Here is a 47,723-nt window from a genome sequence, read left to right as displayed (position 1 = left end):
TGATGAGCCACTTTTGGGCATCATTGTCTGGGTGTTCATAACTTAAAGAAAAACCCGTTGAAGCGGCTGCTACAACGGGTTTTCTACTCTTGGTCTATAGGTTCTTGACCTGTGGTTTTTTGGGCCGTCATTACTCCTCCTGAACATCAGCTCGATTTAAAGCTGCGGTAACAGGTTATATTTTGTCATACACTTCGGGCAACACTCAGATGTTATGAGTGGCGCTGGTTGCGATTGCAGCGTTTATCAAAGTGCTTAACCCACCAATAACGGTCTGCAACTTCTTCTCGCCCACCAATACGAGCGCCGACCAACCATAACAGTGCACCAACAAAAATACTCATCACTGCGCCGTGGGCAAAGAATTGCGGTAAACCAAATTGTGTAACTTCGGCCAAAATTGAGTAACCTACCCCAACGACCATTGTCACCAATCCCAGTCCCATCAGCACATTACCGAGTCTTGCTGCGCTTTTACGTTTCATATGCCACCTCCACTTGGGTTGCCAATAAATAATCACTACGTTCAGCATCCGAAACTGCTTGCTTAATGCGATTATTCATGTCCACTTAATAACTAAGTATAGTCAGGCTGGCAGTAAAGGTATTGCGCTTGCGATCACAACTGGCGAATATATTCCGACAAATCTTTACATTTTCCAGCCATTTGGCACTAAAGTTGAATTGTTACACAAATGAACTATTCACCGTTCTAATTATTAACCCCCAGCAAACTCACACCAGCAGTTTTGTCATTACGCGCCATGACAGGTAAACTGTCACACTTTAATTCCTTTAGTAATAGCGAATGACGACGTGAGTAGCATTAAATTAATCGTTGGGCTGGCAAATCCGGGCGCAGAATATGCTCAAACCCGCCATAATGCGGGAGCCTGGTATGTGGACTTATTGGCACAGCGCCATAACCAACAACTGAAAGAAGAGAGCAAATTCTTCGGTTATACCGCACGGTTAAATCTGGCAGGCCAAGATGTGCGCTTGCTGGTACCGTCTACCTTTATGAATTTAAGTGGCAAGGCTGTTGCGGCAATGGCAGGGTTTTACCGCATCTTGCCAGAAGAAATTTTAGTCGCACACGATGAGCTGGATATCCCACCGGGTGTGGCGAAATTGAAGCTAGGGGGCGGCAACGGTGGCCACAATGGTCTGAAAGATATTCAGAGCAAGCTCGGTAATAACCCAAATTTCTATCGTTTACGCATTGGTATCGGCCATCCTGGCGATAAAAGTAAAGTTACTGGTTTCGTTCTGGGCAAACCACCGGCCAGTGAACAAACCCTAATTGACGACGCCATTGATGAATCTATTCGCTGTACTGAAGTGCTGCTGAAAGAAGATATTACCAAGGCTATGAATCGCCTGCATTCTTTCAAAGCGGGCACGCAGTAGAGGTTTACCTAATTCCCCGGAAACCGCCTTGCACCGGGGAATTAACCTTTCACTTTATTGATTTTTGTTGCACAACGCATTGATGCCCTGCTGACCTTCACCGGTCAGGACAACACCGCCAATAATGACTCTAACCCGCCCTAGAAAATGATTACTTTTGGCGTCATATTCATCCGCAATATCTTGCAGTTCATCAGTGCAAAAAAGCGTATCCCAATCGGCAGCTTTTTTCTTATTATCTGATAAATCGTGGCTACGCTCGAACTTGTCATTGATGGCAGTGAATTTCAGTTGAACACCGTCAAAATCCTCATAAAGTGTTTTTTTCTGGTAACCCACATATCTTACGCTTTTGTCTGATCGGTTTTCTATTTGCAGACCATATTGATCAACCAACTCTGCAAAGCTTGGCCCAGCAGGCTCAGAATCTGCCGTCAGAAACCACATTCCCAAGATCCCCACCACGCCCCCAAACAAAATCACTATCAGCCATTTATAGATATTCATTTCCATGGGAATAATCCAAATTCAGTATGCTGACCCTAATATTTAGTTATCGGACATTTAGCAAAAAACTTCAGGTAGAGGAAGCGTGATCCAGAGCACAGAGTTAGAAAAATCAATTACCTATCGGATATTACGATAAAAGCAATTCACACAATGAAACAGCATGATCGAGATAAATCGTCAGAATGTGTATAATGGCGGCATAAATTTTGATTACATCGGCCCGTTAACCCTAACGAGTTGATTTTTAAGTTATTTAAGGTGATATAAAACATGGGATTCAAATGCGGTATTGTGGGCCTGCCTAACGTTGGTAAATCCACCCTGTTCAACGCGTTGACACAAGCGGGTATTGAAGCCGCTAACTTCCCGTTCTGTACCATTGAACCCAATACGGGTGTGGTGCCAATGCCGGATCCGCGTCTGGACCAACTGGCCGAGATTGTAAAACCTCAGCGCATTTTGCCAACCACGATGGAGTTCGTGGATATCGCAGGCCTGGTAAAAGGGGCCTCGAAAGGTGAAGGGCTGGGTAACCAATTCCTGACCAATATTCGTGAAACCGAAGCGATTGGCCATGTAGTGCGTTGCTTTGAAAATGACAATATCATCCATGTTGCTGGTAAAGTTGATCCCGCTGATGATATTGACACTATCAATACTGAACTGGCTCTTTCCGATCTGGAAACTTGCGAACGTGCTATTCATCGCGTGCAGAAGAAAGCTAAAGGCGGCGATAAAGATGCTAAAGCTGAACTGGAAGCACTGGAAAAATGCCTGCCGCATTTAGAGAATGCTGGCATGCTGCGTGCATTGAACCTGACTGCAGAAGATAAAGCGGCCATCCGTTACTTGAGCTTCCTGACGCTGAAACCAACCATGTATATTGCTAACGTCAATGAAGATGGTTTTGAGAATAACCCATATCTGGATCAAGTGCGTGCCATTGCTGCCGCTGAAGGTTCAGTCGTGGTTGCAGTGTGTGCCGCGGTTGAATCTGACATCGCTGAGATGGAAGATGCAGACCGTGCTGAATTTATGGCCGAGTTGGGTATTGAAGAGCCAGGTTTGAACCGTGTGATCCGTGCCGGTTATGAATTGTTGAATCTGCAAACTTACTTCACCGCCGGTGTTAAAGAAGTCCGTGCCTGGACCATCCCTGTAGGTGCAACAGCGCCACAAGCTGCCGGTAAAATTCACACCGACTTTGAAAAAGGCTTTATCCGCGCCCAAACTATCGCTTTTGACGACTTTATTACCTACAAAGGTGAGCAAGGTGCAAAAGAAGCAGGGAAGATGCGCTCAGAAGGTAAAGATTACATCGTAAAAGATGGCGATGTGATGAACTTCTTGTTCAACGTCTAAATAAAATTTGTTGTCTCATGGGGTTTCGCTGAATCTCATAAGAATCGAAAACGCCATAAAATCCACGCAATTGCGTGGATTTTTGTTGGCAGAGCACGCATTGTTCCGTTCTATGCCAGTAGCAGACGTGGCTAACTCTGCACTGCATTAATTATTGGGGAGCAGGTAAATCAGGCTGGTTGGCAAAATTAAGAATGGTGGCTTAGTGCTGCACTTCGGACTTGAATCTGCCAATAGTCCAGCGTCGCCTTATTTAGAACGGCTTTGTATAGGTTTTTTTATAAATAAGCGCGGCGTAATGCCACGCCTCAGACCGCTGACAAATCCTAAGGATTCGATCTTGCAAGGTGAAACCGGTAGAAGAGTAAAGCGTCCGCGCCAAGGACCGTGAGGCTCGAGCCCCCTGAGAAGGGTTTACGGCGTCTTTATGATCTACCTGTTTTCACCGTTGCGGGCACTTTGTCATTAATCTCAAGCGCGGCTTAGCGCCACGCTTTGATTTAAGTACAGAATGCGTTTTCACTCGGTTACTGCGGAATAGGTGTTACCAACGGCTCGCCAGAAAAATAGGCATTAACATTTTCCAGCACCAGACGCGACATCTCTTTGCGCGTTGCCCAAGTAGCACTGGCCATATGCGGTGTGGCGACCACATTTGCCCGGTGTAACAATGCTTGCGGGACTTGCGGTTCGTCGGTGAAAACGTCCAGACCGGCCCCCCCGAGTGTCCCCTCTTCGATGGCTTCAATCAGTGCCCGTTCATCAACTACCGAACCACGGGAAATATTGATCAGAATGCCTTCTGCGCCGAGGGCATTCAACACATCGCGGTTAACGAGACCGCGGGTTTCTGCGCCACCGTTAGTACAGACCACCAGAAAATCACTCGCCTCCGCCAGCGATAGCAATGTTGCATGGAAGGTGTAATCCATGTCGGCAAGTGCGGCTCGATCCGTATAGGCGATCGACATATCAAATGCGGCAGCGCGTTTGGCGATAGTACGCCCAATACGCCCCATGCCAATAATGCCTAACCGCGCCCCTGAGACTTTACGGGTCCACGGGTAACCGCCCTTCTGCCATGCACCCTGTTCGATAAAGCGTTGTGCTCCGGGGATCTGACGTGACGTTGCCAGTATCAACCCCATGGCCAGGTCAGCAACGTCATCCGTTAAAACGCCGGGGGTATGGGTCACGGCGATATCACGCTCTCTTGCTGCGGCAACATCAATACCGTCATAGCCCACACCAAAGTCGCTGATGAGTTCAAGGTTAGGTAGCCGTTCTATAAATTCTCGACTGACCACGGCTTCGCCGTTGGTGAGTACTACACGAAACTCGACGGCCAACCGGTCAAACTCCCCAGCGGCCATGTCGTTGTATTCATATACGTCGTATAGCGCGTTCAGTTGTGCATTCAACTGATCTGGTAGCGATGCCTGTTTTAATACTTTATGTTTAACCGCGATATTCTTCATAACGAGACCTTAATGTTGCGAAAGCGATGAGGCTGACGATTTTGTCGCCATTATTTTGGATGGGCGACCGACATAGATACCGACGATACCGCCGATAACCAGTGCCGTAGCAATGATCAATAAGCCATAATGGAAACTGCCGGTGACATCCTTTATTCTGCCCAGCAATGGCGGCAATCCCAGACCGGCAAAGTTGGCAATAGCATTAATGAAGGCGATAGAAGCCGCCGCAGCGACACCCGCTAATTTTTCGGTCGTTACCGCCCAGAATATTGGGGTCAATGCGAAATTAAAACCAACGGTCAATACCAGCATAATATAGGCAATAAAGAGGTTACTGGTGTATATCGACGCGGCCAACAGCAAGCCGGAAATAATCAACGGCACCCCCAGATGCAGCGAGCGCTCTTTGGTCAGATCCGAGTGACGTCCATTTACGTACATAAAGAGAGCTGCAAAGGCAAAAGGAATAGCCGACAAAACGCTAATAACGAAATTGCTCTGTTCGGTAGCGACACTTTTAATAATTAACGGCAGGAAGAGTGTAATACCAATTGAGCAAAATGCTTGCAAGAACCACACCAGACTCAATAGCAATACCACTTTATTCTTGAGTGCACTGGTCCATGAATGATGTTTCCCAACGACTGCGGCACCATTATCTTGTTGTAACGTGGCGTTCAGCCATTTTTTCTCGTCTGCACTCAGCCAGGTGGCATGGTTTGGCGTATCCGGCAGACGTAACAGTACCAGGCAGCCGAGAATGATGGCTGGGATACCTTCCATCGCAAACAGCCAACGCCAGCCCGCGATATCAGCAATACCGTGCATATTGAGAATACTTCCGGAAATCGGTAATCCAATCACTGACGCCAGCACCGATCCCATATAGAAGAATGACATAGCACGGGCACGGTTACTCTTGGGAAACCAGCAGGAGATATAGTAGATAATCCCCGGCGTAAACCCGGCTTCGGCCATGCCCAACAAAAAGCGCATCACGTACAGTTGTGTCGGCGTTTGGACCAATGACATCCCAGCGCTAACAATCCCCCAAGTAATCATGATGCGCGCAATCCAGATGCGAGCACCAACCCGAGTCATAATGACGTTACTCGGTATTTCAAAAATGATGTAGGAGATATAAAACATACCTACACCCAGGCCATACATACTGGCAGACAGGCCCAAATCGGCATTCATTTGCAGTGCCGCAACGGATATATTAGTTTTATCCAGATTGGCAACAAAGTAGCAAATAATAATAAACGGTATTATTTTTGCGTTTAATTTCTTTAGTGTTGTAGAGCACAGATCGATGTTCATTAATATCACCTTAATGAGTGTACCCCTGGTGTCAGGGCATAAGATGGCCATTCCACGTAATGTGGATTCAAAACAAATATGTATATATCGATATTTTTATTAATTACTTTATTGATATAGTTTTACTGTATATCCCTATTATTTAAAAATATATAGGATAGGTTACCATTCGGCTACAGCACCATCTTCATAACGCCAAATTGGATTACGCCAATCAGGTGCATTCTTACTGCGCTCAATGACCAGCTCTTCATTAATTTCAACGCCCAGTCCTGGTTTATTTAACGGATAGAAATAACCATCGGTCATGGTAAAATCTTCTTTATTAATGACATAATCCAATAATTCAGCCCCCTTATTATAATGGATCCCCATACTCTGCTCTTGGAATACCGCATTACGCGCCACAAAATCCAGATGTAGGCAAGAAGCCAGTGCGATCGGCCCTAATGGGCAATGTGGTGCCAGCGAAATATCGTAAGACTCCGCCATCGCCGCTATTTTGAAGCATTCCGTGATTCCACCCGCGTGCGACAAATCCGGCTGGATGATGGCTAAACCACCGTCGGCTAATACGCGTTTGAAGTCAAAGCGCGAAAACATGCGTTCACCGGCAGCAATGGGAATATGCGTTTGTGCGGCCAGACGAGGATAATATTCGGCCTGTTCGGCCAGTACCGGTTCTTCGATAAATAGCGGGCGGTAAGGTTCGAGCTCTTTGATTAGGATCTTCGCCATAGGTGCATTGACGCGGCCATGGAAGTCGAGCCCAAACTCAATGCTGTTACCGAATGCTTCACGTATTTGCGCCACGACAGCAACGGCGTCGTCAACTTTACGTGAGTTGTCTATCAAACCCATCTCTTCGCAACCATTGAGTTTAAAAGTATCAAAACCAATGCCTTTCAACTTTTTAATACCTTCAATCACATCCGCTGGGCGGTCGCCGCCAACCCAACTGTAGGCTTTAATTTTATCGCGAACCAGGCCACCGAGCAGTTGATAGACAGGAACGCCCAGGGCTTTGCCCTTAATGTCCCACAGTGCCTGATCGATGCCGGAAATCGCGCTCATCAGAATCGGGCCACCGCGATAAAATCCACCGCGATAAAGCGTCTGCCAAATGTCATTGATTCGCGCCGGATCCTGCCCGATCACATATTCAGACAGCTCATGCACAGCGGCCTCAACACTGCGGGCACGGCCTTCAACAACCGGCTCTCCCCAACCGACAATACCTTCATCCGTTTCTATCTTCAGGAAGATCCAGCGCGGCGGCAGCCGGTATGTGGTTAGTTTAGTCACTTTCATCGGGTCGATTCCTTATAGGCTTTAACAAAGGCTTTGGCTTGCTGTATCGTACGTTCAACCGACTGCCCGGCGCGGTAGAGATCACTGCCCAAGCCTGCACCGACACAACCGGCATTAAGATAGATATGTAAATTTTCAGGAGTGATACCCCCCACCGCAAAAACCGGAACTTCTGGCGGTAACACAGCTTTCAACGCTTTGATGTAATCCGGCCCAAATGAGTTGGAAGGAAAGATTTTCAGCGCCTGAGCGCCCGCATCCAGCGCATTGAAGGCTTCCGTCGCGGTCGCACAGCCAGGGCAAACGGTCATGCCATACCCAACCGCTCGGCGAATCACTTCCGGCTGAATATTGGGGGTGACCACCAGACGGCTGCCCATCGCATGCAGTTCATCAACTTGCGCAGGTTGCAAAACTGTACCAGCACCAATCAGCGCGCGATGCCCAAACTCTTTCACCGTTTCACTGATGCTGCGCTGCCAGTCAGGAGAGTTGAGTGGGATCTCCACTGCATCAAAACCAGCCTCCAACAATGCTGCCACATGCGCCTGAACATCTTGTGGCGTGATGCCGCGCAAAATAGCGATCAATGGAAGATCAGTAGTCCAACTCATTGATAATACTCCTCATACCAGTCTGGAAAGCGCGGTTGCCTTCCAGCGTTTGCCAGGTTAGTCCGGCAAACTTCAATGCTTGCTGATAACGCACGGTCAATTTCGGACTACCAATTAAGGTTATTGGCTTATCGCCAGTGGCGCAGTACTGCCGCTGCATTTGTGCCACTTCATTGCCGATCAACAGCCCTGATAACCATTCACTGACAGCGCTTTTATCTAATTGCCCCAATACATGCGCCGCACGGGTCTCAAAAAGACTGCGAATAATGTTGGTTTCTTTGAAACCACTCTCCAGCCCTTGCTGGAATACCGCCGGATTTGCCTGTTGCTCAGTAAGCCCGATACCAATAAGCGAATGGTGCATCAGCAAATGGTGGAGTTCGCCCGTCATGACGGTGCGGAAATCAACAATCTCGCTGCCATCCATCTGTACCCATTTACTGTGCGTACCCGGCATCAAATACAGTGAAGCTGGACATTCTGTATAAGCACCGATTAACTGTGTTTCTTCACCGCGAATGACATTGCAATTACCTTCGTTGACCACACTCAGACCCGGAATAATCCACGCGTTGAACGGTGTGGCCTGCTCAACCCGCGTTAACTGTTTGGACAAATCAGTCAGCCGCGTCGGGCAAGGCAGATATGGCACCGTCATCCATCCTGCGTTGCTGCCAACCATTCCTGCCATCAGAACCGGTACCTGATGAGCTTGCCATGGCAAAAGTGTGTCGCGGAAAACCTGTTCGGGTGTGCGACCATTGAGCCGGGTAACACCCGCTTCTGACTCCAGGTAATTGGTACATTCACCGTTCAGGTAGAGCCAGGCGCGCAAGTTGGTCGAGCCCCAGTCAATGGCGATATAACTTTCTCTCATGTAATATCCTTCAGCCTTTTGGTCGAGCTGGCGATCATCGTCAATGCCGCCTGTTCTGCTGCATCTGCGTTCTGATGCCGTATCGCATCGTACAGATCCTGATGCTCCTGCAATGTGCGCGGCATATTGGCTTTATCGGCCATATAGGTCCGTTCAAATACGGCACGCTGCAAGGAACTTATCGCCACACTTAGTTGTTGCAGCACCGGGTTATGCACCGATGCCAGTACCGCTTCGTGAAAACGGATGTCAGCCTCATTGAACGCGTCACGATTTTGGTGATAGGCGATCATATCGTTAAGCGCCTTTTCAATAACCGCCAATTCGCTGGAGGTCGCCCTTTCCGCAGCCCAACGGGCAACGACCGGTTCAACCAGATTACGCACCTCGCTCATCGCCGAGATCAGCCGGGGATCGTAATCATTCGCCAATGACCACTGCAAAACATCCGTATCCAGATAATTCCACTGATTGCGTAAAGCCACAAAGGCACCGCGATAACGTTTTATCTCCACCAACCGCTTCGACATCAACGAGCGCAGCACTTCACGAATGATGTTCCGTGACGTCTGGAACTCCTCACACAGCTCGGTTTCCGCTGGCAATGCAGACCCAGGGGCATATTTACCACTAACGATTTGCTGCCCTATCTCGAGAATAATGCGATCGGTTTTACTCAACTCTTGGCTACTCATAAGTGCTCCACGAAAGACAAAAAGGAAAAGTTGCCAAGTATTTTAACTGTATCGAGCCTTTGCGTCGCAAGATCACCGCACAATTTACAACTATTGTTCTTAACCTTCGACTGGATTGTAGTACCAAATATAAAGCTCGTACTGCAATACGGATCACAAAACGGTCAATACCTTGCAATTTTGCTGAAAAGTTGGGATTTGCGCGAAGAACGTTTAAAGGTTTTGACACACATTGATGAGCAAAAAAGAAATTCAGCGAAGTGATATATGTGGGGGCTAAGGGGACAAAGCCATGCGTAGGGAGGCGTTACATCTCTTGAGAGTTAACTGACAAACATCACAGAAATCCACGCAGTTGCGTGGATTTCTGTTTTTACCATGTTTCAATTTATCTCATAGAAGCACAGCAGAAATGTTTAGCTATCTGTCATCTCAACGCAATGCTTGAAGAATATCGTATGCTGCTTGTACGCGGACTGGATTAGGGTAATTCTTGTTCGCTAACATCACTATGCCAACCTTCTCCTCTGGGATGAATACAATATAAGCGCCAAAGCCATTGGTTGCACCGGTCTTATGAACCCAGGACGCTCGCACAGCAGGTTGCGCAGGTACCAATGCCTCAACCTTACGTGGTTTTAACGCAATATCATTGCCACTATCGGCAATCACCCTCTGTGGATTGATAGGCCAGTTATACATTTCCCATCCCAAGCCCTGGAACATATCCCCCGCTTGGAAATAACGTGATTGAGATGCGATGGTCGCTGCTTTTAGCTTATCGTTACCGGCAGGTAAGCTTTCTGGGTCCATATTGGCCTGCATAAATCTCACCATATCTTGCGAGGTGGATTTCACTCCATAGGCTTCCTCACCCAACATGCCCAAGGTAACGCGCACTGGCTGACCATCTTTATATCCCCACGCATAATTTGACTGCATGGATTCGGGGATGGTGATAAAGGTATGATCCAGTTTTAAAGGCTGGAACACATATTCCTTCATATAGTTTTCAAATGTTAACTGACTTCTTTTCACCGCCAGCGCACCAAATAGTCCAATGCTTGCATTAGAATAATTGCGCATCACTCCAGGTGCCCACTGTGGCTGCCATTGTTGATAATATTGCCACAATGATTTTTGGTCGGTCACCGAATCGGGGAGTTGCAGAGGAAGTCCACCCGCAGTGTACGTCGCCAGATGCAACATTTTCACATCTTTCCACTGGCTGCCCGTTAGCTCAGGAGCATACTCCGTCACGGGATCATTAAGGTTCATAATACCGGTTTGCATGGCATATTCTCCGGCGACGCCGGTAAAGGTCTTACTCACTGAACCGAGTTCAAACAGTGTATTTTCGGTTACCGGACGACCTGTTTTTATATCCGCCATACCATAGTTAAAGAATTGCGGCTTTCCGTCATAAAATATTGCGACGGCCATACCTGGAATACCTTGTTTTTCGAGTAACGGCGTAAGAGTTTTATTGACGATAGTCGCAACCTGCTGCTCCGTAAGTTTGGTTTGTGCCAAACTATAAAGTGGGAAAGTTGCGATGGCGGTAAAGATCAAGGTATTGATTATAGACTTTTTCATCATTAGTAAATCTTCCATAGACTGATAAATGGCATGCAGTGTGGCTCCTTTTGCGTGAAGGATTCTGCAATGATTGACTATGGATAACAATCGATTATATTTAGCACTTGATAATAGAAAATCTAACAAGTAAATCTATGGTTCGCAGCTATATTCCTTTAAATTCACTTCGCGCCTTCGAGGCTGCGGCCAGACAGTTAAGTTTTACTAAGGCTGCTATCGAATTAAATGTCACCCATGCAGCAATAAGTCAGCAGGTCAAAGCGCTGGAACAACGTCTCAACTGTCGCCTCTTTATTCGTATTTCACGCGGATTAGTGCTCACAACCGAAGGGGAGAATCTGCTCCCCATCCTGAACGATTCTTTTGATCGTATCGCGGATACGCTAGACCGTTTCTCCGCTGGAATAATGCGTGAAAAAGTCAGGGTGGGTGTTGTCGGGACCTTTGCAACCGGCTATTTATTGTCACGACTGAGGGATTTTCAACAACATTCCCCACATGTGGATATTCTACTCTCAACACATAACAATCGTGTCGATGTTGTGGCTGAAGGGCTGGATTATGCCATTCGTTACGGCAATGGAGCCTGGCATGGTACGGAGTCACAATTTTTATGTGATGCTCCACTTGCCCCACTGTGCGCCCCCTCACTAGCAAAAAATTTACGCCACCCTACTGATCTTCAAAAGTTTATGCTGCTCCGTTCTTATCGTCGCGATGAGTGGTCGGCTTGGTTTGCTGCTGCGGGAGGGTCTGTACCTTCACCTTCCCAGCAAATAATGATGTTCGACTCGTCAGTCAGTATGCTGGAAGCGGCGCAGGCGGAAATAGGTATCGCACTGGCTCCACCTGCCATGTTTATGCATCTATTGCGCAGTGAACGCATAATCCAACCTTTTAGCACGACAGTCAGTCTCGGGGGATATTGGTTAACTCGCCTACAGTCTCGTACTGAGACACCGGCTATGCGGGATTTTGCTCTGTGGTTATTATCTGAAATGAAGTCTGAGGGAGAATAGCGCTGTATCGACTGCTAATAACACTGTTTGAACGACAAAAATCCGCGAAGTGCCTATCAAGAAACGGTGGCCTATTGGAAAATACCAAAGGCCACCAGCAAGTAAATTAATCAGTAATGCTTTGCTTTTTCTCTCGAATGTCTTGTTCAATTCCATCACGAACATCTTGCGGAATTTTCAGGGCGTCGCCCAGCGCGGCAAGATAGCTACGCTCCATAAAATGGTCCACATCAATGACGGCGCAACTCAGGAAGTAGAGTTCCAACGCTTCCTCTTCATTTTGAATATCACGCGCCAGTAATTGGGGATCCAATGGCTGATCAATTGCCTGTTGTACCAGACGTTCACCCTGCTCACTTATACCAGCCTCGCGCATATTCTGCTCAATAATACCGCGTTCTTTCGCATCAATATGCCCATCACTTTTGGCCGCAAACACCAGTGCCATGACCAACCGCTGCACACGCTGATCTATCGGGGCAACTTGTTGACCATACTGTGGTTCATCCTGATGATTCTGACGAATTCTGTCTTTATATTTATTCCATAACACGGTTCCCAGTACCGCGCCACCGCCGGCTAATAACGCACTGCTGCCATATTTGCTCAGTAGTTTACGTGAGGATTTACTGCCAACAAGTAAGCCGGCAAGGCCACCCAATGCGCCAGGCACTAACATATTACTCAGGCCAGAAGCCCCGTCACCGTTCTTCTTCGTTGTCTGCCCGAGCATTGACTGTAATTGTTGCATCAAGTTATTCATAAGCTTCACCAATAAAATGGAGTAAACCACCTGAGAATAAAGCAACAAATGTCAAGATGTGTATGAGGATGTAAAAAAGCCTATCTCCCCATATTGAAAATGCTTTTAAAATGCCTCTCCAATTTGAAAAAGACAAATAAAACACTAAAAGCCCATGCTATTGCGTGGGCTTTTGTTGTTATCACCTCAGCAATAATGTCGTGGTGCGCAGTAAGAAATGAGAACATAAATAACAAACATCCGCTCACACTATATTACGCCCACTTTGAGGGTTACCCCTCCAATTAAGGAGGGGCTAGATTTACAGACCTTTTGATTTCAACAACTCAATCTGATTTACAAACAATTGAACTGGGTCAATGTCCTTGCTAACCATACCCGCGGTCTGATTAATCGCATCCACATGGTCTAACTGATAATCCGAACGGATAACTTTCCCCAAGTGCATACTGTAACGTCCGACCAGACCATCATTTTGATTACGTTCTTTGGTGAACAAGAGTGATAAGGCAACCAATGAATGGTGCAGCGGATCGAGGTTGTTCAATCCTTCAGTCAGTGGGTTATAACCCAGAACGCCCCCCCATGAATAATAGTAGACTCCATTATCAAACTCTTTCCCCTCACCTCCCCAGGTTTCAGGTAACCCCTGAGGATATTTGGTATTAAACTTAGCCACATTCTCGGTCGTCAGTGCATCAATAGACTCCATAAAATCCTGCGGCAGGAATGGCTTACCACTTAGCAGAGAAACAAATACACCGAATGCAGACATGATAGTATTAACAATATGTTCCGGAAGACTACCAGGCACCAGCGCTGAGCGAACTAAATCGGCAATTTCCGACCCATGGTTAACCCCATTAACCGAGGTCACAGACGCTATAAGTTCAGGATGCGTTGCAGCAACATAACGACATGCCAAAGGCCCCTGACTATGACCAATAAGGTTAACTTTTTTCGCCCCCGTTTTTGCCATGACTTCTTTGACAAATTTAAGTAATTGCTCGCCGCGTACTTCATTACTGTTGGTGGCGGAAATTGTGGCGATAAAGACTTGTGCGCCCGCTTTTTTTAGCGGTTCTTCGACACCATAAAAATAAGGGTAAACCCCTGCGATTTTGTCGAATCCAAGTAAGCCATGAACTAATACGACTGGATATTTCAAAGTTGAATTTGTAGACATAATAAATACCTTTTTAGTTGAACAAAAAAAAGCCGAGAAATTAATCCTCGGCATGGGTTATCACCATCGCGATATTTCGCGACGGTGTAGGACTAAGGTTTCTACTTTCTTGTGAAATAAATTAGCCAGGCAAACACCTGTGATATATGCCAGCTATCTGATTGGTGATAATGCCAATTTGCTCCAGGGGATTAAATAACCCTGCCGATGGAGTCAGCGAGTCAGGATCTAAATTTCAATAGTCCGAAAACCATTCTTGCTGATTAGTTATTGCGGATATTTCGGCTATATCACATTGAAATTATGCTGCTTGACGGCGGTAATACGTCTACACAGCAAATTACACGGTTATAACAGCGATAAGGGCGGCACTTAATCTGTCAGGCATAATTCCCGCTCTACCTCGCGACGATTCTTTAACCCTTTCCACGACTGACCATCAGCATATATCCAGCGGCGTAACTCATCGCAAGCGCCTTTGATGTCGCCAGTATTGAGCTTTTTAAGCAGCGTAGATTGGATAAAAGCATGCTGCCCGACGTTATAGGTGAACGAGTACAGAGCCGCTTTCTGGTATTGGCTTAGTGGGATTTTCACAGCTGCATCAACAATGCGTTGTACTGGCGTCAGATCTTGTTGCAATAAAGCATCGCATTCCGCATCAGAATATTTTTTACTGGGGATGATATCTTTACCGGTGTGGCCATCGCATACAGTGAGGACATTGACGACATCGTAGTAAGCCACATACTTGCGGCCCTCTAATCCATCTTCACCACCCAGTAATACACCAGCAATAGCCAGTGCTCCGAAAGCAGAAACACCCATTAACTTACTGCGAAGAGTTGGAGACATTTTATTTCTTCCGTAATTGAAATTCTTTTCGCTTATAGTGCCAATTCACAATAAAGGTTCCCGTCGTGCAGACAATACCGACTACCATGGCCCATTCGTTTAGAGATAAGGCACCAATCGTTGTTGTTAACCCGCCGAACCACAAGGATATCGCGCTGGAATATTTATCCATCTTCATTGTCTCCCCCTGCCAGTTGGCCTGGGCATATATTTGCTGCTTTTGGAAAATAGCTCGCCGCCGTGCCCCATCCAGACGCAGAGATTATTTGAGGATAATTGATGCTGGCGATGAACTATAAAACCACACAAATAGCGAGGCCTAATAATTTAAATTATTATGTAAAAATACCGTCTCTTTCGGTGATAATAAGCCAACAACATAGACAAAAGGAAAATTGCTCGATGAATACCGGTTTTATTCTGCTCTGTATTTATGTAGTTGGCGTTATTATTTCTACTTTCATTATTTTCCCGCTGACACGTGACCAGAGCTTAGTAGTAAGGTGCTTGTCATCACTTTTAATTGGTATAACCTGGCCCTTAAGCCTGCCCGTTGCCCTGCTGCTCTCGATGTTCTAATTAATACGCGTTAGGAGCTGAGCCCAAAAGTATCGGGCCTCATCAATGCTTGGGGTAAAATGAAAAAACCCCGCCTGAGCGAGGTTTATTTGACTGTGTGAGTGCAACTGCACAACCAACTGTTATCAGACTAATGCACTTTTTGCGGCCGCACCAACACTTTTATCATAAAAAATTAATTTTGTATTTCGGCGTCCATCTCAAGGCGAATATCCATCATAGCAAGGCAACCATCAACAAAGCCCTCAGCCATTTGTAGATTTATTCTTATTGCTCTTTCGTCTTTCTTTTGTTGCCTTGCAATAGCACGTTTGGATTGATTATAGACATAATGCCGAATGACCAATTCCCACTCGTCATACCGATGACGTTTTAAACGAGAAACACATCCATCAACGGCTAATCCATCATCATCACAACATGAAGGTCGTGATGAGGTGGTATACGGGAGTAAACCTTTAAACCCCGCGGCAATAGAGGAATAGTCAATACCTGAATTATCTTTAGCCCATACACCCCAGCGCTCAAGAACAAGTTGAATATTACGCCTTGGTTTTTTCTGCCCTGAAGGCAAGTTTTTCGATATTCGCATCATAACTCTTCTTCCTTCCGTGAAATATACTGTGTGTGCATAACGCCCCGTCCTAATTAGGGTCGATGGTGGCGCTATTAATTAAATGGGGGAGTTTATGGAAAATATGGCATTTCCAGGCCCCTGCCCATTTGGAGGTTTAATTGCACAGCGCGGCAATACATCACAGTATTTGAGGCAAGTTATAGGGGCTGCGTGCTTATCTGCCCACAAGCCGCTATGACGAATATATTTTGTTAAATAGTTGACGTAGCTGTATCTCAACTTGATTTTATAATGCAGATACTGCCTGACTTCGAGCATGGCCGGTGTCAGTATGTTATTGTCAGATTTGATAAATGATAGTTGTGTCATCTTGCCCCCTTGAGTGATGACACAACAACTGCTTAGGTTGTCAGTTGTTCAGGCCGACAGAGCTATTATTCCGTTAAACATCGGGCATTGAAATTGTATACCCGGCTATTTCTGCCAATTCGATTAATACCGGTAAGGTCGCGACAAACTGATTATCTCTTAAGTGTTCCACACTCACTATCTCACCATGTTCGCAACGGAGTAAAACTGTACCATCCGAAGGCAGAAGCTTAATCAAGTTTTCTATAGGAATCATTAGGTAACATCCTTATATTATTAACCCCCTACAGGGGACCCGATTAAACTCGATTTCCCTTCTAACTAAATTAATTAAAGCCACATATTAGAAATAGCTGATATAACCCCATGAAAGAGGAAATATCAGCTGCTCTCATTTTATTAAGTGTCTTTTTCCCAAGGGCATAGCTCGGTTAACGCGGTTTCCAGCGTGGAGATATCGTCAGAGCTGAGCAATGGGATCAGCTTTTCAATTTCATCATCTGGTCGTTTATAAATCCGTAGATTTACGATCCTCGTAATGACATCTTCAGAGAAACGGTATTTTATGACCCGAGCCGGGTTGCCACCGACGACGGCATACGCAGGAATATCTTTTGTGACAATACTCCCTGCCGCAATAACAGCGCCCTCACCGACCGTAACACCTGGCATAACCATACAGCGCATTCCAAGCCAGCACCCATCATTCAGTACGGTATTCCCTCTGGGCTGATAAGATTTTTTCACCATACTCATAAAGGGATAAAGGCTAATAAAATCAATGGAGTGATTATGATTCCCGCCCATTAATATTACAGCTTCCGCACCAATACAGACATAATCACCAATAATAAGTTGGTCAATATGCCCAAGCGGCTCCCATTGCTGGCTGACGTTGTCGCCGTGGAGATAACGAACAACCGAATGTTCAAACCCATCGTCCCAACAGTCACTGTAGTAACTATGTTGGCCTCTGATCAAAATATTCGGGTTCTTGACGGAAAGATGCAGATACTCGACTTGTGACCAGTGTTTATTTTTCATGACTTTTTCCTTTTCGATAAAAGAAAGCCACGGAACGTGTTGATTTCGTGGCAGTGATTATACGTTCAGATAACCACTGCTTTTAGCTATTCGAGGATGGAACATCAGCGGACAACGGAAATAATTTATATTCATAAAAACCACCTTTTGTCTTATTTTAAGTAGATTTTCTCATATGTTCAATTGTGATTTTTTATAACTAACCTTTTAGCACTAGAGTTGCCTACCGCTACGTAATGGGTATTTTTGATCCCAGCCCAGTTTGGGCTGAAGATGGGCATCTTTGTCTGGGTAGCTTCAACCTCCACGTTAAACAGCAACCAGATTAAATCATAGGGTTATATCAAAGTACAACTAAAGAGTTATTTATATAATTAAACCTTTGGTTTATAATCTTGATATGAAAGAAGAAAAAAGCTCACTGGAACCGCCTATTGCGGCTCGACTTTATCACTTAATGAATAAAACCGGCGTGAATAAGTCGGGGCTTGCTCGTATCTGCGGAATAACTCCTCAAGCCGCTGGTCGCTGGTTCACGAAAGGAAAGATAAGCAAAGATTCGGCATTAAAATTATCTGAAGCCTTTGGTGTTTCCCTTTCCTGGTTGCTAAGTGATGAAACGGATAACCCAGAGCTCCCCACCGTCTCAGAAGTCGTTTTAAGTGAAAGACAAAGGGAATTGCTGAATTTGTTTGACCGACTACCTGAAAGTGATAAAGACAATTATATTGAAGCACTTAGGACCAAAGTTGAGAACTACGACAGGTTATTCAATGAGCTATTGAAATCCAGAAATATCAAAGAATTATCCTTAAAGTAGAAACAATAGACAAAATAAATCACCAATGAAACCAGCTCTTACTGGTTTTTTCGTCTGAACTTCAAAACATTAACCCTATGATTGATAATGAAGTAAAACCAATGATTGATATCAATATAACCCTATGATTTAATCCACTCATCAACGGCACAGCAGCCGCTTAGGTGAGCAAGTTCTGACAATCTGAAAGCAGATAAATCGTGAGTAAAGCATAACTTTTGGAATAAGAATGGAATATAAAAAGATAGACTAAATAACAACTCCATCAATATAATCAACTCACTCATACACCAATTTATATAAGGAGGATTGCCATGTTGACCCGTGAAATGTTTTTAGTTTCGCTCGTCCTTAGCGATCGTCATTGCTCAAGCATTACTGGTATCGTGCTGCGATAACCTGCTTGAGCGAAGCTAACTAAACAATCTGAGAACTTCCCTCCGGCTTACCGGTTATCGTCAGTAATTTTTGACGATAGGCATTTTTATGCCTGAAATCTGGATAAGCATTATGAGTACATTACTTTCTGCACAATCTGTCAGCTACGACAACACCTTCGGTCCGTTACTGGCTGAGATTTCTTTTAGCCTGAAAAAAGGCGACCGCATCGGCCTGATTGGGCATAACGGCTGTGGCAAAAGTACCCTTCTGAATATCCTCAGCGGTGCACTATCTATGACCTCTGGCACCATCACAACAGCAAATCAATGCTTGATGGCCACGGTAGAACAACATCTGCCCTGCGCATTAAACGAAGCTACGTTGATAGATGCGGTGCTCAATCATCTTCCGGGCAGCCTGCACCAACCGGAACGCTGGCAAGCCGAAGTCCTACTCGCCACACTGGGTTTTGAGGAAAACGTATGGTCACTGACTGCCGCAACTCTGAGCGGCGGGCAACATACGCGTCTGCTGCTAGCGCGAGCTTTGATCCACCAGCCGGATTTACTGCTGCTGGATGAGCCCAGTAACCACCTGGATTTACCAACTCTGCTATGGCTTGAACAGTTTCTACAAAATTGGGGAGGCAGCTTTGTACTGGTATCGCACGACCGCAGCCTGCTCGACCGCGTGACCAACTGCACCTGGATCTTGCGCGATAAAACCCTGCAATTTATTCGTCTACCCTGCTCACAAGCCAGGCTGGCGTTAGAAGAAAAGGATAGCGCCGATGCTCATCGCCATCATGCAGAACAAAAGGAGATCGACCGAGTAGCGAAAAGTGCCAAACGGTTGGCTATCTGGGGCAGCGTGTATGACAACGAAAAGCTGGCTCGTAAAGCCAAGCAGATGGAGAAACAAGTTGATCGAATGAAGGAAGATCAAACTCTATTAACGGCCGGCAATCAATGGCAATTGCGGCTCAATGGTGAAGCATTGCCTGCTGATCGTGTGCTGGCACTATCTGATTTGCAGGTGCGTCCTGCGCCGGATGCACCTGTTTTATTCGAACTGGATGAAGTTAGAGTAAAAAGTGGCGATCGCATCGCGCTAGTTGGCCGCAATGGCTGCGGTAAGTCATCGTTATTACATAGCTTATGGCAGGAATTTAACCAGCCAGAAACCTCCGATGCGGGTATAGTTTTTCATCCAAAAGTCCGTATGGGATATTACGATCAAAGCCTACATCAATTACACGATGACGATTCAATCAGCGACGCGCTGACGTCTTTTGCACCATTGACGGAAGACCAGCGAAAAATGGCGCTGATTGGTGCGGGCTTCCCTTACCTGCGGCATCAACAAAAGGTAAGTACCCTAAGCGGTGGCGAACGTTCACGGCTGCTGTTTATCGGCTTAACACTGGCAAACTATTCGTTACTGCTACTGGATGAGCCGACCAACCACCTCGATATAGAAGGTAAAGAGGAACTGGCGGAAACACTAAAAACGTTCAAAGGTGCAGTATTATTGGTGTCACATGACCGCATGCTAATTGAGCAAAGTTGTAATCGCTTCTGGTTGATCCACCAACAACGGCTCGAAGAGTGGCACGACCTGGCTCCGGTTTACAACATTCTGGCCGATAAACCAGTAATAGCGCCGAGTTCAAATTCAGCCATTGCTACAGCTGCTATTACCACCCTCATGAAAAGTGAGGAAGATTATTTGCTGACAGCCTTGCTGGATCTGGAGGCCAAACTGGCCGAGGATTTGGCGCGGAAACCTAAACACCAAAAAATCACATTACAACGTGAGTGGCAGCAACAAATCGACGAGCTTAATAGTCTGCTAGGTTTAAGAGAGTGAGGACTAACGGATTCAAAAGTTTTTAACTCAAAGATCCGCTGGGTGTATGACCAATAAGCCTCATCAGTTTCTGATGGGGCTTATTCCATGCTTTCAGGTTGCTGGCTCCCACAAAAATCAGTACCAGTAAACATAAATCGCCAACTAGACAGTATAACTCTCGCCATAATTTCAAACTATTTTCAGAGCCTCGTTCGCTATAATCCTAGGGTATTACCTGTGACAACATTCACCGTTATCTATCTGGATTCCCATAGAAATGAGTGTGTAAAAATTTCGCCGGTTGAACCTGGCTAAAATAATCAATGTAGAAACCATGGCCGGACATCGATTATTTATTTTTTTATCAGAGATAAGAAAAATATTTACTCCACGAGACGGCTAAATACAGAGCTTTCTTGTAGAAAATCTATTGAGCAATAGATATGCAGTGGCACTGCTTTAGTTAACACCATAAGGAAATGGATATGAGTCTTAGCTTGCCTGGCAATGATTTGTATTACCTGCCACGTGATAATCTTCCCCCCGAAGAGTATGAGCGCATAATAAGCGCGTACGCTGCATGGTCACGTATCTGCCGTGAATATCAATTGGATGACCGCAATAATAATGGTCATTACATTATTAATATGCGTGAAAACAAGGCAGCCTCGCATTCGAGGCCATCTCGTGAGGCTCGGGAAAAAGACAAACTGAAAAAATGGTATTTTCCGGCGATATTGTCATGCTTAGCGACATTCATGGCCCTGCCAAGCTATTTTATATTGGTGAAAACGGTAAGCTTATTTGCACCGATCCACTTAGTTTTCATTCTGATGGTGCGAAAAAGATTATCGCTGAATTTAATAGCTCGGTGAGTAGAAAAGATTATAGTCACTCTGAAGGAAAACCACGACCAACACAGGTTCAGCGTTTGGTACGTGCTTCTGTACCTGATTTGCCAGCACAGCAAGCCTTCCGTACTATTAACACCAAGGCTGCCGGAGGCGTTTACAACGGAAATGTTGAAGGTTATACGAAAACAGCCCAAGATTTAGGCGGTTAAGCAAGCTAAAGCAAAAGTGTTAGCTGACGGTACTAGAGAAACGTTCCCTAATGGAAATATGGCGGATGCTCATGCCGAAATAGGTGCTCTTCAACAAGCACATGAAGCTGGGGTCTCGAAGGGAGCCGATATAAACATGGTTGTGAGCGGTAAAGATGTCTGTGGTTACTGTAGAGGCGATATTGCTGCAGCCGCAAATGCCGCTGAAGTAAACTCGCTCACTATACATGCTGTCGATAAATATGGTGACCCAGTAAAATACACATGGGAAACAGGAATGAAATTTATCAAGGTGGCTAAATGAATAAAGATATGGTGTTAGGCGGTTATTTCTTTAGCCCTTCTGGTGATAGGGAACAGTTAAAACCTTTAAAGAACCCTTCTGAGGATGACTTACTCCAAGTCCTTGAACTTTTCCGTGATAACGTTGGTGTGTTGGGTATGAAAAATAACGCTTGTGACGATATCGGTCCTGAAGAGTTATCTTTATACACTGAATCTGGACGCTATATGTTGTTGCTAGGTGAAAATGATTGTGATGGTGAATATAACGTCAGGACGTTGCACAACCTAAACTCACCAGGTGGCTTGCAGCTTATGCACGGTGAACCTTATGGAGCATCAACTATAGTTGATGCTTTTGATCCGGTGATCACTGCTTTTCGAGAGTATCTAGCTACTGGTAATGTATCGACAGACCTCCTTTATTAATATTGCTTAAGTCATCAAAATGGCGATCCAACCCAGCGCCATTGCTAGGTTTTCGTGCTTGATCCCGACATCGTAATTACTCCAATAACGCGTCAAAACTCATGCTTTATTAACGCGTCAAGGATATCCGAATTGGTAGTTTTGAGATTTATTAACGCCAATAAATTTGATGAAAACATCATGCTGCAGATGATTATATTTTTTGAGATAACTTAGATAATTAATTGACAAGCCATATAACCTTATATTTAACAAAGTATTATTTATTCAAATTATTGGGATATAACAACATTCATAAGAAAACCGCATTATTAGACAAGAGATAAAAAACATTGACACCCTCATGAAATATCCGTTGACCAATCAGCTCTGTCTTTAGAGCTACCATGGTTTTTATAACACCGAAACTTTCCCCTACGGCGTGGAGTTCTGTATTCATTCCCTCTTCGGGAAAATTCTCAATTAAGATATCCTCGCCACTTTTATTTTGAAATCTCTCGCTCATAAAATATTCATATCAATAGCATTCCCTTCGGCATGTCTGATTCTTAATGATGGCGCTACGTTAAGCCCTCTCATACCGTACACTTTTACCATATTCTGTGTAGCTTTAATGCTTTTCACAGTGTCCATACTGCCATCGATCTTTTAATGCGCCCATTGGATGCAAACACCCGTTTCAACCCGTACATATTCAGGCTTGGCAAGGTTTTTTGATATTTTACAAGACCAATGCATCAAATAAACCCTCTCTGGGGGATTAATGTTGCAAATATAATTACTGCCGCGCAAATCTTATTAATTTAGATATAAAATTATCAATGCTTATTTTAAATGACGGACTTAATAATGAATTCCCTTTAGAAGTATTATTATCTATATACCAATGATAATACTCAACGTCATTGAACCATCTATTTTAACATTCTCTGTAATGGGGCCTTTCATATCAGCAACACTGCCAAGTCTCGGCATGACTTCAATATCAGCACTGAATACTTTTCCTGGTGCTTTTGTTGCATTAGCATGGACCCAGCTCAGCCCATTCAGTGGCCCAATGCTTAATGATAAAATAGCCGCAGCGGCTTCTTCCTGTTTACGGAAATATTTTGCAGTACCATCAACCTTTGCATTTGAAAAATAAACGCCGTAATCACCTATTTTTCCGGCGCCATTAACAAAACCTAATCCATAGCGACCTCCGGACGTGCTACTGCCAGCACGGTTATCGCTACCGGTCACGCTAACGTAGGTTTCAGCATCACAAATTACTGACCAGTTTTTGGTTATTGAAGGCAATACGGTGAGTGCCGAAGGTTTAACAGTATGCCCTGCAATTTCACCGACGTTATAGACTCCGCCGTCTGGAGCCATGACAATACAACCAGGGGGGCTCACCTGACCTTTGACTGTTAATTCTGCTGTTGGTGCTTTTGCGTTTGCTGCATTAAAGCCAAAAATCAAATAAGACAGTGCTGTAAGTGCTATCAGTTGCTTTTTCATGTTTATAGTCTGAGGTTATTCTAATTACATTAGAAAATGTCAACACAATTGAGGTTATCAAAGTAACAATTTTATCAAAATTTGATATTGATCAACATTTTGCCTTGTTGAGGTGATTAAACAATAAACAAAAAGGGGCGTATATCAGAATGGAAGCTGACTTATTGTAAGATATTTCTTATGCGAGATAATTTATTGTTATTTTTACAACAATAAATACGGCTCTGTTGCAGTAATCCGTCGTCAGGCAATATGTTATTTTTTACGATGTTTTCTGCATATACCACTGAAAATACAGCACTGTTCATTGATATGGTCGCGCAATGTATTTGGCTTGAACCTACACAATTTGGAGGAGATGATGGCAGAGTACGGTATTATCATTGACCATTCCCCGCTTTACCATTGAGTCACGGAGTGCCCCTGCGTCCATAGCCATTTACGTTCAAAATATAGATTGACTCTTTTCACTGTCTGGCGCACCAGTTAGCTTTTCATGGCCATCAACCTGTCGATATGTTCACATTTCTGGCGGTAATACATAGATAAAGAACGTTGCATTAGATTAGTTAGGCGTCATTTTGCAAACGATGAAGCCGCTAAGTACTTCTTTCAAAATTTCATGAGATCAGAAGTTTAGCCGGACGATTGTATGAAAAGGAAAAAGGTAAGGAATTTGCGATGAAACTACTGGGGCATAAATCGGAGAAGATGACGAACAAGTATCTTGATACGAGAGGGAAAGAATACGTGATGCTATAAAAGACCGAATATCAGATTTCGATAAAATTTCAATAAATTTCGATAAACAACAAAATTCACCTTTAAAATCAATGAGTTAAAAAGATACCGAATACGATTCCTAAAGGTGAGAATTCTTAAATTTATTTATATAAAACAATAAGATAATCAGAGTCATGACCTTTAGCACACGTTTAACACCGTCTTTAAAAGATCAATATGATCATATACTTATCAGCTATTTCGAAAATTCTCGGGGGAATTTGGGGCGCTAAAATGAGGGAAACATGTCATCAACACTATTTATAGCCTGCCTAATACTGGCTGCCGTAATGATCACCATCCACCCTGCTCTCTGCGTTCCATTTGTTATCGCCGCTTACCTGTTAGCTGGTAAAGGTAAAATGCACATGGATAGTGACGCCAGCATCATCTTGGGCATCATCGGATTTATGTTGTTATTGGTTCTGTTCGTCATTGTGAATGACACTTTCAAATAATTATTGATGCTGTAATGTAGATTAATCGCTATTCAATCTGACAGCGAGAAGTGGACTTATCGGCACTTACAGTGCAAAAAGGCTGTCAAGTCACTTTGATACCGTCTTATGATTCATTCCTGGATAGCCAGCAGAAAGATGGGAAGTTCTGAAGCCACCTTTGGTAACTGGAAAAGCTTTAAAAAGAGTGGACAGTTTTAGTTGGCTACTACAGGATTAAATAAACAAATTTAAGGGGTAGATATGGGGTTTTTAACAAGTACGCTGCTGTCAGGAATACTCTATGATGGATTTAAGACTGGCGTTGCAATAACTACAGACTTCTTAAAAGAAAAGTTAACGGGATGGCTTGTAGATGATGCCCTATTGGAGAAGTTATCTTATAAAGTAAATGCTCTTAAACTTCAGGATTATGGTGAACATGTAATCGAACGAAAATTGAACGAATCATCAGAAATACAGGAAATTTTAAAACTGGTACAACCGGAGCAAAACACGAATATTGGTTCAGTCACTCAGAATCATTGTGGCTCTGGTGATAACATTGTTGGAAATAAAATTATACACAACTAATAGAAATGGAAGATGATGGTAAACCAAGTACACAATGGCGCAGGTGACAATGTTGCGGGTCACAAATACGAATACATAATTCGTAGTATTCAATCTAAGGATCTACGAGCTGTAATAGACAATGTCATGCGTGATATTTGCTATAGAGACTTAGCCAAAGCAAGTGAAAAGCTAGATGTGCTTAATAATATCAGTTCACTAGAGCCTGATGTATACTTGTTATTGAAAGCTTTAAATATAAAACTTGAACTGGTCAAAGGTTCGCTACCATCATCAAAAAATGATCTTCTAAGATTGCTACAGCACAACAGCCTCCCAAGCGATGTTTGGGAAGCTGTTACATCGATTTTAATTGATTTGGAATCGAGATCTTCTGAAGAATTAGCTAGAAAAAGGTATTCAGCTTCAGAAACTGATGGTTTCTACATCAAAGAGGTATTCTTTGAGCGATTGGCCTCGAAAGAAGAATTATCTAAAAACTACTATAGTTCAACGGATTATGACTTATCTGAACAAGAGGTAACTGGATTAGTTCGAGGGGCTATAAGAGTTCAAGATTTTGCATTTGCTTTTGAACTGTCCCAGCTTCTGGATGAGTACTTTCCATCAAGTAATTCAAGAGTTCTTTTACTCTACACTGAAAGTTGTTTACTCGTTACTAGAAACCAACACAATCACTATTTTTCACTTAGTAAACAAGAAAAAGCTAATGCGGACAGACTCATAGTTCAATTACTAAGTGACATAAGTGACAAGAACGATAATAGACATATCGCCATTTTAACCAATCTGCTTAACCTTACCGGTTTCATAGATAGTCGCCTTTATAACTTAAGTAAATTACATATTGATAAAATCAAGAAAATAAGCTTAATGTCTGGCGAGTTCATAGAACAGCTATCTACGGGAGTGAAAGCTTCCAAGATTAAATTTGAATTAGTATCTGATACTTTGAATTTAGAACAGTTTGCCTATCTAGACTTTGCTCTTGAGCACAATCAGATAAAGACTAGGGATGTAAACAAATGGGTAGATAAGGGCGGGGTAGTCCATATTGGTGATGATTATATTAATTCCTTCTTAGACTTGTACCTTAAGGCGTCAGTATGTTCAGTTGACGATAAGAGAGAACTACAATTTTTGGATGAAAGAGCACAAAGTTTTTTAGAGCGGGACTCTAAACAGTATATTCGAATAAACCCTTATAAAATTTTAAAGTTATGCGATAAGTTTATTGGGTTGGGTTTGTCTTTGAACGCGGTTAATTATCTCAGCCCATTTTTATCTGATGAAAATTGGGTCTCTCCGATTTTTGAATGTTATCTGAATGCCCTATTTGCAAGTGAGAAGTTTGACTTATTCCTATCTAAAACTAAACATTTAGAACCAGAGGAAAAGACAGAACTAATTTACTTAAGAGAAGCCCAAATATACGAGCGATTAGCTGAATATGAGCTATCAATCAAATCGACGAGAGCCGCAATTGATATTTCATCAAACAATCCGCATACCTGGCATCTATTGTTACATGTATCTAGAAGCAAGGGGTTGAGTACAGATGATCTCAAGGAAATTGTTTTTGAGATTCCAGAGACTATTTTCTCCACTTATGATGACTCAAAGGTTGAATTAGTCAATGAAATAGCGATTTATGTAGATATAAATCTTGCAGAAAGAGTACTTGTGGATTGGTTTGTCCAAAATCCAGCAAAAGTTGCAAAACCTTTGACTCAGATTCACACAAACTCCTTAGTCAATCGTCCAAAAGTTAATCGTAATCCTTATGTGCCTATATATTGTGGTGATGGAGTTACATATTCAGATGGATTTGGAAAATTCACTCGAATTCTTACCCGTGACGTTGAGGCCAGTCACCCGTATTTGTTGGATGTAGAGTCGCCATTAGGGCAAATTCTTGAGCATATGCGAGAAGGAGACATGTCTGGCGACATTACAATGCTTGAGCGCCTATCGCCTTATGTTGCTACATTTAGGCTAGCTGCGGAGCTTCGCAGTAGAGGTAACGATGGCACTGATGCTTTCAGGCAGTTTTCTTTACCTGCTAATGAAGAAGAGTTCATCCCTTATTTTGAAAATATTTTAAGGCGTTACGCCTCAAAAGAGAAAAAAAGGGATGAGGTATTGCAAAACCCCGATGTACCCTTAGTAATGAGAGGCAATTTTACTGATCCTTCGGATCCTGTAAGAGGGGCAATAACACACTTATCGTCAAACACCTCAACTCAATATATGGGGCTGTTCAACCGTGGAGAAGAATCGCCAGACAAGGTAATTATTGACGTATATACGGCTGTTTATTTTTCACTAATGGGTTTTTCTTCAACTGTAGTTAATTTGAATATAAAACTGGTTGTATGTCAATACACTAAAAAAGTTCTAGAAAAGTGGGTTGAAAATATCCTACGAGAGGACTACATGTCTATGGGGATATCTGATAAAGGGCTTTATAGAATTACATCTAAAGATATTCGAAGAAACTTTTTAGATTTAATCCAAGGACTTCAAACATTACTGAAACACTCGACGGTCGAAGCTCTGAAGCCAGCAGATACGCCAGAACTATTAGTTAAAGTAAGAGATATGATTGATGCATCGGTTTATTCAACCTTTCAGCTTTCTGTAGCTAATGGTATCCCATTACTTTGTATTGATCACTTGATGTGCGAATTAGCATATCGTTCAGGGTGTCCAGCAGCAAACATGAATTCTGTTGTTATGAGGATTTTAAACTCTTTGACATTGAAGGAAAGAAAAAAAAGTATTCAATTTAATTTATCTTCGGGTACACCTGTTCCAATTTTGTATAGTGACATATTAGAACTCAGTTGTTCATCAGAGACCTCGGATACATACTTAGTATTTAGGTTCATGGAAAAATATGGAAAAACTATTGATACAACTGGATCTCCACTAAACTTTTTAACTGCAATTGTGAGCAACGTAACAGCAATAGCTTACCTAGATGGAACTATTTTAGCTGGCGGTAAAACGCACAATCCACGTTATGATGGATATGCTGAGTACGTTTTTAATTATTGTTGTCGTTCTGCGATGGTGACACTACATGGTGAAACCACCGAACAAAGATTAGCAATACTAATCCATAATGTAATAAATACACCTTTTCGAGTTTTCAAGTACTACTTAGAGCTGATAACACTGCTTACTTCTCAGTTTGCGGCAGGACATTTTCTGGATTTTGATGCTTGCAATGAGAGTCTGGTTGCTTGTAACGAAGGCAGAAAACTAGAAGAGCAAGGAAATACTGAAACAAGCTAACCTTTGTGAAATGAATGATTATATTTAGTTGCCGGGTGGGTTTAGACCGATAAAATAACTTATTATCAGATACTAGTTAGGAACGTTAAGCAATGGTGTGACCTACCCCTACCCCACGCTGGTAACTAGCAATGTTCGCTCTTGCTGTCAGATCTGATTACACTCTGGTGGGACTGCTCTTGAGCTGGCAATTCATACCATCTATGACTGTGCCAACATTACCCTACCCAAAAGTTAATAAATCAGGGAGTCCTTTCAAACTCCCTTTTAAATCACTTATTAAAATACGGATTCACCCTTTCCACCGCCTGCTGTACCAGTTTGTTTCTGGTTGCCATTAGTCGGTCAATTTTTTCTCTTTTTTGATCCGCCGTTAGTATCCGGTCCCGCCGCATCATTTCAATCTGGGCATTCAGTGCTTTCACTTGTTTCTGTGTCGCGGTTAGCCCCTGACGCTGCGATAATTTCCCTCTATTTTCCTCTATCAATTCATTGGCATTATCGCCACGGCCCTGCTTACGGAAGCTGTTAATAGTACTGTTTATCTGGTTGGCTTCGGTCATAATGCGGTAAAAATCTTCGGTGAATTGGGTAGATTTGGCCGGATCGGAGCCACGGAAGAAGGATTTAATCACCGGCATCTCATCCAGGCGCATCGCCGGGGTTTCGCCGTAGTCTTTCAGGTTACGCATCAGTAAATTAGTCGCGCCCATCACATAGCTGCCTAAGCTGCCGGTGTAGCCCATCACAATATGGTCCAGCATCTTCGGTGACATATTGGTCGCTTCACCCACTTCACGCATTAGCAGACTGGTCTGGTCATTATAACGGGCTCCGGCCATCAAATTGCTGTCGGCCATGTTCTCAATTGGCCCGCCTTTGAAAAAATCATAGTTAACATAAGCCTCGGCAATCGGCATGGCGACTTGTGGGATTGGGTTGAATGCCATGGTTTCCATAAAGTTATGCGCCACCAGCTTGCCGAATTTAGCCGCACTATCTTTACCGCCCAGCGCGCGGACAAATCGCTCCGGTAAGGTGCCAAACATCAAGCCGATTTCGAACGGTTTTGGGAAACGGATATGCTGATCACCAACCCATGCGTGCCAATAGGTGTCTTTATCCCAGTCCTGAAGCTCTTCATAGCGTTTGTCGTCCCAATTCAGCGCCATCAGTGCCAGCGAGGCTGCGGTGATCATGCCGCCGCGTTTCAGCACTTCGCGCGGGTTCTCTTTGATAGCTCGGCCTAATTTGCTCAGCCCCTGCATACGGGCGTTGAAAAATGGCAGCATATCACTCAGGTTTATCATGATATTGCTGGCCCCCATCATGCTGAAGTCCATTAAGTCGCGTGATTCAAAAGCTGCCTGCGCCTTACTTTTGCCCGATTTAATGGCGGCTTCATAAGTGGCCAGTCGGTTAGCGTTTTCTGCTGCTTCACTGAGATTTTTGTATTGATGTAACCCCTGCTCGACCTTGCCCATCACCTCTTTGCTGTTGCGGACAATGGACGATTCAAACTCTTGCATTTGGCTGTCGTTGTAACCTTTACGCCGCAGCACGCTGCGTATCGTTTTGGCCGTCGATGCCGGATCATAGACATTGGAATAGCCACCGCCGAAAGTCGCACCGGCAAACATCATATCCACCAGGCTATCATCGGTGCGCAGTGCTTTTTTAAATCCAGCCCATGAGGCAGTCACCGGCTTAAAGCCATCTTTGTTAATGGCCCATGAATGAATCGAGTCGCGCATAAAGTTACGGATGATAAAGTCAGGCATCGATGTGGTGCTGACGGTCAGCACCTTTTTCGCCTGGCGGGCGGCTTTCATAAAGGTAGAGTTACTGCGCTCTAGGTCTATCATGGTAAAGGCGCGATACAGTTCCGGATCATTAACTTGAACCAGTTTTTCCTGCCCATCGATAAACACCTTCACCACATCTTTGCCGATACGCTGAAAATCCATTTTATTCGGGGATTCAATTACCTCCAGCACGCCGGTATCCGCAAGATTGACCACTGAGCGGCGCATCGCCTCGTTTTTCATCGAAGCATCGACCGATTTCGCCACGTAGTTAAACAGGTTTTCGATAGGATCCTTAATGGTCAAATCGCTGCCTTTTAACTTGCGCACGGTACTGCTCTGGTTAGCAATGCCTTTGCTGGTCCACGGCCCCTTCACCTCGCCATTTTCAGCCTCACGGTAATAGGGCAAGTACCAGGCATCCTCCCACTGGGCGCGGCTTTCTGGGTCAATCAATCCCATATCCTGTTGCAGATCGAGAATCGACTTAATAAAGGCGTCATATTTTTTCTTCTGACCGTCGAATAAAGCTTCATTACCCCGGTTGAGGGTTTTCATATAGGCAATTTCGTCGGCATTGAAGTTGTTCTCTTTGCCCTCTTTCATCAGCCGTTCTGAGCGATGGCCGGCGATCCATTTAAAGAAGTTTTCGCGATGATTTCCCAGACCGTCGAGAATACCCATCAGGGCATCCTCTTTGCCGGTACCGGATTGCCGTTCAACTATCCCCTCAGCTTTGTTATAGCGCGGTAAGCCATGCTCTAAGGTGGCGGCGGTAACAGAACCTGCTCCGGCGGCCATCCGCGCCCCAATGTAGGCAGAACTACGGGCATCATTGATACCGGCGGCATCTTCGGCATACTTCAGCGGAGCCATGCCATCAAAGGTTTTGGTATTGAGTTTACGGCCGGTCTCTTTTAGCCAGGCTTTCAGTTCCGTTTTATCTTTGCTGGTCACCGTGGCGTAGAAAGATTTAGCTTTATCCAGTCGGGTTGGCTCAATATTAAAGCCCATCTTGCGGTTGGTTTCAGTATCCATTGCTGGGTTAGCGGTGCGGGAATAGAGGGCATCAGAGCGCGAGAAGGTATTATCAAACTCCCGCGTTCCCGGTTGTTCGCCATCATACATAGCTGTCTTTTTAAACCGCCCGGCGACGGTGCGCAGAATATTGCGTATTTCGGTTGGGGAGATATCACTCTCATTCATGATGCCGATTTTCTTCAATGAATTTGTCAGCAGAGAAACAAAACGATCCCACATCGCCCCAAGACTGGTGAGTTCTGAGCGCTCCGCCATATGGGCCAAGAATTCATTAGCCTGCATTTCAAGGGACTCATTGCGATAGGATTTATCGACTTCCCGCCAAACATCCTGAATTTCTTTATTTTTGCTGTCACGAGTTTGATGTAATACGCGCATGATACGGTCGTATTCCACATCACCAATCACGGAAGCCAGCCCGTGGTGCGCCAAGACCTCATGACGCAATTTCGCCCGTAGTTGGCTGTCGGACGTAATATTATCCGCCACCACAATCACCCGACTGAGTTCTGGCTGATAAATAGCATGAACAGTACCGAACTCTTTCGGGATCCCGCTCGGCATCATGGCCGCTGCCTCCGCCTGAGTTTGCACCACCTTAACTTTGATTTTGGCCGCGCCATTTAACCTGCGTACCCACGCATTCGCGATGATTTGCGCTCGCCCCTGGCGCATTCCCTGAGTGGTTTTTTCGCCCGCAGCGGTGTGGCCGGTATCTGAAATCACATTGCCTTTATCAATATCGGTACTTTTACGTGAATAGAAGGCGATACCTTTAGCGGTGGGCTTGGTTTTGATGGTTTGGAATAGGTGATCAAATGCCTGACGTACGCCGCCGTTTAATTCAGCTTCTGTTGGATAGGCATAAGTTTCAGGGTTTGCATGTTCGTCAGCTTTGCGCAGGTTAACCAGATAATCGTTAGTGATACCTTTACTCTCGGCTTTATCCAGCAGATAGCGTTCAAAGGCTCGCGCTGACATTTCCAGTTTAGTTGTCCAATATGCTTTGCTGCGGCCACTGTCCAGTATTGCCGCCCGTTCCCTCATTCCACTATTAGTCACTTTAATAACTGCGCTCTTAAAGGCGTCATATACCTCTTGTCTGACGGGATGGGTGATTTCTTGCCTTTTACCGCTGCTAAAGTCATAGCGCGGACGTTTACGATCGGTAATAAATTCAGATGAACGCTTACCGGACGACTCGCCATGGACATCATAGGTACCAAAATAGTTATCCAGTGCATGGAACCACTCATGTGCCAGCGATCCAGCACCGTTACCCTTGGTGAGATTGATAACCACTTGCACAGGCTCATAATGAGCTTTGGCCCCGCCCTTACCCCGCGCGCCAAATGCCAGACCCAATTCGCCATTCAATGACAGCGCTTTGGGCGGTACATTCAGTAGTTCGGCCATATCAACCAACGAGTCATAAGCATCGTTTAATTCAGTTTGGCGGCGTGCACCCTCAACATAGTTACCAAACTGCACACCTCGGAAGCCAAATGCATCACTAAATTGTTCAGGCGTCACATTGCCATTACGGCGTTCAATTCCTATCCGGGGCTCGTTGGTTAATTTGCGTTGTTCTTCTCGCGATGTTTTGCGTAATTTATCCAGTTTGGCTTCTATTTCAGCGCGATTCTCTGCCAGATAAGCGCGTGCTTCGGTAGGTGTTTTGAAGCCAGCTTTAAGCGGTAACACGCCCATAGCCCCTTTGTAGCCAATAAACACACTCTTGTCTGCCCGTCGGGTATAGACCTCTAACTTAGCCTGTCTAGGCGTTAACTGAGCCTGTTTAAGCGCGTCATCTCCTTTATCACTATTAATCTTGGTCTCAATAAATTCCTTGGCTTTGGGTAATAGCTCCGGCATTGAACCCGCTGAAATATCAGTTTTCATCCCTCCAGGGGTAACCAGCTCATATAGGGTTTTCCCGCCGGGATAGCTCTTGCCATCAAAGTAAGTGTAATGGCCGGAACGAATTGAGTATTTTGACGCTTCGGCCATCTGCTCAGGCTTAAACTGCGAGATTAAGTCAATAGCATCTGCGGCAGATCGTAAGGAGGACTTACTGCGAAAAATGGTTTTTATATCATCAACACTCGCATGGCTATTGATAATAGAACTCGCTAAATCACGAACCCCCTTAACCTGTTCAGCCCACTGATTAAGCTTATAAGGGGATCCCGGTTTGTTCGGGATAAACGAGCGCAATGCTGCAAGTAATGCCAGTTTCTCTGGTTCAATGCCATTTTCATGCATTTTGCTGTAATCAGGGTGTGGGAAGAGTTTCGAAAGAGGCTGTTTCTTAATTTCTTCGATATCATGGTCGGCTTTCAGTGACTCGGCCAACTGGCCCCATTTATGCTTCGCCGCCCCCTTAAGTTCCTCACCAAAATCATCAATTTTTACGTTACTGTTTTTGGCTGGCTGCTCACCAGATGCCACAACGCCCTCATTGGAGGGCGCTGTTTTCGTGTTAGCTGTTGTGGATTCCAGCGGCAGACGCACACCAAAGCCATCACCAACGGGTTCAATCACCGCCCCCGGTATCTTGGCCCACTTCGTGAATCTGGCTACTTTCTCATTGGGGAATGGCTTACCGTGGTGCAATCTCAACTCACCTTGTGGACTTTCTGGCTCAATAACAGCACCTGGCATTTTTGCCCACTTAGTGAGTCTGGCCACTTTCTCATTAGGGAATGGCTTGCCGTGATGCAATCTCAACTCGCCAAGAGTTTCACCTTTTGCATAAGCTTCGGTACGTGCATCTATAGGGACACCACCAGCACGCTGACGCTGATCGGTAATCGCTGTTTCAGACTGTTCCCCCATAGCCTCAGTAAAGCGGCGCACATCTTTACGCTGCCCCCCGTCAAATTGTGGCGCTTGCCCAGATTGAACCTCATCCGGGTTAGTGGCTGGCCCCTCGGCAAAGATGATATTTTTATCGGTAATGGCCTGCGGATCCGTTTGACCATCGTAGGTCTGGGTTTCTCTGACCGCGCCTTGCTGCTCTGCCTGCTCTCTCGGCAAATACACTTGCCCACGAGCCTGCTCTCCGGCAGTAAATTGCGGCGCGGCACCGGCTTGGGTTTCATCACCTTGAATTGGCCCCGGCATGGGGAAGCCTTCTCCCGGATGAATATTACCGGGCGCTGGCAGGCGTGGCGTTCTTTGTGCTCGAATCTGGTCGGCTTGCTCAAGTATCGCTAACTCATCAGGTGTAAAACCTTGCTCTCCTGATTCCATTTGCTGCTGAATAAGATCTTGTGCGGTCGGCTGTGCTTCTGGCTCTGCCAGTGAACGCTGAACGTCGCTATCATCAGCAAAGCCTTGTACACGAGGATCCTGACGTAAATAAGCTGGGGTATCGCGAAAATCATCAATCTGGGAGTTAGGTACACCATTTTCACTGACTGAGTTTTGCTGTGCTGCCACTTCAGGAGTTACCGAGCTTTCTGCTTGCGGTGTCACTTCTGGCTGAGTGGCTGGGTCAATATTTTCCGATACTGGCGCGCCCTCGGTATCAGCCGGGGTCTCTGACTTAGGTTCGACTATCGAGTTACGGCCACGGATCCCGCCGATAGTCCCCGCGCCCATACCAATGCCAGCCCCTACCATGGCATTATTAGCACCGGTTTCAAAAACATCTTTCATCGGGTCAATTTTCTGACCTGCGGTATTAATTAATTGCTCATTCTGGACATAGCGCTGGGAAGCACCTTGAGCAAACTCAGTACTGCCCTCGGCCAGAGTTCCTGTTGCTGCACCAGAAACAACACTTTTAGTTGCCATCTTTTTCGTGAGCAACTTCGCCAAGGTATGATCCCCTAGCGTAGATGCCGCAATATTAATAGCCAGCATCCGAGGGTCACCAGTCACGCTATTGGCAGCCTGTTCTGCAACTTGGCTGCGTGCCAAGGTTAATTTCTGCGTGTCCGTTAATGAGGAGTTAGAAGGGTCACTATCAATATCGGCGAACGCTTTTTGGAAAGTTGTGCTTTCGAGTAATTGATCAAAGGGAATGGCATTAGTCTCTTCGCGCATATCAATACCGCCTTGACCTTGAGCGGTACCCGTCGAAACCCCAACAAACCCGGTGGCTTGAGCTCTCCTTTTTGCTATTTGAGCCGTTTCTTTTGCTGTGGCCCTTGCCGCCTCTTCAGGAAGTACCTTAATTAACCAATTGTAGGTTCCCTTTTCAACCATCCGTTCAACCGCGTTAGCCCCTAGCTTTGCCCCACTTGCCGTTAAAAACATTTGCGATATTGATGGGATGGCATTAATCATCCATGCATCTTTATCGAATAGGCCAGCCCCTGCTTTTATCCCAGTAACATTCTTATTTTTGTCACGCTCAAAGGTTATAAAATTCATCGCAGCAGCCTCTTTAGCGCCCTCGCTATAGTTGCTTTTGATTTCTTTCGACGCACTTTGAGCAAGATCACCTACCCCTCCAATCATTGCATTACCCGCACGTGATAACAGATTACCGCTGTTATCTTGCATCACTTTCAGCATCTCAGGACTGACAGGAATATCAATCAGCGGTTTCTTCTCACCACTTCGGTATTCTGATGCCTTACCATCTAAGTGCTGATTACCCGCCTTAAATAATTGAGCATTGCCGCTAATGATATCAGCAGGCGCTGCTGCCGCAGAAAGGAGTACATCCTTTAAACCTATGCTAGGGTCATTACTCTGCGGCGCTTTTGACTGCCGCCCAGCGGCTTCACGCGCTGCCCTAACGGCACCCCAGTCAAAACCGGTATTCGCATTCTCACCGGGTTGTCGAATATTAAGCGTCTCGCGATTGTTGTTAGTGGTTTGTTCTTCTGGGCGTTGTTGCTGCGGATCGTAAGTCATGGGTACTCCTTTATTAGAAATGAACCTTTGGCGCATAGGAAACCAGCCCATCGAGGCGTACCAACCGTACTGGCTCCTCAAAGGCTCATTTCTAATCAGGTTCGATGGTTTGAAGCACATGCGTTGTGCTGGGGAAATTGGAATAGAAAAGCCCCGGCAGGCGGACCTGTCGGGGCTAGATTTCGTGCATAAAAAAACCGAAGGGCTTTTTAAAGCTCACTTCGGCATCTTTCTGTAATTTAGCTTGTTATCACATAAAAGTGAACACCTTCATTCAATAGATACAAAAAACAATAAATATGAATTATATTAATATATCGCTCACAGGTTATATCGATAGATATCTATAGATAAAGGTAAAGAGATGAGAAGCACTTACATTGGCAGAATGAAAAAAAGTAATGATTTCTATAAGGAATTACTTACGAGCGCTACTATTGCTTTTGATACTAACGTATTGCTTAGCCTTTACAGATATTCTGACTCAACAAGAAACGAATTCATTAGTGTACTAAATGAAATAAAGAATCGTGTTTTGCTACCTTACTTTGTCGGTACTGAGTTTTTCAATAACAGAACAAAAGTCATTTCGGACCAATGTAAGGCATATGATGAAACAAAAAAGAAACTTCAGGAAATAAAACTTAGTTTTGATAATAAACGAAGTCATCCTTTTATTTCTGAAGATACCTCTAAAACGTTTGGTGCAGCTTTAGAAAAAGTCATTATTGAACTGGAATCTAACAACAAAAGCCACGACTCTCAAATTACAAATGATACAATATTAGATATAATATCAGAAATATTCGATGGAAAAGTTAGTGAGAATTACTTTTCTGACACCTCGGATGAAATAATAAAAAAGGGAGAGGAGCGATATAAAAACAAAATCCCACCAGGATACGAAGATGCAAGTAAGACAATAAAGTCAACAGAGCTATCACCTCATCAGAAAATTGCCCCATATGGGGATTTAATCATATGGCTTCAGTTAATTGAATATGCAAAAAATAAATCTGAAGACATAATATTCATAACAGATGATACCAAAGAAGATTGGTATGAGTCCGCCAGAGGAAAAGTAATTGGTCCAAGGTATGAGTTAATAGAGGAATTCACAAAAGAAACCGGAAAAAATATTCATATTTATCAATCAGATAAATTCTTATCCGAAATATCTTCACTTTTGCAAAAAGCTGTTAGCCCTGAGACCGTCGAAGAAGTTAGAGAAACTAAGGAAGACTCAATAAACGAAAGAGTTAACTACATAAACAAAAATTTAAAATGGGATAAAGAACTTATTGACACCCTTAAAGGGACAATTAAAAGCTCTAGCCATGACAGTATGGAAATGAACTTGGGAGATGAATATCATAAAAAAATAAGGGATATAATTAAAGAAAAAAATAACGCAACGCAAAATTTTAAAAGTTGGGAGTTAGATGAATTTCTATCTGAAGAAAGTAAGATAAACTCAAAACTAACTTATACAAAAATAAAACTAGCTCAAGTGAACAACTCGCTAGACACCCTGATAAATAATCTAAAGCCAAACCAACTTGCAAATTCAGATGCTTATTCATTATTATCGGTTCAAAAAGAAATGTTATTAATGGAACTTGATGAGTTAAATAACCAATTAAGACGTATAAAAAGGTCTCCTTTTTAGAGGCTGTATAAACGACGTTATTCATCTAACGGCAGAAAGTCGTCTAACTTCCCTTAACTGCTGCGCAGTAAAGCTATCATCAGGTTCGAGAGCTTTTGGGGCCGTGCTATTTACGGCCTTTTGCTCCAACTCTCCCCTTTGCTTCTGCTGCCAGGCAGCAAATGCCCTCCGATCTTCCTCACTATTCAAATCAGGCGCTTCACCAAACTCTTTTTGGTACTCACCCGCAAATGCCTCCAACTCAACCGGGTCAATCTGAGATTGATTCTGAGAACTACGGCCCCCACCCACGCCGTAGAGCTCGGAAGCTTGTTGGCGGCGTTGCTCAGAGTTGCCCTTAATTTCCTGCTTTGCGGCGGCCAGTTGCTTCTCATCCATCATCGCGCCATCTTTATTTAGCGCGGCCAGCTGCTTACCCTCATCCTTGCTGATATCCAACAGCTCTTTGCGATAGCCCTCACTTTCCTGACGCATTGCAGCTTTATCTGGCGGGTTAACCATACTGCCAATAAACTTGGCTCGTTCTGGCTGGTTAAGTTGCCCTACCATCTGGCTGTAACCTCTGACTTTATTCATAAACTCATCGATAGGGATTTTCGCTACCTGGTTGTCATTCAGATCCGCGGAACCAAATTGAGTCATAGGTTTGTTGGCGGTCGAACCATCGCTGTAGGTGACTTTCAGACCGGGAATAACAAACTTGCCATCTTCACTGATACCAAGATGTGCCAGTTCTTTACTCTTAATTTTCTTGCCTGATTCGGGATCGACCTCATCAATATTGCGTTCAATATAGGGGGCCAGTACGGTATTAATCGTTTTTAATACTTTCGGGTCGTTATAGTTCATTTCCCCGGAAAGCACCTTCGGCATAATCTGGTTAATTTCCATCACATTATCAATTGCCCCCTGACCAAAGAAACGAGATGGATGCAGTGGATTATCTTTTGAAATTTGCCCATACAATTGGGGGTCAACCTGACCGGAGGTTTCAATCTGCTTGTACAGCGCCTGAACAACCGGCATTTCTTCTTGCATGCGCTGCTGGCGTTCAGCTTGAGAGCGCTGGAAGTTAAACTCGCTCTTACGCATATTGAGTTCCTGCGCCCGCATGCCCAAGCTGGCATTGGCCGTGCGCTGACTCGCCTGCGCTAACCCGTAGTTTTTATTCCACTGCTCATCACCCACGCTATCACGCTGTGATTTATATTGATGATCACGGTTATCTGTCTCTTTGCGCCAATCCACCTGCTCTTTCGCCAGGCCATAGTTACGATCCGAATCTTTCACTTGTTGCTGTTGTGCTGCATCCCGCAAACCCAGTTCACGATTACGACTAATCGCCTGATCCGCCGTATTGAAGCCCGCTAAGAAGCCGTCTGCTAAACCTTGTACGCCCATAATAATGATCCTTTAGAAGAAACTACTGGCCAGCAAACCTACTGCTGCACCAATACCCATACCAATCGGCCCGCCCGCAGCACCATAGGTGGCACCCACCGCCATGCCAGTACCAGCCCCGACGCCAATCATGCTCATTTGGCTCTGTTTCTGTTGGGATTTGAGCTGCTCATTGGCAGATTCGCGCTGTATCTCGCGGTTAGAAGCATCACCCAACCCTTGCATAGCCTGCTGCCGTGTCTCTCGGGCAGCATCAATTAATCCGTATCCCATTAGTTGCTCCCCCCACCAATACTCATTTGTTCACGTAGGCTGGCACTGCCACCGGTTAAAATGTTCATCTGTCGATCTTGCTCCGCCTCACGAATACCATTCTTCGCCCCGGCAGTGGCCAGTGCCGAGCGCAGACCTAAACTGTTGTCGTTCGGGTTTGCCGTCTGAGTGGTGCCATAACGTGCCAACTGATTTTGCGTACCCAACTGCGCGGAACGTAAGCTATTGGTAGAACTGTCACTGACGCGGGTTAACTGCTGGTTCATTAGCTCGCCGCTGGTAGCCAAACCCATCAGCTCTTTTTGCTTTGGATAAAAACGAGTGAGCCAATCGTTATACTGATCACGAATAAGATTGGCATAGGTATCAGATGCTTGTCCCATAACTACCTCCTGTCATTAGCTGCCGCCAAAGATGCCAGTGGATTTACTACTCACGTCTTTGAGTCCATAAGTCGATTTGCTGCTGACATCCTTGACTCCATAATTACGAGCGGCTATACCACCAGCAGCACCAACTAATTGCCCTATTACCTGTCGGTCGCTAAGTGACTTCTGTGCATCGCTGGTCGCTTTACTTAAACTCTGGCTGGCAATGTTGCTATAACCAGACAGTGCATCAGCTTTTTGCCCTGAACCCATAGCGACAACATCATGCAACCCGGCGACATATTTATCTTGTTGTGAGGTTTGCGCCCGGTTGGTGGTGTCGATTTGCCCTGCTACCTGGTCACTTTGCAACGTTTGTAGTGTTCCCTGGAATTTACCGCTACTCGGATCAACACCACCCGCAGACAATTCAGTCGCCGCCTGTTGGCGTGCCTTACCAAACTCCTGTTGATAACCTAAGTTGACGGTCCCAGCAGCATCGTCGTATTTCGACTCGTTATTCATACTGTCTACTTTGCTAATAAACAGATTTTCCATTGGTTTAAGTTCGTTCTGGTACAGCGTCCATTGTTTACTCGCAATTTCAGCCGCTGCCAGTTCCTGAGAGGTTTCTTTAACCTCGGTGCTACCGCCACCTTTTCCCATAATGACCTCATACCGGTATTTTGAATTTCATCAGTCCATCTTCGTCCACCAGACGCTCAAAACCGAGACGCCGCGCAATTCGGATAAACCCTTTTCGTGCTGTATAAAACTCCGCCCAGCGCCCGCCTATCATCCGAGTCAGTTGCTGAACCTCCGGCGTGTACTTAACCAAACCTTGCGGCCCACTACTAATACCCAGCCAAACCACCACATAAGGAATGCCTTCTTTAATTCGCGGGCGCAGGACTATCACGGCATCGTCCGCTGAAAAGCAAAACGCCTGCTTGTTACGGCAGGCGTCTTGGACATGAATGAGGAGTTCCGGATCACCGGCATCGCTGGCTATTCGGGCCAGTTTAGAAGTGAAAGTAGTTTGCAGCATCCAGCACCATGATAGGAATACTTGAAACGTAATAAGTGAATGGGCCATGGGACGCTGGTTGATTTCTGGCCCATCCCCAAGCAGGGCCAATCTGCGTGCCGTTGCTGTTCACCCAGACATAAACCTGCCACGGGTAACTGTACATCGCACCAATATTGCACGGCGCGTACATTGGTCGGGCAATGCCCTCAACACTCCGCATTGAGCCTAATGCTGCACCGGTTAAAGGAACCAATTTAGGGCGGGCCAAAATATCGTAGCCCGAGTTATAAACCACTGAGCCATTTTGTTTCGAATAGATTTCCAAGCCATATTTACTGCGATTTAACGCACCATTACCAAAAATACAGACCTTGGCTCTAATGGTCGCGCCGCCACCGCCATTGACATAAAAAACGCGATATCGGCGGTCAGTGGGGTCAGGCGACATACAAATGGTTTTACTGGCATCTGTTGTGTAGAAATAACACATCACCTGATCGGCTGCGAATGCCGGATTAATATAACTGGGGAGCCAACCGTCATAGATATCCACCTCTCCTTTAAATAACAGGCAAGAGAATTGGCTGATATTGCTAATGCCGGTGAAGTTATTAACCCCCATAAATTGGATACCATAACCGCCCACCGATCCAGAAGCAGGCCAGATATAAACACCATAATATGAGGATGGAATAGCACCATAGTAATTAACTGAGTTTACTTTCAGTGTACGATTAGCATCCAAGTAAGGCTGATTATAAGCGAATCCACCAGGTACCCACTGACTACCACTAACGGTATAATCAAGCCAGGCATAAGAAGACATCCAAAGAAAATAGTCATAGCCAGAAGGAATAGTAATCCCCGTATTCCATTCTCCGAATGAATTACCTTTACTGCCCATGCCAACTATTTTAGTGACCGTAGTTTTGTTATCCATCACCACTGATGTGCCATCCGGGCGGAATACTTCTAAACCGTAGCGCGACACTGCCATATACCGTTAAAGTTAAAATCAGGAGGGGGATTCTTACCCACGGACATACACGCGGTTAAACTAATCAAGCTTGCCAAGACGAACCATAAGCGCACCTTTCTCATCATAAACCTCTATTCTCTCGTTAGTGATAACCAGGCCAATACTGCCTGCACCTTGCCTGATGGTAATTCTTCCCGTATTTGAAACACTGAATAGGTCGCCAATCTTCAGATTACCGGCGGCATCAACTGTGAACTTACCGTTATTTATCGTGGCGCTATTGAGCGTGGGCGTTGAAATGCTGATTCCTGCTTTAACTTCATCAGCGATAATGGTTTGAGCATTCAGAATTTTGATGGTGGCTTCACGGATAGCCGCCTCATCAATGACCACTCGCCCGTCAGAAATAGAAAACGGAATAGCATGAGAGCCGGTATCAGTAGGATTGTTGGGGTCAAAGACAAAAAACTGACTGGCCGATATGGCGACCTGAGCAATAGGTTTACCCTCTGTATCCCTGCCAGCGACAATCCCGATACCTGCGGTGATCCCGCTGGCATCAACTTTGGTGCTCCACATTTTCTGAAATGCCTGGCCGCCGTTCTGGTCAAGATCATTGACGCTATTGGCGAGCTCACCGATTAATGGCGATTCATTAATCTCCTTATTAATCAGGTCAATAATTTCATCAATATCAGCAGCGGTTTTGGCTGGAGTTCCCTCACTGGCATTAAATGGCCCCGCCACTCCTGCGGAGTTAATAAAGCGGATCCAGTAATAGCCTTGCCAGCCCGGATCAACCGGGTCGCCATAAACCGCCGCCGCCGAGCTGGCTACCATCACCGCATTAGCCAGGTTATCTTCAGTGCTGCGATAGATTTCCGTCAGCGAATGCCCACGGTAATTCGGCATCTCCCATTCCAGCAGTACCGCGCCAAAACCGCCGTTGGCTTTAAAGCTTCGTGGTTGAGTGGGAAAAGAGGGGGCTGGGCCAGTATTATCATTGGGATGAGGTTTGAGCTGTAATTTACCGCCCGCCCCTGCACGTAACTTGGCTAAATCCAAATCAGCCAGCTCGGCATAAGTGACGGCACGATTACGACCGTCACCGCGCTGCCCGGTCAACACCTCAATATTTTCAGAGAGTGCCGCAGCATCACGACCCGCACGGAATCCTTTGGTCATGCTGGCATCTCCGCCATTGAGGTACTCAGGGTAATACGGTCAACTTGCGCGTAACCCCAGACCTCAACCGTCCATTTGCGGCCAGTGATCGGCGGCAACTTCAGAAGCCCATCCATTAAGGAGCCCGGCGGCAGCGACAGCACCGGCGCACCATCGACAATCAAATTAACTCCCACGCGAATTACACTCTCACTCATGATGCGCAAGCAAGAAAATGAGGTGCCGGGAGGGGCCAGAAATGGTTTGCTGCGCCATGTGATCGGCAACGGCGTGGTGCTGACTTGAGAGATGGTTAATTTATCGCCTTTAATGGTATAGAGCGTATCCGACTCCAGATCATTAAAAGCAGTATCAAAAACGGTGGTCAGGTGGCGGATATCCATCGCTTGCGGATCGAAAATAAATCCGGCGCTGGTTCCTTTTGCCGTCTGGTAAATCGCCAGATATTCGCCTTCCACCTGCCATGCTTTGATACTTTCAGGATTGAAGTTTTTCCGCCATTGCCGTGGCTCGATAATCTGCTCAGTGGCAACTAATGCATTGCCAGCACTATCAACCGATACCAACCCATTGGGTGACGCGTAGAGCGCAAAGCTATCCATACTCACCATGCTGCGGCGGCTGACACAGGCTTGCATCACCGGTAACTTGGCGTTGGTTATATTGGACGGAGTGATACCACTGAACAGATAAGGCCGCCCTTTGGTTCCCACCACCAGCCCGGCACCAATAGGCGCAACAGCCACAATATCGTGCTCGGTACTTTGCTTGTAATTTTCCGGCCAGGCATAGGGGAGAAACGCCTCAGAGAACATGACTTGGTTACCAGCAAAACCGGCGGCTATACCGTTTGCCATCAGGCACAAACCAATCATTTCATCCGGCGGCATCAGGAAGTTTTCGGTTTCCAACACCGGACCAAGTTCTTTATCCAGCAAAGTGTCCTGATACACAAGCACACCAACGTCCAACTCGACCAATAGCAGATAATCAGCAACCCCACCGCCAGATGCAGAGCGATAAATACGACGGCGGGTGATATTTGAATTCTGGCTGCCCGGTGGTTGCAGGGCGAGGTCTACGCTACTGCCGGGGTACACAATGGTCACTTCCTGCGAAACTGGCCCCGGTGGCCCTTCTTCCCCGTAGCCCGTGACATAGGTTTCAACATAAAAACGGGTATCGTCATCGGTTGGATCATCATCACCATGATCAGCCGGCGGCGTAATCGCAGTCACTTCAATAGGATTAGCTGGAGCTGGAATGCCCAGCCGAAAACTTACTGCCGGAAAATTACCCTCTCCTTGAGTCGCTATTTCATTACTGGTGACCTTGGGATATTTGCCATCAGTGAAATACACCCGCTCATATTTATCCTGCGCCACCGGGCTGCGGATTGCATCTACCAAGTCAGTCCAGGCAAACCAATAATCATCGCGGTAACGGAAAATAGTGGTTGGCTTCAACTTAAATGTTTTCCCACCATCAATATCCGCCATAACCGGTGTAATAACGCCGTGGCGAAAATGGCAGTTTTTAGCAATGGTCGCCGCTTGCTCTGGCAATAGATGTGGCACCGCCCGCGGCATTTCGCCACGCATGGTAGTGATATCGATAGCTGACATAGGGAGTGATTTCCGACAGGCATAAAAAAAGCCCCACTAAAAAGTGAGGCTTGGCATCTTTGGGTAATTTAGCGCGTTGTTGATAAGAGAGCAATGGGGTATTTATTTAATTTAAGGCGCATAACGACCTGGCTTCGAGGTAGCGGATATTTTTCAATATATGTGGGAAATATCTGATGTTGTTATATTTTCAGAATTTTGCTCGCCATAATTGTTTGGAGTAATCATCCAATTCCAATATGCTTAGACGGGAATGTATAGGGCAATAACAAGGAAAAGTTATGGATACGGTTGAAGAGCTCAACAATACTTATTTTTATGCTGGTCGTTCAAACCTAACTGCAAGTCAGTTGCTGTTTGTGATTTTCTGCGAAAATACAGCTAATCAGCTAGGTGTTCAGGATTTTGGGGCGATCGTGTCCATTGTGGCTGGACTCAACGTGTTACCTACACGTACAAAACCACGAGATGCCATTGAGGGGACTTCGTTAGCTTCCCGTAGCTCCCGTAAAGTATTTGGGAATGCTAAGTTTCCTTGGGGGATACGCCTACCCTCCGTAATAGGTGGATATCCGCCATCAACATTGAAAATCAAAATGGTTGCAAAAATTAGCGCGTTTACTGGCCGTGCCATTCCTGTTGTTGGATGGATAATTCTGGCTGCTGATGTTTCAGAGATCACTTGGTGTACACTGAGAGATTACAACCGTATTGCCAGAGGGAACGACAAAATATGGTAAGTGACACTCTTGAGCAGCGAATTTACAATCTGGTAAGAAGCCATGATGGGATTTACCTTTTTAAGAAAAAAGAGCTGACACCGGCAACCGATCTGGATTCGGATCTGCATCTAGAAGATGATGAAGCTCAGGCACTTATGGATGATTTTTTTTCTGGGTTTAGTGTCGAGCGCGGGAATTTTTCTATCACAACATACTATCCGCCAGAACCTCCATTGAGTGACTTAATTAATCCTTTCCGTAAAAGCGATATTCCTCAGGTGCCGGATTTCACGATAGGAATGCTTATCGAATCGGCCAAAGCTGGCCGCTGGCTATACGATTGAAATAGCCGGGCAATTAAGTTCTTCACAATGATTAGCTCAATGCCTGGGTAAAACGATCTTTTGCAGGAATATATTTGCAAATCGTTTTAGGTAACACCTCAAGAAATAAGGTTATTTCACTAAATGACAAGTAGCATCTGATACCGCATCGTTTACCCTTTGTACCCAAGCCCACCCGCTCATTTTATTCCCATTAAAATCAGAAGCGTACTCAGTAGCACTACCGTCTATGTAATGGATAGCGGTTGATTTGGTGGATGAGAAATAGCATTCAGCATCAACTCTATCTTCTGGCTTGTTGTCGCAACCGGTCAGAGACACGGCAAGAAAGGCCAGCACAACAGGAAAAATTTTCATAGGGTTCTCTAATAGACAGAGCTTCCTAGCGCGCATTTTATATGGAAGCCCCCACAGTTAGGTGCTGATTCGATCATACCTTATTAGTTAAGCCAGGTTCACCTTCTATTATTCGGGGACAACAGGCCACTCAATATTCGCCGCAAGAGAAACATCAACGTTTTTCACTGCAACACGGTATTGCTTCCACGCTTTCAAATCAGCATGCAATTTTACCGGAACATCTTCTTCGCTATCCACCAGCCCCTCAATCTCATCAGTAATAGCACCAATGATGTCCGATGCGTGAGATAAAATAGCTGTTTGCTTTTGCGTGGCTTCAATAATCATCTGTTGCAGAACGCGCGGCGCAGGGCCAGGTAACCATTCGCCATTTTCATTTGCGTAGTAAGTAGGATCGGGTCGTGGACCAGACATGATGACGTAGCTATCTGGCAAAGCAAAAGGTTCGATGTAAGAAATACTCTCGGTAGATTCACCGGGTATCGCGTAAATAACCATAGTTACCTCAATCTATTGTCCATACAGCAACTCTGTATGGGAGTGTTGTAGCGACATTGGCATTATTTGAAAATCCATTTAAAGTCAATGGGCTATACGAACCGAGCTGTTGGTTTGCAGAAACCACAACAATCTTGTCATCTACATATGAAGCGGCTATCCCATAGGATGATGAACCAGAACCAATATTACTACCGTCTCGCATTTCCCCCCATGCACCAAATAGAACTTCAACACGGCAATCGGTTTTTCTACCGGGGAATGGGTTAGTAACTTCAACGCGCTGTGACAGGGTTATATTTCCCGGTGATGCCTGAGTTCCTCCTGGGTAAACATATGCGAATTGTGGTTGCTTTCTAGCCTCTAATGTCGTGACTCGAGTTGTCAGCAATGTTATTTGAGTCGCCAGCTCCAGCGCATTTATCTGACCTTCATTGAATGCCGTACCAGCAAGTAGAATTACATAGCAACCCGTTGCGTTGAGCATCCGAGTTTCTGCCGCAACACGAGGTGTTCCATTTGTTCCATCGT

At 45.1% G+C, this 47,723-nt stretch carries 43 protein-coding genes and 3 pseudogenes; 17 read left to right on the top strand and 29 right to left on the bottom strand.

Annotated elements, in window-relative coordinates; all coding sequences use genetic code 11:
* Positions 1 to 212: 212 nt before the first annotated feature.
* Positions 213 to 485, bottom strand: a complete 273-nt coding sequence (gene ychH, locus ACNSO8_RS23955) for a stress-induced protein YchH (RefSeq protein WP_005161340.1) — start codon at positions 483 to 485, stop codon at positions 213 to 215.
* Positions 486 to 816: 331 nt separating this feature from the next.
* Here ychH and pth point away from each other — a divergent pair, with 331 nt between their 5' ends.
* The gene (gene pth, locus ACNSO8_RS23950) at positions 817 to 1,410 is read left to right on the top strand and encodes an aminoacyl-tRNA hydrolase (RefSeq protein WP_019079658.1); all 594 of its coding nucleotides are present in this window, start codon (positions 817 to 819) and stop codon (positions 1,408 to 1,410) included.
* A 54-nt stretch (positions 1,411 to 1,464) separates the two neighbouring features.
* Here the strand turns inward: pth and ACNSO8_RS23945 are convergent, their stop codons facing one another.
* Positions 1,465 to 1,923 carry a hypothetical protein gene (locus ACNSO8_RS23945; RefSeq protein WP_019079659.1) on the bottom strand — a complete coding sequence of 153 codons (459 nt, stop codon included), beginning with the start codon at positions 1,921 to 1,923 and terminating at the stop codon, positions 1,465 to 1,467.
* 267 nt (positions 1,924 to 2,190) lie between these two features.
* Here ACNSO8_RS23945 and ychF point away from each other — a divergent pair, with 267 nt between their 5' ends.
* A complete protein-coding gene (gene ychF, locus ACNSO8_RS23940; protein WP_019079660.1) occupies positions 2,191 to 3,282 on the top strand; it encodes a redox-regulated ATPase YchF in 1,092 nt (363 codons plus the stop codon).
* 527 nt (positions 3,283 to 3,809) lie between these two features.
* Here the strand turns inward: ychF and ACNSO8_RS23935 are convergent.
* The 7 genes from ACNSO8_RS23935 to ampC all read right to left on the bottom strand — a co-directional run bounded on the left by ACNSO8_RS23935 (position 3,810) and on the right by ampC (position 11,185).
* Positions 3,810 to 4,760, bottom strand: coding sequence for a 2-hydroxyacid dehydrogenase (locus ACNSO8_RS23935; RefSeq protein WP_411927559.1), 951 nt, complete (start codon positions 4,758 to 4,760; stop codon positions 3,810 to 3,812).
* A 9-nt stretch (positions 4,761 to 4,769) separates the two neighbouring features.
* A complete protein-coding gene (locus ACNSO8_RS23930) occupies positions 4,770 to 6,086 on the bottom strand; it encodes an MFS transporter (protein WP_019079662.1) in 1,317 nt (438 codons plus the stop codon).
* Between the two features lie 162 nt (positions 6,087 to 6,248).
* Entirely contained in the window at positions 6,249 to 7,397 is a 1,149-nt protein-coding gene (gene dgoD / locus ACNSO8_RS23925; protein WP_019079663.1) for a galactonate dehydratase, read from the bottom strand.
* The gene (locus tag ACNSO8_RS23920; protein WP_019079664.1) at positions 7,394 to 8,011 is read right to left on the bottom strand and encodes a 2-dehydro-3-deoxy-6-phosphogalactonate aldolase; all 618 of its coding nucleotides are present in this window, start codon (positions 8,009 to 8,011) and stop codon (positions 7,394 to 7,396) included. The genes dgoD and ACNSO8_RS23920 overlap by 4 nt, the downstream gene beginning before the upstream one ends.
* Complete coding sequence (locus ACNSO8_RS23915; RefSeq protein WP_019079665.1) at positions 7,995 to 8,891, bottom strand: 2-dehydro-3-deoxygalactonokinase; 897 nt, start codon at positions 8,889 to 8,891, stop codon at positions 7,995 to 7,997. The genes ACNSO8_RS23920 and ACNSO8_RS23915 overlap by 17 nt, the downstream gene beginning before the upstream one ends.
* On the bottom strand, positions 8,888 to 9,586 hold the full coding sequence (dgoR, locus tag ACNSO8_RS23910) for a D-galactonate utilization transcriptional regulator DgoR (RefSeq protein ID WP_019079666.1): 699 nt from the start codon (positions 9,584 to 9,586) through the stop codon (positions 8,888 to 8,890). The genes ACNSO8_RS23915 and dgoR overlap by 4 nt, the downstream gene beginning before the upstream one ends.
* A gap of 432 nt (positions 9,587 to 10,018) precedes the next feature.
* Positions 10,019 to 11,185 carry a class C beta-lactamase gene (ampC, locus tag ACNSO8_RS23905; RefSeq protein ID WP_418396118.1) on the bottom strand — a complete coding sequence of 389 codons (1,167 nt, stop codon included), beginning with the start codon at positions 11,183 to 11,185 and terminating at the stop codon, positions 10,019 to 10,021.
* A gap of 134 nt (positions 11,186 to 11,319) precedes the next feature.
* Between ampC and ampR the strand changes: the two genes are divergently transcribed.
* Positions 11,320 to 12,204, top strand: coding sequence for a LysR family transcriptional regulator AmpR (gene ampR / locus ACNSO8_RS23900; protein WP_019083269.1), 885 nt, complete (start codon positions 11,320 to 11,322; stop codon positions 12,202 to 12,204).
* Between the two features lie 106 nt (positions 12,205 to 12,310).
* Here the strand turns inward: ampR and ACNSO8_RS23895 are convergent, their stop codons facing one another.
* The 4 genes from ACNSO8_RS23895 to ACNSO8_RS23880 all read right to left on the bottom strand — a co-directional run bounded on the left by ACNSO8_RS23895 (position 12,311) and on the right by ACNSO8_RS23880 (position 15,186).
* The gene (locus ACNSO8_RS23895; RefSeq protein WP_019079669.1) at positions 12,311 to 12,967 is read right to left on the bottom strand and encodes a tellurite resistance TerB family protein; all 657 of its coding nucleotides are present in this window, start codon (positions 12,965 to 12,967) and stop codon (positions 12,311 to 12,313) included.
* 301 nt (positions 12,968 to 13,268) lie between these two features.
* On the bottom strand, positions 13,269 to 14,153 hold the full coding sequence (locus tag ACNSO8_RS23890; protein WP_046050800.1) for an esterase/lipase family protein: 885 nt from the start codon (positions 14,151 to 14,153) through the stop codon (positions 13,269 to 13,271).
* Positions 14,154 to 14,525: 372 nt separating this feature from the next.
* Positions 14,526 to 15,008 (bottom strand): lysozyme, encoded by a 483-nt coding sequence (locus ACNSO8_RS23885; protein WP_019079671.1) that lies wholly within the window; start codon positions 15,006 to 15,008, stop codon positions 14,526 to 14,528.
* A 1-nt stretch (position 15,009) separates the two neighbouring features.
* A complete protein-coding gene (locus tag ACNSO8_RS23880) occupies positions 15,010 to 15,186 on the bottom strand; it encodes a phage holin family protein (protein ID WP_005161370.1) in 177 nt (58 codons plus the stop codon).
* Positions 15,187 to 15,410: 224 nt separating this feature from the next.
* Between ACNSO8_RS23880 and ACNSO8_RS23875 the strand changes: the two genes are divergently transcribed.
* Positions 15,411 to 15,587: a GhoT/OrtT family toxin gene (locus ACNSO8_RS23875; RefSeq protein ID WP_005170265.1), complete on the top strand. Its 177-nt coding sequence runs from the start codon at positions 15,411 to 15,413 to the stop codon at positions 15,585 to 15,587.
* Between the two features lie 175 nt (positions 15,588 to 15,762).
* Here the strand turns inward: ACNSO8_RS23875 and ACNSO8_RS23870 are convergent, their stop codons facing one another.
* Together ACNSO8_RS23870 and ACNSO8_RS23865 are read right to left on the bottom strand one after the other, a co-directional pair.
* A complete protein-coding gene (locus ACNSO8_RS23870; protein WP_019083270.1) occupies positions 15,763 to 16,182 on the bottom strand; it encodes an antiterminator Q family protein in 420 nt (139 codons plus the stop codon).
* Positions 16,183 to 16,932: 750 nt separating this feature from the next.
* Positions 16,933 to 17,577 (bottom strand): CatB-related O-acetyltransferase, encoded by a 645-nt coding sequence (locus ACNSO8_RS23865; RefSeq protein ID WP_019079674.1) that lies wholly within the window; start codon positions 17,575 to 17,577, stop codon positions 16,933 to 16,935.
* Between the two features lie 400 nt (positions 17,578 to 17,977).
* Here ACNSO8_RS23865 and ACNSO8_RS23860 point away from each other — a divergent pair, with 400 nt between their 5' ends.
* The 5 genes and pseudogenes from ACNSO8_RS23860 to ACNSO8_RS23840 all read left to right on the top strand — a co-directional run bounded on the left by ACNSO8_RS23860 (position 17,978) and on the right by ACNSO8_RS23840 (position 22,403).
* A complete protein-coding gene (locus ACNSO8_RS23860) occupies positions 17,978 to 18,397 on the top strand; it encodes a helix-turn-helix domain-containing protein (protein WP_050123443.1) in 420 nt (139 codons plus the stop codon).
* Between the two features lie 510 nt (positions 18,398 to 18,907).
* Positions 18,908 to 20,647: an ABC-F family ATP-binding cassette domain-containing protein gene (locus tag ACNSO8_RS23855; RefSeq protein WP_050160133.1), complete on the top strand. Its 1,740-nt coding sequence runs from the start codon at positions 18,908 to 18,910 to the stop codon at positions 20,645 to 20,647.
* Positions 20,648 to 21,114: 467 nt separating this feature from the next.
* Positions 21,115 to 21,686: pseudogene (locus tag ACNSO8_RS23850) on the top strand (hypothetical protein); the annotation flags it as partial.
* A gap of 22 nt (positions 21,687 to 21,708) precedes the next feature.
* On the top strand, positions 21,709 to 21,996 hold the full coding sequence (locus tag ACNSO8_RS23845; RefSeq protein WP_074011431.1) for a hypothetical protein: 288 nt from the start codon (positions 21,709 to 21,711) through the stop codon (positions 21,994 to 21,996).
* The gene (locus ACNSO8_RS23840) at positions 21,993 to 22,403 is read left to right on the top strand and encodes a DUF6911 family protein (protein WP_050916815.1); all 411 of its coding nucleotides are present in this window, start codon (positions 21,993 to 21,995) and stop codon (positions 22,401 to 22,403) included. Before ACNSO8_RS23845 ends, ACNSO8_RS23840 begins: the two co-directional genes overlap by 4 nt.
* Positions 22,404 to 22,695: 292 nt before the next feature.
* On the opposite strand, the gene ACNSO8_RS23835 is transcribed toward ACNSO8_RS23840, so the two are convergent.
* Positions 22,696 to 22,908 (bottom strand): hypothetical protein, encoded by a 213-nt coding sequence (locus ACNSO8_RS23835; protein ID WP_046694919.1) that lies wholly within the window; start codon positions 22,906 to 22,908, stop codon positions 22,696 to 22,698.
* Positions 22,909 to 23,279: 371 nt separating this feature from the next.
* On the bottom strand, positions 23,280 to 23,906 hold the full coding sequence (locus tag ACNSO8_RS23830) for a DUF1120 domain-containing protein (RefSeq protein WP_019079681.1): 627 nt from the start codon (positions 23,904 to 23,906) through the stop codon (positions 23,280 to 23,282).
* A gap of 618 nt (positions 23,907 to 24,524) precedes the next feature.
* Between ACNSO8_RS23830 and ACNSO8_RS23825 the strand changes: the two are divergent.
* The 4 genes and pseudogenes from ACNSO8_RS23825 to ACNSO8_RS23810 all read left to right on the top strand — a co-directional run.
* Positions 24,525 to 24,668 (top strand): annotated as a pseudogene (locus ACNSO8_RS23825) (tyrosine-type recombinase/integrase); the annotation flags it as partial.
* 266 nt (positions 24,669 to 24,934) lie between these two features.
* Positions 24,935 to 25,147: a hypothetical protein gene (locus ACNSO8_RS23820; protein WP_418396117.1), complete on the top strand. Its 213-nt coding sequence runs from the start codon at positions 24,935 to 24,937 to the stop codon at positions 25,145 to 25,147.
* 243 nt (positions 25,148 to 25,390) lie between these two features.
* The gene (locus ACNSO8_RS23815) at positions 25,391 to 25,720 is read left to right on the top strand and encodes a hypothetical protein (protein ID WP_050298250.1); all 330 of its coding nucleotides are present in this window, start codon (positions 25,391 to 25,393) and stop codon (positions 25,718 to 25,720) included.
* 12 nt (positions 25,721 to 25,732) lie between these two features.
* Positions 25,733 to 29,020 (top strand): PIN domain-containing protein, encoded by a 3,288-nt coding sequence (locus ACNSO8_RS23810; RefSeq protein WP_418396116.1) that lies wholly within the window; start codon positions 25,733 to 25,735, stop codon positions 29,018 to 29,020.
* Between the two features lie 272 nt (positions 29,021 to 29,292).
* On the opposite strand, the gene ACNSO8_RS23805 is transcribed toward ACNSO8_RS23810, so the two are convergent.
* Complete coding sequence (locus tag ACNSO8_RS23805; RefSeq protein WP_418396115.1) at positions 29,293 to 36,738, bottom strand: LPD38 domain-containing protein; 7,446 nt, start codon at positions 36,736 to 36,738, stop codon at positions 29,293 to 29,295.
* Here ACNSO8_RS23805 and ACNSO8_RS23800 point away from each other — a divergent pair.
* Both ACNSO8_RS23800 and ACNSO8_RS23795 read left to right on the top strand, forming a co-directional pair.
* The gene (locus ACNSO8_RS23800) at positions 36,737 to 36,976 is read left to right on the top strand and encodes a hypothetical protein (RefSeq protein WP_418396114.1); all 240 of its coding nucleotides are present in this window, start codon (positions 36,737 to 36,739) and stop codon (positions 36,974 to 36,976) included. The two genes, ACNSO8_RS23805 and ACNSO8_RS23800, sit on opposite strands and share 2 nt — an antisense overlap.
* A gap of 126 nt (positions 36,977 to 37,102) precedes the next feature.
* Positions 37,103 to 38,407 (top strand): PIN domain-containing protein, encoded by a 1,305-nt coding sequence (locus ACNSO8_RS23795; RefSeq protein ID WP_418396113.1) that lies wholly within the window; start codon positions 37,103 to 37,105, stop codon positions 38,405 to 38,407.
* Between the two features lie 21 nt (positions 38,408 to 38,428).
* Here the strand turns inward: ACNSO8_RS23795 and ACNSO8_RS23790 are convergent, their stop codons facing one another.
* Genes ACNSO8_RS23790 through ACNSO8_RS23755 form a run of 8 tightly spaced genes read right to left on the bottom strand, consistent with a single transcriptional unit; the run spans position 38,429 to position 45,268 of the window.
* Complete coding sequence (locus ACNSO8_RS23790; protein ID WP_418396112.1) at positions 38,429 to 39,808, bottom strand: hypothetical protein; 1,380 nt, start codon at positions 39,806 to 39,808, stop codon at positions 38,429 to 38,431.
* Positions 39,809 to 39,820: 12 nt separating this feature from the next.
* The gene (locus ACNSO8_RS23785) at positions 39,821 to 40,081 is read right to left on the bottom strand and encodes a bacteriocin (RefSeq protein WP_411937315.1); all 261 of its coding nucleotides are present in this window, start codon (positions 40,079 to 40,081) and stop codon (positions 39,821 to 39,823) included.
* Positions 40,081 to 40,464 carry a hypothetical protein gene (locus ACNSO8_RS23780; RefSeq protein WP_411925002.1) on the bottom strand — a complete coding sequence of 128 codons (384 nt, stop codon included), beginning with the start codon at positions 40,462 to 40,464 and terminating at the stop codon, positions 40,081 to 40,083. The genes ACNSO8_RS23785 and ACNSO8_RS23780 overlap by 1 nt, the downstream gene beginning before the upstream one ends.
* A gap of 15 nt (positions 40,465 to 40,479) precedes the next feature.
* Complete coding sequence (locus ACNSO8_RS23775; RefSeq protein WP_418396111.1) at positions 40,480 to 41,115, bottom strand: hypothetical protein; 636 nt, start codon at positions 41,113 to 41,115, stop codon at positions 40,480 to 40,482.
* A gap of 7 nt (positions 41,116 to 41,122) precedes the next feature.
* Positions 41,123 to 41,497 (bottom strand): hypothetical protein, encoded by a 375-nt coding sequence (locus ACNSO8_RS23770; protein WP_418396110.1) that lies wholly within the window; start codon positions 41,495 to 41,497, stop codon positions 41,123 to 41,125.
* The gene (locus ACNSO8_RS23765; RefSeq protein WP_418396109.1) at positions 41,472 to 42,476 is read right to left on the bottom strand and encodes a hypothetical protein; all 1,005 of its coding nucleotides are present in this window, start codon (positions 42,474 to 42,476) and stop codon (positions 41,472 to 41,474) included. Before ACNSO8_RS23765 ends, ACNSO8_RS23770 begins: the two co-directional genes overlap by 26 nt.
* Positions 42,477 to 42,536: 60 nt before the next feature.
* Entirely contained in the window at positions 42,537 to 43,643 is a 1,107-nt protein-coding gene (locus ACNSO8_RS23760; protein WP_418396108.1) for a phage tail tip fiber protein, read from the bottom strand.
* Positions 43,640 to 45,268, bottom strand: a complete 1,629-nt coding sequence (locus ACNSO8_RS23755; protein WP_418396107.1) for a hypothetical protein — start codon at positions 45,266 to 45,268, stop codon at positions 43,640 to 43,642. Before ACNSO8_RS23755 ends, ACNSO8_RS23760 begins: the two co-directional genes overlap by 4 nt.
* A 281-nt stretch (positions 45,269 to 45,549) precedes the next feature.
* On the opposite strand from ACNSO8_RS23755, the gene ACNSO8_RS23750 reads away from it, so the two are divergent.
* The gene (locus ACNSO8_RS23750) at positions 45,550 to 46,008 is read left to right on the top strand and encodes an STM2901 family protein (protein WP_418396106.1); all 459 of its coding nucleotides are present in this window, start codon (positions 45,550 to 45,552) and stop codon (positions 46,006 to 46,008) included.
* Positions 46,002 to 46,334 carry a DUF1493 family protein gene (locus tag ACNSO8_RS23745; protein ID WP_418396105.1) on the top strand — a complete coding sequence of 111 codons (333 nt, stop codon included), beginning with the start codon at positions 46,002 to 46,004 and terminating at the stop codon, positions 46,332 to 46,334. Before ACNSO8_RS23750 ends, ACNSO8_RS23745 begins: the two co-directional genes overlap by 7 nt.
* Before the next feature lie 111 nt (positions 46,335 to 46,445).
* Here ACNSO8_RS23745 and ACNSO8_RS23740 read toward each other — a convergent pair whose 3' ends face one another.
* The 3 genes and pseudogenes from ACNSO8_RS23740 to ACNSO8_RS23730 form a co-directional block, all read right to left on the bottom strand.
* Positions 46,446 to 46,691: a hypothetical protein gene (locus tag ACNSO8_RS23740; RefSeq protein ID WP_418396104.1), complete on the bottom strand. Its 246-nt coding sequence runs from the start codon at positions 46,689 to 46,691 to the stop codon at positions 46,446 to 46,448.
* 108 nt (positions 46,692 to 46,799) lie between these two features.
* A complete protein-coding gene (locus ACNSO8_RS23735) occupies positions 46,800 to 47,192 on the bottom strand; it encodes a tail fiber assembly protein (RefSeq protein ID WP_418396103.1) in 393 nt (130 codons plus the stop codon).
* Positions 47,193 to 47,199: 7 nt separating this feature from the next.
* A pseudogene (locus ACNSO8_RS23730) lies at positions 47,200 to 47,723 on the bottom strand (phage tail protein); the annotation flags it as partial.

This window comes from Yersinia sp. LJYL362 (assembly GCF_048323875.1).
Note: the sequence above shows the minus strand (reverse complement) of the source record. Positions and strands in the feature narration are given on the sequence as shown.

Coding starts and splice junctions, on each gene's coding strand:
- ychH (WP_005161340.1), bottom strand. CDS start 485: ATGAAACGTAAAAGCGCAGCAAGACTCGGTAATGTGCTGATGGGACTG.
- ACNSO8_RS23945 (WP_019079659.1), bottom strand. CDS start 1,923: ATGGAAATGAATATCTATAAATGGCTGATAGTGATTTTGTTTGGGGGC.
- ychF (WP_019079660.1), top strand. CDS start 2,191: ATGGGATTCAAATGCGGTATTGTGGGCCTGCCTAACGTTGGTAAATCC.
- ACNSO8_RS23935 (WP_411927559.1), bottom strand. CDS start 4,760: ATGAAGAATATCGCGGTTAAACATAAAGTATTAAAACAGGCATCGCTA.
- ACNSO8_RS23930 (WP_019079662.1), bottom strand. CDS start 6,086: ATGAACATCGATCTGTGCTCTACAACACTAAAGAAATTAAACGCAAAA.
- dgoD (WP_019079663.1), bottom strand. CDS start 7,397: ATGAAAGTGACTAAACTAACCACATACCGGCTGCCGCCGCGCTGGATC.
- ACNSO8_RS23920 (WP_019079664.1), bottom strand. CDS start 8,011: ATGAGTTGGACTACTGATCTTCCATTGATCGCTATTTTGCGCGGCATC.
- ACNSO8_RS23915 (WP_019079665.1), bottom strand. CDS start 8,891: ATGAGAGAAAGTTATATCGCCATTGACTGGGGCTCGACCAACTTGCGC.
- dgoR (WP_019079666.1), bottom strand. CDS start 9,586: ATGAGTAGCCAAGAGTTGAGTAAAACCGATCGCATTATTCTCGAGATA.
- ampC (WP_418396118.1), bottom strand. CDS start 11,185: ATGATGAAAAAGTCTATAATCAATACCTTGATCTTTACCGCCATCGCA.
- ampR (WP_019083269.1), top strand. CDS start 11,320: ATGGTTCGCAGCTATATTCCTTTAAATTCACTTCGCGCCTTCGAGGCT.
- ACNSO8_RS23895 (WP_019079669.1), bottom strand. CDS start 12,967: ATGAATAACTTGATGCAACAATTACAGTCAATGCTCGGGCAGACAACG.
- ACNSO8_RS23890 (WP_046050800.1), bottom strand. CDS start 14,153: ATGTCTACAAATTCAACTTTGAAATATCCAGTCGTATTAGTTCATGGC.
- ACNSO8_RS23885 (WP_019079671.1), bottom strand. CDS start 15,008: ATGTCTCCAACTCTTCGCAGTAAGTTAATGGGTGTTTCTGCTTTCGGA.
- ACNSO8_RS23880 (WP_005161370.1), bottom strand. CDS start 15,186: ATGAAGATGGATAAATATTCCAGCGCGATATCCTTGTGGTTCGGCGGG.
- ACNSO8_RS23875 (WP_005170265.1), top strand. CDS start 15,411: ATGAATACCGGTTTTATTCTGCTCTGTATTTATGTAGTTGGCGTTATT.
- ACNSO8_RS23870 (WP_019083270.1), bottom strand. CDS start 16,182: ATGATGCGAATATCGAAAAACTTGCCTTCAGGGCAGAAAAAACCAAGG.
- ACNSO8_RS23865 (WP_019079674.1), bottom strand. CDS start 17,577: ATGAAAAATAAACACTGGTCACAAGTCGAGTATCTGCATCTTTCCGTC.
- ACNSO8_RS23860 (WP_050123443.1), top strand. CDS start 17,978: ATGAAAGAAGAAAAAAGCTCACTGGAACCGCCTATTGCGGCTCGACTT.
- ACNSO8_RS23855 (WP_050160133.1), top strand. CDS start 18,908: ATGAGTACATTACTTTCTGCACAATCTGTCAGCTACGACAACACCTTC.
- ACNSO8_RS23840 (WP_050916815.1), top strand. CDS start 21,993: ATGAATAAAGATATGGTGTTAGGCGGTTATTTCTTTAGCCCTTCTGGT.
- ACNSO8_RS23835 (WP_046694919.1), bottom strand. CDS start 22,908: ATGAGCGAGAGATTTCAAAATAAAAGTGGCGAGGATATCTTAATTGAG.
- ACNSO8_RS23830 (WP_019079681.1), bottom strand. CDS start 23,906: ATGAAAAAGCAACTGATAGCACTTACAGCACTGTCTTATTTGATTTTT.
- ACNSO8_RS23820 (WP_418396117.1), top strand. CDS start 24,935: ATGTCATCAACACTATTTATAGCCTGCCTAATACTGGCTGCCGTAATG.
- ACNSO8_RS23815 (WP_050298250.1), top strand. CDS start 25,391: ATGGGGTTTTTAACAAGTACGCTGCTGTCAGGAATACTCTATGATGGA.
- ACNSO8_RS23810 (WP_418396116.1), top strand. CDS start 25,733: ATGATGGTAAACCAAGTACACAATGGCGCAGGTGACAATGTTGCGGGT.
- ACNSO8_RS23800 (WP_418396114.1), top strand. CDS start 36,737: ATGGGTACTCCTTTATTAGAAATGAACCTTTGGCGCATAGGAAACCAG.
- ACNSO8_RS23805 (WP_418396115.1), bottom strand. CDS start 36,738: ATGACTTACGATCCGCAGCAACAACGCCCAGAAGAACAAACCACTAAC.
- ACNSO8_RS23795 (WP_418396113.1), top strand. CDS start 37,103: ATGAGAAGCACTTACATTGGCAGAATGAAAAAAAGTAATGATTTCTAT.
- ACNSO8_RS23790 (WP_418396112.1), bottom strand. CDS start 39,808: ATGGGCGTACAAGGTTTAGCAGACGGCTTCTTAGCGGGCTTCAATACG.
- ACNSO8_RS23785 (WP_411937315.1), bottom strand. CDS start 40,081: ATGGGATACGGATTAATTGATGCTGCCCGAGAGACACGGCAGCAGGCT.
- ACNSO8_RS23780 (WP_411925002.1), bottom strand. CDS start 40,464: ATGGGACAAGCATCTGATACCTATGCCAATCTTATTCGTGATCAGTAT.
- ACNSO8_RS23775 (WP_418396111.1), bottom strand. CDS start 41,115: ATGGGAAAAGGTGGCGGTAGCACCGAGGTTAAAGAAACCTCTCAGGAA.
- ACNSO8_RS23770 (WP_418396110.1), bottom strand. CDS start 41,497: ATGCTGCAAACTACTTTCACTTCTAAACTGGCCCGAATAGCCAGCGAT.
- ACNSO8_RS23765 (WP_418396109.1), bottom strand. CDS start 42,476: ATGGCAGTGTCGCGCTACGGTTTAGAAGTATTCCGCCCGGATGGCACA.
- ACNSO8_RS23760 (WP_418396108.1), bottom strand. CDS start 43,643: ATGACCAAAGGATTCCGTGCGGGTCGTGATGCTGCGGCACTCTCTGAA.
- ACNSO8_RS23755 (WP_418396107.1), bottom strand. CDS start 45,268: ATGTCAGCTATCGATATCACTACCATGCGTGGCGAAATGCCGCGGGCG.
- ACNSO8_RS23750 (WP_418396106.1), top strand. CDS start 45,550: ATGGATACGGTTGAAGAGCTCAACAATACTTATTTTTATGCTGGTCGT.
- ACNSO8_RS23745 (WP_418396105.1), top strand. CDS start 46,002: ATGGTAAGTGACACTCTTGAGCAGCGAATTTACAATCTGGTAAGAAGC.
- ACNSO8_RS23740 (WP_418396104.1), bottom strand. CDS start 46,691: ATGAAAATTTTTCCTGTTGTGCTGGCCTTTCTTGCCGTGTCTCTGACC.
- ACNSO8_RS23735 (WP_418396103.1), bottom strand. CDS start 47,192: ATGGTTATTTACGCGATACCCGGTGAATCTACCGAGAGTATTTCTTAC.